This is a genomic window from Motilimonas sp. 1_MG-2023 (assembly GCF_030547455.1).
Classification (GTDB): Bacteria; Pseudomonadota; Gammaproteobacteria; order Enterobacterales; family CBDFNC01; genus Motilimonas.
The window spans coordinates 1-57,671 of sequence record NZ_JAUOPX010000018.1 but is presented as its reverse complement, the minus strand read 5'-3'; the positions used below and the strand labels follow the sequence as shown (position 1 = coordinate 57,671).

At 43.3% G+C, this 57,671-nt stretch carries 57 protein-coding genes (1 of these 57 running past the window's edge); 26 read left to right on the top strand and 31 right to left on the bottom strand.

All coding sequences use genetic code 11. The annotated features are described in order from the left end of the window. The 4 genes from Q4519_RS11505 to Q4519_RS11490 all read right to left on the bottom strand — a co-directional run. Positions 1 to 1,632: the 5' portion of a methyl-accepting chemotaxis protein gene (locus Q4519_RS11505; protein ID WP_303512344.1), read on the bottom strand. Its footprint begins 333 nt before the window's first position; the window shows 1,632 of its 1,965 coding nt (coding positions 1-1,632); it begins with the start codon at positions 1,630 to 1,632; its stop codon lies beyond the left edge, outside the window. A gap of 204 nt (positions 1,633 to 1,836) precedes the next feature. Next, positions 1,837 to 2,358, bottom strand: a complete 522-nt coding sequence (locus Q4519_RS11500) for a DUF2753 family protein (RefSeq protein WP_303512342.1) — start codon at positions 2,356 to 2,358, stop codon at positions 1,837 to 1,839. 7 nt (positions 2,359 to 2,365) lie between these two features. Then, positions 2,366 to 3,298: an ABC transporter ATP-binding protein gene (locus tag Q4519_RS11495; RefSeq protein WP_303512340.1), complete on the bottom strand. Its 933-nt coding sequence runs from the start codon at positions 3,296 to 3,298 to the stop codon at positions 2,366 to 2,368. Between the two features lie 11 nt (positions 3,299 to 3,309). Beyond that, the gene (locus Q4519_RS11490) at positions 3,310 to 4,167 is read right to left on the bottom strand and encodes an ABC transporter ATP-binding protein (protein ID WP_232801958.1); all 858 of its coding nucleotides are present in this window, start codon (positions 4,165 to 4,167) and stop codon (positions 3,310 to 3,312) included. A gap of 468 nt (positions 4,168 to 4,635) precedes the next feature. On the opposite strand from Q4519_RS11490, the gene Q4519_RS11485 reads away from it, so the two are divergent. Next, complete coding sequence (locus tag Q4519_RS11485; protein ID WP_303512336.1) at positions 4,636 to 5,484, top strand: co-chaperone YbbN; 849 nt, start codon at positions 4,636 to 4,638, stop codon at positions 5,482 to 5,484. Positions 5,485 to 5,659: 175 nt separating this feature from the next. Here Q4519_RS11485 and Q4519_RS11480 read toward each other — a convergent pair whose 3' ends face one another. Together Q4519_RS11480 and Q4519_RS11475 are read right to left on the bottom strand one after the other, a co-directional pair. Further along, positions 5,660 to 6,298, bottom strand: a complete 639-nt coding sequence (locus Q4519_RS11480) for an HAD-IA family hydrolase (protein ID WP_232801956.1) — start codon at positions 6,296 to 6,298, stop codon at positions 5,660 to 5,662. 7 nt (positions 6,299 to 6,305) lie between these two features. Further along, a complete protein-coding gene (locus Q4519_RS11475; protein WP_303512334.1) occupies positions 6,306 to 6,530 on the bottom strand; it encodes a hypothetical protein in 225 nt (74 codons plus the stop codon). A gap of 97 nt (positions 6,531 to 6,627) precedes the next feature. On the opposite strand from Q4519_RS11475, the gene Q4519_RS11470 reads away from it, so the two are divergent. Further along, complete coding sequence (locus Q4519_RS11470; protein WP_303512331.1) at positions 6,628 to 7,494, top strand: LysR family transcriptional regulator; 867 nt, start codon at positions 6,628 to 6,630, stop codon at positions 7,492 to 7,494. A 222-nt stretch (positions 7,495 to 7,716) separates the two neighbouring features. On the opposite strand, the gene sohB is transcribed toward Q4519_RS11470, so the two are convergent. Next, complete coding sequence (sohB, locus tag Q4519_RS11465) at positions 7,717 to 8,766, bottom strand: protease SohB (RefSeq protein ID WP_232801953.1); 1,050 nt, start codon at positions 8,764 to 8,766, stop codon at positions 7,717 to 7,719. A gap of 127 nt (positions 8,767 to 8,893) precedes the next feature. Here sohB and Q4519_RS11460 point away from each other — a divergent pair, with 127 nt between their 5' ends. The 5 genes from Q4519_RS11460 to Q4519_RS11440 are packed head-to-tail and all read left to right on the top strand — an operon-like array spanning position 8,894 to position 12,965. Then, positions 8,894 to 9,628: a YciK family oxidoreductase gene (locus tag Q4519_RS11460; RefSeq protein ID WP_303512330.1), complete on the top strand. Its 735-nt coding sequence runs from the start codon at positions 8,894 to 8,896 to the stop codon at positions 9,626 to 9,628. Between the two features lie 17 nt (positions 9,629 to 9,645). Next, a complete protein-coding gene (locus Q4519_RS11455; RefSeq protein ID WP_232801951.1) occupies positions 9,646 to 10,587 on the top strand; it encodes a LysR family transcriptional regulator in 942 nt (313 codons plus the stop codon). After that, positions 10,584 to 11,318 (top strand): 5-oxoprolinase subunit PxpA, encoded by a 735-nt coding sequence (locus Q4519_RS11450; RefSeq protein WP_232801950.1) that lies wholly within the window; start codon positions 10,584 to 10,586, stop codon positions 11,316 to 11,318. Before Q4519_RS11455 ends, Q4519_RS11450 begins: the two co-directional genes overlap by 4 nt. 2 nt (positions 11,319 to 11,320) lie before the next feature. Continuing rightward, positions 11,321 to 12,022, top strand: a complete 702-nt coding sequence (gene pxpB / locus Q4519_RS11445) for a 5-oxoprolinase subunit PxpB (protein WP_232801949.1) — start codon at positions 11,321 to 11,323, stop codon at positions 12,020 to 12,022. Beyond that, entirely contained in the window at positions 12,012 to 12,965 is a 954-nt protein-coding gene (locus tag Q4519_RS11440; protein ID WP_303512322.1) for a biotin-dependent carboxyltransferase family protein, read from the top strand. Before pxpB ends, Q4519_RS11440 begins: the two co-directional genes overlap by 11 nt. A 36-nt stretch (positions 12,966 to 13,001) precedes the next feature. On the opposite strand, the gene ylqF is transcribed toward Q4519_RS11440, so the two are convergent. Beyond that, on the bottom strand, positions 13,002 to 13,925 hold the full coding sequence (gene ylqF, locus Q4519_RS11435; protein ID WP_232801947.1) for a ribosome biogenesis GTPase YlqF: 924 nt from the start codon (positions 13,923 to 13,925) through the stop codon (positions 13,002 to 13,004). A 390-nt stretch (positions 13,926 to 14,315) separates the two neighbouring features. On the opposite strand from ylqF, the gene Q4519_RS11430 reads away from it, so the two are divergent. From Q4519_RS11430 to Q4519_RS11410, 4 genes are all read left to right on the top strand, one after another. Beyond that, complete coding sequence (locus Q4519_RS11430; RefSeq protein WP_303512318.1) at positions 14,316 to 15,293, top strand: TAXI family TRAP transporter solute-binding subunit; 978 nt, start codon at positions 14,316 to 14,318, stop codon at positions 15,291 to 15,293. A 353-nt stretch (positions 15,294 to 15,646) separates the two neighbouring features. Then, the gene (locus tag Q4519_RS11420) at positions 15,647 to 18,232 is read left to right on the top strand and encodes a TRAP transporter permease (protein ID WP_232801945.1); all 2,586 of its coding nucleotides are present in this window, start codon (positions 15,647 to 15,649) and stop codon (positions 18,230 to 18,232) included. 9 nt (positions 18,233 to 18,241) lie between these two features. Then, the gene (locus Q4519_RS11415) at positions 18,242 to 18,673 is read left to right on the top strand and encodes a universal stress protein (RefSeq protein ID WP_303512315.1); all 432 of its coding nucleotides are present in this window, start codon (positions 18,242 to 18,244) and stop codon (positions 18,671 to 18,673) included. 109 nt (positions 18,674 to 18,782) lie between these two features. Next, on the top strand, positions 18,783 to 18,977 hold the full coding sequence (locus Q4519_RS11410; protein ID WP_232801943.1) for a YaeP family protein: 195 nt from the start codon (positions 18,783 to 18,785) through the stop codon (positions 18,975 to 18,977). A gap of 16 nt (positions 18,978 to 18,993) precedes the next feature. Here Q4519_RS11410 and Q4519_RS11405 read toward each other — a convergent pair whose 3' ends face one another. Next, positions 18,994 to 19,743 (bottom strand): hypothetical protein, encoded by a 750-nt coding sequence (locus tag Q4519_RS11405; RefSeq protein WP_303512313.1) that lies wholly within the window; start codon positions 19,741 to 19,743, stop codon positions 18,994 to 18,996. Between the two features lie 318 nt (positions 19,744 to 20,061). On the opposite strand from Q4519_RS11405, the gene Q4519_RS11400 reads away from it, so the two are divergent. Continuing rightward, a complete protein-coding gene (locus Q4519_RS11400) occupies positions 20,062 to 21,147 on the top strand; it encodes a sensor histidine kinase (protein ID WP_303512311.1) in 1,086 nt (361 codons plus the stop codon). 331 nt (positions 21,148 to 21,478) lie between these two features. Here Q4519_RS11400 and Q4519_RS11395 read toward each other — a convergent pair whose 3' ends face one another. Then, complete coding sequence (locus Q4519_RS11395) at positions 21,479 to 22,393, bottom strand: LysR family transcriptional regulator (RefSeq protein WP_303512309.1); 915 nt, start codon at positions 22,391 to 22,393, stop codon at positions 21,479 to 21,481. A gap of 270 nt (positions 22,394 to 22,663) precedes the next feature. On the opposite strand from Q4519_RS11395, the gene Q4519_RS11390 reads away from it, so the two are divergent. From Q4519_RS11390 to Q4519_RS11380, 3 genes are all read left to right on the top strand, one after another. After that, the gene (locus Q4519_RS11390; protein WP_232801939.1) at positions 22,664 to 23,878 is read left to right on the top strand and encodes a pyridoxal phosphate-dependent aminotransferase; all 1,215 of its coding nucleotides are present in this window, start codon (positions 22,664 to 22,666) and stop codon (positions 23,876 to 23,878) included. Between the two features lie 72 nt (positions 23,879 to 23,950). Then, complete coding sequence (gene yfbR, locus Q4519_RS11385; RefSeq protein ID WP_232801938.1) at positions 23,951 to 24,544, top strand: 5'-deoxynucleotidase; 594 nt, start codon at positions 23,951 to 23,953, stop codon at positions 24,542 to 24,544. A gap of 37 nt (positions 24,545 to 24,581) precedes the next feature. After that, positions 24,582 to 25,931: an anti-phage deoxyguanosine triphosphatase gene (locus tag Q4519_RS11380; protein WP_303512305.1), complete on the top strand. Its 1,350-nt coding sequence runs from the start codon at positions 24,582 to 24,584 to the stop codon at positions 25,929 to 25,931. 44 nt (positions 25,932 to 25,975) lie between these two features. Here Q4519_RS11380 and Q4519_RS11375 read toward each other — a convergent pair whose 3' ends face one another. The 8 genes from Q4519_RS11375 to pspA form a co-directional block, all read right to left on the bottom strand. Further along, positions 25,976 to 26,659, bottom strand: a complete 684-nt coding sequence (locus Q4519_RS11375) for a vancomycin high temperature exclusion protein (RefSeq protein ID WP_232801936.1) — start codon at positions 26,657 to 26,659, stop codon at positions 25,976 to 25,978. Positions 26,660 to 26,768: 109 nt separating this feature from the next. Continuing rightward, positions 26,769 to 27,731: a fumarylacetoacetate hydrolase family protein gene (locus tag Q4519_RS11370; protein WP_303512303.1), complete on the bottom strand. Its 963-nt coding sequence runs from the start codon at positions 27,729 to 27,731 to the stop codon at positions 26,769 to 26,771. A gap of 354 nt (positions 27,732 to 28,085) precedes the next feature. Next, positions 28,086 to 28,433: a 4a-hydroxytetrahydrobiopterin dehydratase gene (locus tag Q4519_RS11365; protein WP_303512300.1), complete on the bottom strand. Its 348-nt coding sequence runs from the start codon at positions 28,431 to 28,433 to the stop codon at positions 28,086 to 28,088. Between the two features lie 9 nt (positions 28,434 to 28,442). Continuing rightward, positions 28,443 to 29,456: a YcjF family protein gene (locus Q4519_RS11360; RefSeq protein WP_303512298.1), complete on the bottom strand. Its 1,014-nt coding sequence runs from the start codon at positions 29,454 to 29,456 to the stop codon at positions 28,443 to 28,445. After that, complete coding sequence (locus Q4519_RS11355) at positions 29,453 to 30,877, bottom strand: YcjX family protein (RefSeq protein ID WP_303512296.1); 1,425 nt, start codon at positions 30,875 to 30,877, stop codon at positions 29,453 to 29,455. Before Q4519_RS11355 ends, Q4519_RS11360 begins: the two co-directional genes overlap by 4 nt. 67 nt (positions 30,878 to 30,944) lie before the next feature. Beyond that, positions 30,945 to 31,355: an envelope stress response membrane protein PspC gene (gene pspC / locus Q4519_RS11350; RefSeq protein ID WP_303512293.1), complete on the bottom strand. Its 411-nt coding sequence runs from the start codon at positions 31,353 to 31,355 to the stop codon at positions 30,945 to 30,947. Further along, entirely contained in the window at positions 31,355 to 31,579 is a 225-nt protein-coding gene (gene pspB / locus Q4519_RS11345; RefSeq protein ID WP_232801930.1) for an envelope stress response membrane protein PspB, read from the bottom strand. Before pspB ends, pspC begins: the two co-directional genes overlap by 1 nt. 21 nt (positions 31,580 to 31,600) lie before the next feature. Then, positions 31,601 to 32,263 (bottom strand): phage shock protein PspA, encoded by a 663-nt coding sequence (gene pspA, locus Q4519_RS11340; protein WP_232801929.1) that lies wholly within the window; start codon positions 32,261 to 32,263, stop codon positions 31,601 to 31,603. A 206-nt stretch (positions 32,264 to 32,469) separates the two neighbouring features. On the opposite strand from pspA, the gene pspF reads away from it, so the two are divergent. The 6 genes from pspF (at position 32,470) to Q4519_RS11310 (ending at position 38,881) form a co-directional block, all read left to right on the top strand. After that, positions 32,470 to 33,450 (top strand): phage shock protein operon transcriptional activator, encoded by a 981-nt coding sequence (gene pspF / locus Q4519_RS11335; RefSeq protein ID WP_232801928.1) that lies wholly within the window; start codon positions 32,470 to 32,472, stop codon positions 33,448 to 33,450. Positions 33,451 to 33,662: 212 nt separating this feature from the next. Further along, positions 33,663 to 35,258 (top strand): ABC transporter substrate-binding protein, encoded by a 1,596-nt coding sequence (locus Q4519_RS11330; RefSeq protein ID WP_303512291.1) that lies wholly within the window; start codon positions 33,663 to 33,665, stop codon positions 35,256 to 35,258. Between the two features lie 3 nt (positions 35,259 to 35,261). Further along, positions 35,262 to 36,227 carry an ABC transporter permease subunit gene (locus tag Q4519_RS11325; RefSeq protein WP_232801926.1) on the top strand — a complete coding sequence of 322 codons (966 nt, stop codon included), beginning with the start codon at positions 35,262 to 35,264 and terminating at the stop codon, positions 36,225 to 36,227. Next, positions 36,214 to 37,104 (top strand): ABC transporter permease subunit, encoded by an 891-nt coding sequence (locus Q4519_RS11320; RefSeq protein ID WP_232801925.1) that lies wholly within the window; start codon positions 36,214 to 36,216, stop codon positions 37,102 to 37,104. Before Q4519_RS11325 ends, Q4519_RS11320 begins: the two co-directional genes overlap by 14 nt. After that, complete coding sequence (locus tag Q4519_RS11315; RefSeq protein WP_232801924.1) at positions 37,104 to 38,105, top strand: oligopeptide/dipeptide ABC transporter ATP-binding protein; 1,002 nt, start codon at positions 37,104 to 37,106, stop codon at positions 38,103 to 38,105. The genes Q4519_RS11320 and Q4519_RS11315 overlap by 1 nt, the downstream gene beginning before the upstream one ends. Beyond that, a complete protein-coding gene (locus Q4519_RS11310; protein ID WP_232801923.1) occupies positions 38,102 to 38,881 on the top strand; it encodes an ATP-binding cassette domain-containing protein in 780 nt (259 codons plus the stop codon). Before Q4519_RS11315 ends, Q4519_RS11310 begins: the two co-directional genes overlap by 4 nt. An 18-nt stretch (positions 38,882 to 38,899) precedes the next feature. On the opposite strand, the gene Q4519_RS11305 is transcribed toward Q4519_RS11310, so the two are convergent. The 8 genes from Q4519_RS11305 to Q4519_RS11270 form a co-directional block, all read right to left on the bottom strand. Continuing rightward, positions 38,900 to 39,250 (bottom strand): DUF2850 domain-containing protein, encoded by a 351-nt coding sequence (locus Q4519_RS11305; RefSeq protein WP_232801922.1) that lies wholly within the window; start codon positions 39,248 to 39,250, stop codon positions 38,900 to 38,902. A gap of 77 nt (positions 39,251 to 39,327) precedes the next feature. Further along, the gene (gene ppiD, locus Q4519_RS11300) at positions 39,328 to 41,229 is read right to left on the bottom strand and encodes a peptidylprolyl isomerase (RefSeq protein WP_232801921.1); all 1,902 of its coding nucleotides are present in this window, start codon (positions 41,227 to 41,229) and stop codon (positions 39,328 to 39,330) included. Positions 41,230 to 41,369: 140 nt separating this feature from the next. Next, positions 41,370 to 41,669, bottom strand: a complete 300-nt coding sequence (locus tag Q4519_RS11295; protein ID WP_303512386.1) for an HU family DNA-binding protein — start codon at positions 41,667 to 41,669, stop codon at positions 41,370 to 41,372. A gap of 216 nt (positions 41,670 to 41,885) precedes the next feature. Then, positions 41,886 to 44,237: an endopeptidase La gene (gene lon, locus Q4519_RS11290; protein WP_232801919.1), complete on the bottom strand. Its 2,352-nt coding sequence runs from the start codon at positions 44,235 to 44,237 to the stop codon at positions 41,886 to 41,888. A gap of 142 nt (positions 44,238 to 44,379) precedes the next feature. Continuing rightward, on the bottom strand, positions 44,380 to 45,663 hold the full coding sequence (gene clpX / locus Q4519_RS11285) for an ATP-dependent protease ATP-binding subunit ClpX (RefSeq protein ID WP_232801918.1): 1,284 nt from the start codon (positions 45,661 to 45,663) through the stop codon (positions 44,380 to 44,382). A 109-nt stretch (positions 45,664 to 45,772) separates the two neighbouring features. Further along, positions 45,773 to 46,396: an ATP-dependent Clp endopeptidase proteolytic subunit ClpP gene (gene clpP / locus Q4519_RS11280; protein ID WP_282561134.1), complete on the bottom strand. Its 624-nt coding sequence runs from the start codon at positions 46,394 to 46,396 to the stop codon at positions 45,773 to 45,775. Positions 46,397 to 46,480: 84 nt separating this feature from the next. After that, complete coding sequence (tig, locus tag Q4519_RS11275) at positions 46,481 to 47,794, bottom strand: trigger factor (protein ID WP_232801917.1); 1,314 nt, start codon at positions 47,792 to 47,794, stop codon at positions 46,481 to 46,483. A gap of 270 nt (positions 47,795 to 48,064) precedes the next feature. Next, the gene (locus Q4519_RS11270; protein WP_232801916.1) at positions 48,065 to 49,012 is read right to left on the bottom strand and encodes a chemotaxis protein CheV; all 948 of its coding nucleotides are present in this window, start codon (positions 49,010 to 49,012) and stop codon (positions 48,065 to 48,067) included. Between the two features lie 128 nt (positions 49,013 to 49,140). Here Q4519_RS11270 and Q4519_RS11265 point away from each other — a divergent pair, with 128 nt between their 5' ends. Continuing rightward, a complete protein-coding gene (locus Q4519_RS11265) occupies positions 49,141 to 49,464 on the top strand; it encodes a hypothetical protein (protein WP_232801915.1) in 324 nt (107 codons plus the stop codon). Positions 49,465 to 49,510: 46 nt separating this feature from the next. On the opposite strand, the gene pyrC is transcribed toward Q4519_RS11265, so the two are convergent. Beyond that, entirely contained in the window at positions 49,511 to 50,545 is a 1,035-nt protein-coding gene (gene pyrC, locus Q4519_RS11260) for a dihydroorotase (protein ID WP_303512281.1), read from the bottom strand. Positions 50,546 to 50,701: 156 nt separating this feature from the next. After that, positions 50,702 to 51,178, bottom strand: coding sequence for a peptidylprolyl isomerase (locus Q4519_RS11255; protein ID WP_232801913.1), 477 nt, complete (start codon positions 51,176 to 51,178; stop codon positions 50,702 to 50,704). A gap of 133 nt (positions 51,179 to 51,311) precedes the next feature. Here Q4519_RS11255 and Q4519_RS11250 point away from each other — a divergent pair, with 133 nt between their 5' ends. Genes Q4519_RS11250 through Q4519_RS11240 form a run of 3 tightly spaced genes read left to right on the top strand, consistent with a single transcriptional unit; the run spans position 51,312 to position 53,138 of the window. Next, positions 51,312 to 51,452, top strand: coding sequence for a hypothetical protein (locus Q4519_RS11250; protein WP_232801912.1), 141 nt, complete (start codon positions 51,312 to 51,314; stop codon positions 51,450 to 51,452). Next, complete coding sequence (locus Q4519_RS11245; protein ID WP_303512278.1) at positions 51,445 to 51,918, top strand: TIGR02444 family protein; 474 nt, start codon at positions 51,445 to 51,447, stop codon at positions 51,916 to 51,918. Before Q4519_RS11250 ends, Q4519_RS11245 begins: the two co-directional genes overlap by 8 nt. Positions 51,919 to 51,950: 32 nt before the next feature. Then, positions 51,951 to 53,138: an ABC transporter substrate-binding protein gene (locus Q4519_RS11240; protein WP_303512275.1), complete on the top strand. Its 1,188-nt coding sequence runs from the start codon at positions 51,951 to 51,953 to the stop codon at positions 53,136 to 53,138. 356 nt (positions 53,139 to 53,494) lie between these two features. Here the strand turns inward: Q4519_RS11240 and Q4519_RS11230 are convergent, their stop codons facing one another. Next, on the bottom strand, positions 53,495 to 54,367 hold the full coding sequence (locus Q4519_RS11230) for an OmpA family protein (protein ID WP_232801908.1): 873 nt from the start codon (positions 54,365 to 54,367) through the stop codon (positions 53,495 to 53,497). A 182-nt stretch (positions 54,368 to 54,549) separates the two neighbouring features. Here Q4519_RS11230 and rnt point away from each other — a divergent pair, with 182 nt between their 5' ends. Beyond that, a complete protein-coding gene (rnt, locus tag Q4519_RS11225; protein WP_233052881.1) occupies positions 54,550 to 55,197 on the top strand; it encodes a ribonuclease T in 648 nt (215 codons plus the stop codon). 374 nt (positions 55,198 to 55,571) lie between these two features. On the opposite strand, the gene Q4519_RS11220 is transcribed toward rnt, so the two are convergent. Further along, positions 55,572 to 56,123 (bottom strand): GNAT family N-acetyltransferase, encoded by a 552-nt coding sequence (locus Q4519_RS11220; RefSeq protein ID WP_303512260.1) that lies wholly within the window; start codon positions 56,121 to 56,123, stop codon positions 55,572 to 55,574. Positions 56,124 to 56,549: 426 nt separating this feature from the next. Beyond that, on the bottom strand, positions 56,550 to 57,518 hold the full coding sequence (locus Q4519_RS11215) for an acyl-CoA desaturase (protein ID WP_303512257.1): 969 nt from the start codon (positions 57,516 to 57,518) through the stop codon (positions 56,550 to 56,552). Positions 57,519 to 57,671 lie beyond the last annotated feature (153 nt).

Sequence of the window (57,671 nt, the reverse complement as noted above, 5' to 3'; positions counted from 1 at the left end):
TTGGATAATGCTTTGTATTTCTTTGGTTGATTCCTGAGTTCGGGATGCTAACGAGCGCACTTCATCAGCTACGACAGCAAATCCGCGCCCCTGCTCACCTGCTCGCGCCGCTTCAATCGCAGCATTTAAAGCAAGCAAGTTGGTTTGTTCAGCAATACTGCGAATCACCTCCAATACGGTGCCTATTTGATCGCTATCTTTTTGCAATTCAGACACAATATTAGATGAATCTATAATCAGTTTTGATAGTCCAGACATGCTAGAGACCGAATTAACCACTACGTTACGACCTTCATTAGCGCTTTGCATCGCACTACCTGATAACTCTGCCGCCTTACTTGCACTTACGCTAACCTCGCTAGCGCTTGCAGACATTTCCGTCATGGCTGAAGCGGCCATATGAGCTTCTGATTGCTGCGCACGAATATCGTCTTGGGTACCTTTAGCCTTTATTGTTAATTCATCCGCAGCAGCCAGCAATTGTTCTGTCGACTCACTCACTTGGATCACCGCTTGCTGAATTTTTTCGGCAAACAAGTTAAAGCTAATCGCAAGTTGTGATAGTTCATCTTTACCTGTGACTGGAATACGCTTAGTTAAGTCTCCTTCACCTTGAGCAATATCCGCAAAAACAGCATTCATGGTATTTAAACTGCCCGTGACAGCTTTTGAGATAAGAAAAGCAAACAACAAACCAATCACAATCGCACTGCCTGCGACGGTCGAAAGCAACGAAACAGAGGCCGCCTGCGTTTCATCGGCTGCATTGGATGCTTCTCCCATAGCACCACTAATTGATTGGCGTAATTCACTCAACATAGCTGCGACTTTTGGTCCAGTAGAATCTAAAATATCGATGCCTTTATTACGCTCAAAAATATACTTGGACACCTCATCCGCAGTTTTTACATACAATGCGATATCCGCTTTGGCTTGCTGACTTAAAGTACGGCGGGTGGGGTTTTCAAGTTTGGCTAACAAAGCATCAATGCTCGCTTGTGCGCTGTTAAACTCTTGATTAAATCGGCTAACTTGCTCCGGCTTATTCTCAACTAAAAATTTTGAGACATATAGGCGCCCTAACAACAAATTTCTCACCGCTGCACCTGCCGCCACAGCAGCTTCTATATCACCGTCGGCTTGAGCAGAAAGCATTACCTTAGTTAGCGCTTGCTCAATGAGAGGCCCTTTTACATTAAGAATTTCCGCTACCGCTTTATTGCGTTTTTGTTGGTTAGCGACCACCTGATTATTAAATACACGTAAATACGTTTCTTTATTGGCTTTAATTTCATCCAATATCGCCACTCTGGCTGGGTTTTGAATATGCTCATAAACCCGTTCGATCGAGGATTGCCATTTGTTAGCCTCATCATTAAAGTCACTGATTTGAGCATCATTACCAGTCTCCACATAATTTTTTACCGTAATTCGCAGGCGAAATAAATTCTCTGTAATATCAGATGCCAGCTCAGTATCTGGTGCTAAATCAAAGGTGATTTTATGCATATCATCACGTAACGTATTCAATGCCGAGATCCCAGTAAATGTCACCAACACAAGTATCAACCCCAAGATAACCGGCGCTATAGCCAGTTTTTGTGACACTGAAAAGTGATTTAATACATTCATAAAGCTAACTCCATTTTTGATAATCATATTAGGTATAGCAAGTAAATGGCCAGCCATCGAAAATAAAAATAAAAAAAGCAGAATAAAATCCTACTGTAATTAAACACTTATAATTCAAGCGATAAATTCGATATAAGAGGAAGCATAAGGCATTATTGCGCCCTTTAAATTTGAAATAAAGAAGCGCGATAATAAAAGGAGGGATTAATGCACTGTTACATTATTGGGATGATGCTGGCAGCCTTCACATTGTTCACAACTTGGCGCTAAGTTTTTATCTTGATGCTTGGCCATATAAGCAACATGCTCATCAACCAAGGCATCCGACAACACTTGCCAATGCTGGCCTTGGTGTTGCTGGTGAAACTCAAGCAATCCAACTAACGTCACGTCTAACATTTTTAGGCTAGTCACCCGCGTCAACTCGGTTAACGCATCATTGTCAGCAAATTGCTGCAGCTGAGCATGAGCCAGTTGCAGATAGTAATGCTCAGCGTCAACATCACCTTGGCCTTTGCTGGTGTTAACTAAGTTATGGCAAGCCGTCATGTATAAACGGGCACTGTGCTCATACTCAGCGCTAAGAGACAAATCATCAATGAGCTTTTGCGCTTCTGATAGCGCTAGCTTGTAGAAGATTTCTGCTTGGCGCGTGTCACCTTGGCGTAAAAAATGCTGACCCTGTGCAGACAAGGTTTGCCATAAGTCTAATGAAAATGCTGCCATATCTACCTCACCCTGCCAATAACCTTACGTAGTGATTTTGATTCACTCGTTTTATTTGGTTTACCTTAGCGCTGCTAATATCGCGAATATGCTGCGCGTGCGAGGAGTAATCTTCATCGCCTTTCACTACATCAGCAAAACGCACATCGGGGTCTGGTACGGCGGAGATTAATAACCGCGTATAAGGATGCTGCGGATTATTGATCACTTCCGTGGTATCACCCCACTCTACAATTTGCCCTTTGTACATCACTGCGGTTTCTTCGGCGATGTAATGAGCCGTCGCCAAATCATGTGTGATGTATAAAAAGCCCAAATTAAACTCTTTTTTCATTCGCTGCATTAAGTCTAGTACGCCAATACGGATTGACACGTCTAACATCGACGTTGGCTCATCGGCCAATACCAAGTCAGCCCCAACCGCTAAAGTCTTAGCCATATTTACGCGCTGACGTTGGCCGCCACTGAGCTCATGAGGAAACTTCTCGGCTGTCAGTGCTGGCAGCTCTACCATCTCAAGTAACTCATGCACACGGTCGCGTAGTTTAGTCTTATCGTTTTCACACATACGGTGTAGTAGCAAGGGGCGCGCTAAATGATGATAAATAGTGTGAGTAGGATTGAGTGAGCCAAATGGGTCTTGGAAAATCATTTGCACGCTTTTACGGTAATTTAATACTTCTTGGCGGCCTTTAATGTCAGCGATGTCTTTACCACGAAATAAAATTTGTCCTTGAGTGGGCTCATATATTTTAGTGATCAAACGCGCGCAGGTACTTTTACCACAGCCTGACTCGCCCACCAGCGCTAACGCCTTGCCCTTGTGAATAGAAAATGACACGTCATTGAGGGCGCGAAATAGGTCTGATTTAGCAAAACCACCACCCGTGGTGAAATCTTTCACCACATTACGCAATTCTAAAATAGGGGTATTATCCATGATTATCTTCCTTATAATTGGATCAGTTCGGGCGTGAAGTCAGCAGCAGGCTGATAATGCTTGCGACCTTCATGAATAGAAGGAAAAGCAGACCATAGCTTTTGGGTATAAGGGTGCTGCGGATGATGGCGGATTTGTTGTGACTCGTTTACTTCCACCAACTCACCTTGATACATCACACCTATGCGATCACAAAACTGCGTCATCAAGCTCAAATCATGGGTAATAAATAATATAGAAAATCCGAATTCTTCTTTTAAATGATAAATTTGCTGCAAAATTTCGCGCTGTACCACCACATCTAACGCCGTAGTTGGCTCATCCATCACAATGAGCTTGGCATTTAGGGCCAAACAAATAGCAATCACTAAGCGCTGACGCATTCCACCACTAAATTGATGCGGGTAATCTCGCAAACGCTCACGCGGAATTTTCACAATATCAAGCAGCTGTTCAGCACGCTTGATGGCCTCAACACGTGTCATATTGCTATGGGTCATGATCACATCACAAAACTGCTCTTCAAGGCGCAATACAGGGTTTAATGAGTTCATGGCACTTTGAAACACCATGGCTATTTGCGTCCAGCGAAAGTCACGCAGTTGATGCTCAGTTAATTTGACCACATCGGTGCCGTCAAAAATAATCTCGCCGCCACTGATTAACGCTGGTGGCTTATGCAAACGAGTCACCGCAAAGGCAATGGTGCTTTTACCGCAACCCGACTCACCCGCTAAGCCAAACACTTCTCCTGCTGCAATATCAAAACTGACTTTTTTTACCGCCTGAAACGCCCCGTCTGAGGTCAAGTAATCGACTTCCAAGTCTCTTACTTGCAACAAAGGCCGCGTTGAAGATAACTCACTCATTCTCCACTCCTGTATACACTCGATAAATACAAAATAAGCCGTGCCAACTGACACCTAAAAAACCAATGCTATTGCGAATCAATATCATTAGCAATTTCTTTTTCGTTTTATCTGCGTCACAGAAGCACTTTTGTGATCTGTTACCTGCTTGTTTTTCTTTGTATTCGTACCCACTATGTATACCCAATCAACTTGAAGATGCATGTTTCAGAACGCCACCGTGTTTTCAATACTAGGCATGCTAATGCAGAAATGTAGGCACCTTTCAAATTAGCGTAACAACGTAGTGGAAACACGGCGGCGCTCCCAAAGGGCAAGTTTTACACGCGTTTATGCTGTGTTATTGATTTTGATAAGGGGAAGCCATTACCTGCAACCAATGCCTTGCCTAAACGCGTGTAAAATCTTGCTGAAATCAAGCCTCTCCAGGTTGATTGGGTATAAATAATTATCTTTGGGGAATTGCACATGCAATCAAATATTATCGATGTCTCACTCGACAATTTTCAGGCTGTTATTTTAGAGGGCTCGCAAAGCCAACCGGTAATGGTGACGTTTTGGGCGCCTAGCCATCAAGAATCGATGGATTTATTAGCCACCTTGGAAAAACTCGCTAATGAGTTTTCAGAGCAATTTGTGCTGGCCAAAATAAACTGCGAGCAAGACCAAGCCATCGCAATGCAATTTGGCGTGCAGGCACTGCCAACCACTGCGATGTTTGTTAATGGTCAACCCGCAGATGGCTTTGCCGGTAATCAAGACGAAGCCGCGATCAGAGATATTTTGAGTAAACATTTGCCAGACGAGGCCGATTTATTGCTGCAACAAGGCCAAGCATTAATTGAACAGCAGGATTTCAGCGGCGCGTTAACGGCGTTAAAACAAGTACTCACTCTCAAACCTGAGCTGGCTGTTGCGCAAATTACCTTAGCCAAAGCCCATATTGAATTAGGCCATATCACCGAGGCGCAAGCGCTAATTGAAAAAATCAAACTGGTTGATCAAGATGCGCTGTATCACGCTGTGGTGGCGCAGATAGAATTAGCCAAACAAGCTGCTGACACACCAGAAATTCGCGCGTTAGAAGCGCAAATAGCCGAGCAGCCTTCGCCTGAACTACATTACAACTTGGCGGTGCAATACAGCCAGGTAAACCGGATTGAAGAAGCGCTAGCGCTGCTGTTCCCGCTACTATCCGCTGACATGAATGCACAAGACGGCAAAGTAAAACAAACCTTTATGGATATTTTAGCCACGCATTCAAGCGACCCCGCAGTCAGTAGCTATCGCCGCAAGCTGTATAGTTTGTTGTATTAGTTTGGGATGCCAGAAATGGGCTAGCCGTTTTGCGGCTAACCCGTTTTAGAACTAAAAAGCGATTATGTTTTTTGGCTCAGTGATGCAATTAACCAGTGGTAAAATGAAAATCTTTCGGCAGAAGTGGGTTTTATTTCATCTCATTGGCCATACCGACTTAACTGCCAAAGCTAACTTACACTTTGTCGTTACCTTTTATATTCAATAAACCATTAAAAAATACACCGCTATAGTCTTTAATTTGGCTGACCGTGTGTTCATCTTTAATCAGCGGGGAGCCAACCCGAATAACTTGGCAACCGGCTTGCACTGCGCTGGTAATACCTGCAGCAGCATCTTCAAACACGATACATTGCGCCGCCCTTGTGTTTAACTTATCAATGGCGATCAAGTAAGGCTCTGGATCCGGTTTACCCTTGTGGCATTGTTCAGCAGTCACCAATAATTCAGGAATAGGCAGACCACAAACCTGAAGCTTTTTGAGAGCGAGCTGTTTACTTGAGGATGTCACTATGGCCCAGTTTTGCCTCGGTAATGCTAGCAATAATGCTTTAGCACCCGTAATTTCTGTGCAGAGGGTTGATAATTCAAGCTCTCTGGCATCTAACCAACTTAGCTCAGCCTCTAAATCAGCGTTTGGCAGAAACCTTGGGATAATGTCTTGTCCCCTCACCCCATGGCAGCAAGCGATCACCTCTGCAGGATTTAGGTTTACCCGATTGCACCATTCGCTCCATGCGGTTTCAACAACGTTGGTGGTATTGACTAACGTACCATCAAGATCAAACAGAAAAAATTCTTCTTTAAACATCATAATCGCATTATCCCTTTAGAAACTGTCTATTGGTCATCGCCTCGCCCAACTCTCGCCATTGAAAACGATTAATAAAAACTAGACGTGCATTTTCAGCATTGTTGGCTTCAATCAAAATGGGGGCTAATACAAACCCCTGTTTAAACAAAGCCAGTATAATTTCTGCCGTTTCAGTTTTAGCGATGTCTTCAACAACTAGCACATCACCTTTAGCTAAGATGCAAAACTCCATAACGATTATCACTCTGGTTGATTAAGTATACTTAGCATTTTAACTAACCCGGTGATAACGTATATTGAAATAAAATTAGCAGTGATAACTTATTGTTATGAAGGTTAGTCTTAAACATTTGCAAGCGATCGAAGCACTAGCTAAAGCGAAAAGCTTTAGAGCTGCTGCCCAACAGTTATGTATTTCACAACCAGCTCTGTCAAAACAGATTAAAAACTTCGAGGATCTGTACGGCGTTGAAATGTTTATTCGAACACCTAATGGCGCGATGCTGTCGTATCAAGGGGAGCTCATCATCAGTGAAATCACTAATCTGAATAAGCATATTGATAAGGTGGAACGCTATATCCAGCAAGTAGTTGTAAGTAACGTGGGGGCACTGCAAATCGGCTTTGGCAAATCCAGTAATGATTTTTTACCCAGCATTATTAGAGAATTCAAGGCACAGCACACTAGCATTCATTTATCTTTGCTCGATTTAGCCTCCCATATACAAGAAGAACAGCTGTTAATGGGCTTAATTGATCTCGCTTTTATGCGCGCGCCAAGAAACCTGAATCTAAAGCGTGTTAAAGTCTCCTCCGATGAGTTTGTATTGGTGGTTTCTAAACACCTTTACCAAGGCGAAGAAATCCAAGATTATCTTGATAAATACGATTTATTAATGCTTAAGCAAACAGATAAATCGGAAATGATTAATCAGACCAAGGCGATATTGGCAGGGCGTAATTTTCGTACTAACCATATCGCGAACGATATAGAGACAATCCTGACATTGATCATTTCAGATGTGGGTGTGTCTATCTTACCGAAAAAATCGATTCTACAGTATTCTCATGAAGTAGCGGTTATTCCCTTTGAACAAGACACCAGTTGGGGGATTTATTTGGTGTGGGATCCTGCTCGAGTCACTCAATCAATCGAGCAATTTGTTAACTATGCCAAACAGAAGTTAGTTTTGTAAGCTTATACCCAATCAACTTGAAAGTTATCAAGATGTTGAGTGAAGTCCCTTTCGATCATTCGGGCCAAAGCTAACTCAAATCAGAAAAGAGATTACGCCATTACTGGCGCGCCGACAAAGGCCGCAAGCACAACGCCTCGAAACTAAAAGGGCTGCACGTTTAAGTACAGCCCTTACATTCAATCAACTATCAATTGTCCACACTCAAGGTGCAATCGCTTTTTAGCTATTGATAAACGGCCCTTTGCCTTGCTGCCATAGTTTCATTAGACAGCGTTCAAATGCTAATGACGCAGCATGAGCAATTTTGTCCGCTAATTTTTTCTTCACTGCATAACGCACTGCGATGACTGTTTTTGTCTCATTTTGTTGTAGCAAATAATCATCACTGGTTTGCACTTTATCAATCAAGTTTAGCGAAAAGGCTTGGCTACCATACCAATGCTCGCCGGTGGCAACCTTGTTGATATCCAGTTGCGGGCGGTTTTCACTGACAAATTCTTTAAACAACACATGGGTTTCTTCTAACTCTTGTTGGAATTTTTCTTTACCCTTTTCGGTGTTTTCGCCAAACATGGTCACGGTACGCTTAAATTCACCCGCGGTCATTTGCTCAAAGTCGACATCGTGTTTTTTTAGCAGGCGGTTAAAGTTAGGAATTTGTGCGATAACACCAATGGAGCCAATAATCGCAAATGGCGCGGCAATAATTTTGGGGGCCACACAAGCCATCATATAACCGCCACTGGCTGCTACTTTGTCCACTGATACGGTTAAGTTAACCCCTTGCGCACGTAAACGTTGTAATTGCGATGATGCTAAACCATAACCGTGTACCATGCCGCCGCCACTTTCAAGTCGAACCAGCACTTCATCATTAGGCTGAACCACGCCCAAAATCGCCGTCACCTCTTCACGCAGCGACGACACCTCTTTGGCATCAATACTGCCTTTGAAGTCCACGACATATAATTTGTTCTTAACATCTGCTTCTGGTTCGGTCGGCGATTTTTTGGCCGCTTTTTTCGCAGCTTTGGCTGCTTTTTTCTCAGCCTTTTGTTTTGCCTTTAGCTCATCTTCTGATAACAGTTGCTCTTCAAAATGCTGTTGATTGTTGTTTAACTGCTCGGATAAATCGGTGATCAACAACTCACCTTTTTGCGCTTTTTGTTTCGCCGCCAACACCACAGCGGTGACGATAATGGCCAAAATGGCTGCCACAAAGGTCAGGGTTTTCGCGAAGAAAAGTCCGTATTCGTATAAAAATTCCAATCTATCACTCCTATTTACAAGCACAGGTTAAACGCAGCGCGCATTATGCGAACATATAACGCGCCAGCATAGCAAAAACCAAGGGAAGACGTTAGAATTTGCACAAAATTTTGCAGGAGAACGCACCTTGGAATATCAAGCCCCACAAGACTTATTAGCAAACAAAACCATACTTGTCACCGGAGCAGGCTCTGGCATTGGTAAAGAAATTGCGCTGACTTATGCCAAATATGGGGCACGGGTAATTTTGTTAGGCCGTACCGTAGCAAAATTAGAAGCCGTATATGACGAAATTGAAGCCCTTGGCGCACCTCAGCCAGCAATCATTCCAATGGATTTAAAAGGCGCCACCGAACAGCACTATCAAGACATGGCTGAAACCATTGCGGGACAATTTGGCCACCTCGACGGTTTAGTTCATAATGCAGGCGCACTTGGCGTACTTGGCCCATTTCATCAAATCGGCCAAGATATGTGGGATGAAGTAATGCAAGTAAATGTGAAGTCTCAGTTTTTAATGACTAAACATTTATTACCTGTGCTAAAAGAAGCAACAGCCGCTTCGATTATTTTCACTAGCTCAAGTGTGGGCAGACAGGGGCGAGCGTACTGGGGCGTGTACACTATTTCAAAATTTGCCACCGAAGGCATGATGCAAACCTTAGCCAGTGAGCTTGATGGCAGCCATGTACGTGCCAACTGCATTAACCCAGGCGCCACTCATACCCCAATGCGTTCAAAAGCCTACCCAGCAGAAGACGCAGATTTACTTAAGCGCCCGGCGGATATCATGCCAACTTACCTATACTTAATGGGGTCGGATAGTTCAGCGGTCAATGGCCAAAGCTTGAACGCACAGTAATTTATTCCGGAGTCTGAATGCAAGATCCAACCAATAAGCGCTTAAAAGCCACCCTCGAACAATGGCGTATTTTACAAGCCGTGGTGGATCATGGCGGCTATAGCAGGGCTGCAGAGGCATTAAATAAGAGCCAGTCTTCTCTCAACCATGCGGTGACCAAATTGCAGCATCAAATGGGCGTGGCGCTACTTGAAGTAAGGGGCCGCAAAGCCTACTTAACGAATGCTGGCGAAGTCATGCTGCGCCGCTCTCGGCTGTTAACCCAAAGTGCATTTGAATTAGAGCAACTGGCGGATAATTTGTGCCAAGGTTGGGAGCCTGAAATCACCTTATATGCTGAGATAATTTACCCCAGAGAACGTTTATATCGTGCGCTGCAGGCTTTTTTACCACAAAGCCGTGGCAGCCGTATTAAATTGCTCGATTCAGTTATCACTGGCACCCGCGATGCGATCATCAACAAACAGGCTGATATTGTGATTACAGGCCAGTTACCTAAGGGCTACCTTGGCCAGCCTCTTTTTAACGTTCACTTGGTTCCCTGCATCAGTCCAGATCATCCTTTAAGCCAACAATCCAGCGTTGATGTAAAAGAGCTGATGCAAGCATTACAAGTCGTGATCAAAGACACCTCGACCACTCCTGATGAGAGTTTAGGCTGGCTGAGATCAGAGCAGCGCTTAACCGTCAGTAATTTTCACGAAGCGGTCAGTTTGGTCAGTCAAGGCATCGGCTTTGCTTGGTTTCCAAAACACTTTGTTACCTCGCAGCTCAAACAAAAGCAATTACAAATGTTGCCACTAAAACAAGGCAGATCGAGGACCAGTATGACGCACTTAGTGGTGCCCGATGAAAACCGCATCGGCCCAGGCGCATCAACCCTTATTAATTGCCTGTTGGCAGAGCATAAAATCGAGTTTAACGTATTTCATAACGGTGATGAGGAGCCAATAAAGTGAAACTAAATTGTGATATGGGTGAAAACTACGGCAATTGGAACTTGGGCAGTGATGAAGCTGTCATGCCTTACGTTGACATGGCCAACATAGCTTGCGGCTTTCATGCCAGTGATCCTCTCACAATGGACCGCACTGTTAAATTGGCAAAACAATACCAAGTGACTATTGGTGCCCATCCTGGCTACCCCGACTTAGTTGGCTTTGGCCGACGCGCAATGGCAATCGAAAACAACGAACTGCGCAGTATTATCCAATATCAAGTGGGCGCGCTTGCCGCTATATGCCGTGCCAATCAAGTCGAATTATCCTACGTAAAACCCCATGGCGCACTCTATCACGCCATGATGCAACAACCTGACACCATGCTCATGATAATGGATGCGGTCAAGGCAGTGGGATTAAATCTAGCCCTGATGATCCAAGCCGATAATCAATCTCTAGTCCATCAAGCCCAAGCCGATAAACGCCAACTGCCACTGATATTTGAAGCCTTTGCCGATCGCCGTTACCAAGACAATGGCGCGTTACTTGGCCGAGATCAATCAGGTGCGCAACTCGACGAGGCGCAAATGCTTAATCAAGCTCAGCGCCTCATGGATCAACAGCAGGTGATCACCCATTCACAGCAGATCTTGAGTGTTAAGGCCGATACCTTATGTGTGCATGGCGATAATCCGGCGGCAATTAATGGCATTGCGAAACTGGCAGCGCTGTTAAGGCCACCGTTGTAATAATGAAGATCGAGCCGCTTAATGAGAGCAGTCTATTAGTCAGTTTCTCAGACGAGATCAGCGAGCCGGTATTAGACTTGATCCGTTTATTTTGTCAGCAACTAATGCGCAGCTCGGTACGAACGGCCATTATCGAGTTAGTTCCCTCCTATAACACCGTGATGCTGGTTTACCGCTTAACGCAAACGGACTATGACAGCTTGCATCGCGAACTCCAGCAGTGCTACCAACAAGCGCAAAGACAAAGCAAGCAACTCATCCGCCCACGTGTTGTCGAATTACCCGTGTTTTACAGTGAAACCACGGGCCCTGATTTGGCGCGTATTAGTCAGCAAACAGGCTTGTCTGTACAAGACATCATTAACCGGCATACTCAGACTCAATATCGAGTTTACGCCATCGGTTTTAGTCCGGGGTTTCCCTATTTAGCGAGTGTCGATTCACTCATCGCTCAGCCACGTTTAACTGCGCCGCGAAAAAATGTGCCCGCAGGCAGTGTCGGCATTGCCGATACGCAAACAGGCATTTACCCGAAAGCCTCACCCGGCGGCTGGAACATTATTGGTAATTGCCCTGAGCCTTTACTTGATAGCCAGCTCAGTTGTCGATTAAATGTGGGGGATACGGTGCAATTTGTAACCATTAATGAAAGAGAGTTTGTGGCCTTAGGGGGTAAGATTACGGTAGGTTTTAATGAGCTTTAAAGTAATTAATGGAGGCTTGCTAAGCACGCTTCAAGACTTAGGTCGCTTGGGCCATAGCCACACAGGGTTTAGCCAAGGTGGTAGCTTAGATTTAAAAGCCGCTTGCTGGGCGAATTATCTCCTTGGTAATTCGATGGACTGTGCAGTGATCGAAATCACCTTAGGTCAATTAAGCCTACAAGCGCAGCAGAGCACGGTTTTTGCTGTATGCGGCGCCAATATGCAAATGCGCATAAATGAACGCCCACTTCAGCCTTGGCGTAGCGCTGTTATCAAGGCCGGAGAAACCCTAAGTTTTGGCCACTGTCGGCAAGGCATGCGTTGCTACTTAAGTGTATCGGGAGGCTTTAAACTACCGTTACAACTGGGCAGTGTTGCTACTGTCAGCCGCGACCAGCTCGGCGGCCTTAACGCGGGAGCCAAGCTGCAAACTGGCGATGTGCTGCCCTTTTCTCCCGTTAACATCAATAAACAACATGAATTAAATCAACAGTGTGTGCCAGCGACATATTATCAACATGGTTATCAAAGCACGCATCATAGCTGGGTTAACTTAAATGTGTTTAAAGGCCCACAATGGCATTTATTTAGCGCCAAGGATCAACAAGCCTTTTTACAGCAACATTTTGTGTTAGATCAGCAAAGTAATCGCATGGCGGCTAAATTTAGCGGTGAACCATTGCGTAGTAATATTAAGGGAATTGTCTCGCAAGGGATCAACTTAGGCGCAATACAAGTACCACCCAATGGCTTACCCGTTGCACTGTTAAACGACCGGCAAACCTTAGGTGGCTATGCCAAAATAGCCAATCTGACCAGCCAAGCTTGTTGGCAGCTCGCCCAGCTGCCGCCAGGTTGTCATGTGCAATTTACTTTAGCTGATTTAGCCAATGAGCAAGCTAGCCTGCGCCAGTTCTATCGGTTTTTTGGTATCAACTTATAGTAAAAACATGCTGTAGTAAAAACATAGTGTTGCTCATTAATTCCGACGGCGCCTTTTCTTTTTCGGCTTATCTTTTTGTTTTTCTTCACGCTCTAAGGTCAGCTGTGCGACTACCACTTTTTCTTTTTCAACCATTTCTGGTGTTTCTAAGCTGACTCGACCAATGGCCGCAGAGCGAATTTCATGGAGTAGAATTTCTGATACTTTATGTAGATCAGCTCGACCACCGGCTCTTTTAGCGCCGCGTTTGGCCGCAATGGCTTCAAGTAGCTCTAAATCAGACAGCGGCAGTTCATCGAGTTGGTAGCGCGCTTTTAATAACTCTGGATAAGCTTTGAGCAAATAATCAGCAGCAAAAAACGCCACTTCTTCATATTCCATCGCAGTATCTTTAATGGCGCCAGTAGTGGCTAAACGATAACTGGAGTTTTCGTTCATTACTTTCGGCCACAAAATACCAGGGGTATCCGATAAAACGATGCCGTTTTTCAGGTTGATGCGTTGCTGGGCCTTGGTTACCGCTGGCTCATTACCTGTTTTAGCGATAATGCGGCCCGCTAATATATTGATAGTAGTGGATTTACCAACATTGGGGATCCCCATGATCATGGCACGAATATTTGCTAAGCCCTGATCTCTTTCAGGAAACATGGCGCGACATAAGTCTAAAATAGCGCGAACTTGCTCTGGCTCTTGGGTAGTGAGTGCCACCGCTTTCATATTCGTCTGCTGATTATAATAATCTAACCACAATTGAGTGATAGCAGGATCGGCTAAGTCTGATTTATTAAGAATCTTAATACACGGCTTATCACCTCTGACTTCGGTGATAACAGGGTTTTCACTGCTGTACGGAATACGCGCGTCCAATACTTCAATAATCAAATCGACATTCGGCATGGCTTCGCGAATTTCACGTTGCGCTTTATGCATATGACCTGGATACCAATGAACAGCCACTTTTTTTTCTCCTTCAGTCTAAACCCGCCGCAATACTAACGGCTAACGACAAGAAGTACAGGTTTTCTCACCAATAAGTCCTTTATAAAAATAGCCAGAGATAAAATAAGCCATATAACTAGTTTTAAGCTCAATTTTAGTACAAAACTCCATTTAAAATACCAACAACAAAATTCGAAACATAAAAACCGCATTTTTTCAATTTTATAACCTACATCACGAATTCGCCTGACTTAATTGCAATCAAGGCGTTAGAACTCTAGATTAAGCATATATCGTTGATTCCTATTAAATATTTAACGGTAATAATAAAAAACAGAAAACAAACTACACTAGAGTTTAAAGCTAGTTGGCTTTTACCCTGCATTCACAACAAAAAAGGATCTGTACATGTCGCTGAAAAAGAAACTAACCCTAGCCCTTGCTGCAACAAGCTTAAGCCTAGGTATGGCCATTCCTTCGGCCAGCGCACAAGAGTTTATTAGTATAGGTACAGGCGGTGTAACGGGCGTTTACTACCCTACTGGCGGTGCGATTTGTCGCTTAGTTAACAAAGGCAAAGCTGATCATAACATTCGCTGTTCGGTTGAAAGTACCGGCGGTTCAATTTATAACTTAAACACCATTCGTGCGGGTGAATTAGACATGGGTGTAGCTCAGTCAGACTCACAGCACTACGCTTACCATGGTGAAGGACCATTTAAAGAAACAGGCGCATTTAAAGAGTTACGCTCAGTATTTTCTGTCCACGCCGAACCTTTTACAATTGTGGCGCGCAAAGACGCTAACATCAAAAACTTTGCTGATTTAAAAGGTAAACGCGTTAACGTAGGTAACCCAGGATCTGGCCAGCGCAGCACCATGGAATTAGTGATGGGTGCATATGGCTGGACCAATGCAGATTTTACTTTGGCTTCAGAGCTTAAACCTGCCGAACAATCTCAAGCTTTATGTGACAACAAAGTTGATGCCATTGTTTACGTAGTCGGCCACCCAAATGGCTCTATCAAAGAAGCAACCACATCATGTGAAACCGTACTAGTTAACGTAGCGGGACCTGAAATTGACAAGCTGGTAGAAGGAAAACCTTACTACCGCCAAGTGGCAATCCCAGGTGGCATGTATCAGGGCAGCGAGCAAGACACGCAAACTTTTGGTGTGGGCGCAACGTTTGTAAGCTCAACCAAAACATCTGATAAAGTAGTTTATGAAGTAGTGAAAGCGGTTTTTGAAAACTTCAATCAATTCAAACGCTTACACCCTGCTTTCTCACACCTTGAAAAATCTCAAATGGTGAAAGATTCATTATCTGCACCCCTTCATGAAGGTGCCAAAAAGTACTACATGGAAGCGGGTCTTATTAAGTAAACCCAAACATATAACCAACCTAGGGTCTGTTGATCTTTGCTGGTTAATTTTTGTTCGAGATAAAAGCGTTTTGAGCAAGGCGAGCAGTGTGTAGCTTAGCATTCTAAGTAAATACTGCTCAACGATGGGCAAAACGCTTTTAGCCGAATCCGTAGGACAGCGTTTGTTGGGTATTTCTACTGCGTTATCGCCTTTTCGTGTAGCTAGCTACACCACAAAAGCGCTGCCTTGTATAAATACCCAACAATTCGCTGCAAAAACAATCACGGAAGATCAACAGACCCTAAGGGAGCGCAATGCTCCTCTCTTTGTTTTTATCACGCCATATTAATTTCATCGCCATAGGGGGCTCAATGGCCACGTCGTTAAAAACCGATACCGAGCTCGAGCTGCAGGAAATGCTAGCTCAATCTGACACAGGGGCACGTCAACCCATAGGTAACGCAGGTAAAATTTTGCTTGCTGTACCTTTTTTATGGGCGCTATTTCAACTTTGGTATGCGTCACCGCTGCCATTTATGCTTAATTTTTTGGTACTCAATGACACCCAAGCGCGCTCAATTCACTTAGCGTTTGCTGTGTTTCTTGCCTTCACCGCTTACCCAGCGTTAAAAAGCTCACCCCGTAATCATATTCCGTGGCAAGATTGGCTGTTTGCTCTTGTTGGCGCTTTTTGTGCATCTTACTTGTTACTATTTTATGAAGAAATAGCTAACCGCTCTGGTGCGCCGACAACCATTGACGTGGCTGCGGGTGTAATGGGTATGTTACTGTTGCTGGAAGCGACACGCAGAGCCCTTGGCCCACCATTAATGATAGTTGCAGCGGTATTTTTAACCTATGCTCTCGCCGGCCCTTATATGCCAGATATCATTGCCCATAAAGGCGCCAGCTTAAACAAACTCATTTCACATCAGTGGCTTACCACTGAAGGCGTATTTGGCGTAGCATTGGGTGTGTCCACCTCCTTTGTATTTATGTTTGTATTATTTGGTGCCCTACTGGATAAAGCGGGTGCGGGTAATTATTTTATTAAAGTCGCATTTTCATTATTAGGCCACATGCGCGGCGGCCCAGCCAAAGCGGCGGTGGTTGCTTCTGGCTTAAGCGGCCTAGTATCAGGCTCATCCATTGCCAACGTGGTCACCACGGGTACCTTTACCATTCCCTTAATGAAACGAGTCGGCTTTCCGGCAGAAAAGGCGGGAGCGGTAGAAGTAGCGGCATCGACCAACGGTCAGTTAACACCACCGATTATGGGCGCAGCTGCTTTCTTAATGGTGGAATATGTTGGCATTCCTTATGTTGACGTCATCAAGCATGCCATTTTGCCAGCATTAATTTCATATATCGCGCTTATATATATCGTACATCTCGAGGCCCTTAAAGCTAATATGAAAGGCTTAGAGGGGCCAAATAAGCTTACAACCGCGCAATTTCTGTTTGTATTACTAACTGGCTTGTTAATGGCTGCTGGCTTTGGCGCACTAGTGTTTTACTTTATTTCATGGAGTAAGGCATTACTCGGAGACTTCGCAGCATTAGTGATTGCGAGTGTCACCATCATTGCCTACGCTGGTTTAGTTTATGTCTCTGCCAAAAATGATGATCTGGCCATTGATGACCCCAATGAGAAAGAAGTGCTGATCCCGCCATTAGGCAGTACCATTGTTTCAGGCCTCTATTACCTGTTACCTATTGTGGCATTAATTTGGTGTTTAGTGGTTGAGCGCTTCTCGCCCGGCTTATCTGCATTTTGGGCCACGGTATTTATGATGTTTATTGTGGTTACACATCGCCCGCTGAAAGCTTTTTTTAGACAGCAATCTACTTTACCTAAAACGGTTAAGCTCGGCTTGGTGGATCTATTTGAAAGCTTAGTTAGTGGCTCTCGTAACATGATAGGTATTGGCGTTGCCACAGCTGCGGCCGGTATTGTTGTCGGTACAGTGACGCTCACAGGTATTGGCTTGGTGATGACAGAGTTCGTTGAATTCATCTCAGGCGGCAATCTATTTTTGATATTGTTGTTTACCGCCATTATCAGCTTAATTTTAGGCATGGGTTTACCAACCACAGCGAACTACATCGTAGTATCTACGCTCATGGCGCCGGTAATTGTGACATTAGGCGCTAACGCTGGCCTAATCGTTCCTTTAATTGCGGTACACCTATTCGTGTTCTATTTTGGTATTTTGGCAGATGATACTCCGCCAGTGGGTTTAGCAGCGTTTGCTGCAGCGGCCATTGCCAAATCCGATCCCATCAAGACAGGTATCCAAGGTTTCACCTACGATATTCGCACCGCGATTTTACCATTTATGTTTATTTTTAATACTCAGCTATTATTAATCGGCATAGATAGCTGGTGGCATTTGGCTGGCACTATTTTTAGTGCAACGGTGGCTATGCTCGCCTTTGCTGCTGCAACGCAGGGTTTTTGGCTGGTTAAAACTAAATGGTGGGAAGTGCTAGGCTTATTATTAGTCGCCTTTACCTTATTTCGTCCAGGCTTTTGGTGGGATGAAATTTATCCGCCGAGTGAACAAGTTACAGCAACACAACTCAATCAAGTGGTTGGCGAACTACCAACTAATCAGCCTCTACAACTTCGTGTTTCGGGAGAGTCTCTCGACGGCGATCAAATCAGTAAAATCGTGCGCTTACCGTTTGCCGAAACAGCTGAAACTCCAGAGCAGCGCATACTCAGTACGGGGTTAAACTTACGACAGGAAAATGGTCAGACCATTGTCGATTTTGTTGAGTTTGATAGCCCAGCACAACAAGAGGGGATTGATTTCGATTGGGTCATAGAGAGTATTGAAAAGCCCCTTGAACGTCCAGCAAAAGAATGGATGTATATTCCAGCCTTGTTGTTATTAGGGTTAATGGCGATGGGACAACTTAAGCGCCGCCGTGAAACGGCACAAACAGCATAAGGAATGATGATGTATAAAAATATACTGGTACCCGTCGACTTAAACGCCACAGGTTTTTCAGACAAGGCCTTAAAAACCGCAATCTGGCAGGCAAAACAAAGCCAAGCTAAATTGTTTTTACTAACGATATTGCCAGGAATGAATATGCCAATGGTGGCATCCTACTTTCCGGAGTCAGCGATTAAAGCCATGGCAAATGATACTAGAGCTCAATTAAAAGCATTTGCCGAGGAAAAAATTCCTGATCAGCTGGATGTTGTTGTTCACGTAGGTCAAGGCAAGCCCTACAGGCAAATATTAACTTACGCCCACGAGCAACAAATTGACTTGATCATTATGCCTAGCCATAAACGCTCTAAGCTCAATAAAGCGGTATTGGGCTCAGTGGCGGCTAAAGTTGTTGAGCGTGCACCAATAGATGTAATGGTCATTAAGCCATAATTTGCTTTATAACAATGTAAAAACCTAAAACTGGCAGCATAATGGTTGCCAGTTTAAATAGCACAACGCAGACACGCGATATCTCTGTTGTAAACAGATAGGAAATAGCATGGAATTATCGAACAAAACACGTGAAACCATTAGTCAAATTGCCAGTGGCGATATTGGCTACGTCAGTAAAGCAGTCAACTGCGCAATTAAAACATTAGATGAAATAGTAAGAGATGAATCATTACCCGAAGCGGTAAGAAATAAAGCTGCATTTGCCGCGGCAAATTTACATTTAAGTGATCATCAGGATTAAGGGTAAACTGGCGTACCTAACCGCGGCAACGTTTGCTAAAGTCCCCAATTGGGCATACAAACGTTTGCTGCTTAAGATATAACTCTGTTTGTCTCGCGGCACTTTCAAATTCGTGCAGCGACTGTCGATCGGTGAAAATGTCTTGTTTCAGTCGTTCAATAGAAATGGCTGTCACATCAAAGGGGGCTACACGCCACTCACGCGTGATTAAGTAAATCGCTTCTTTACCTCTGATGGCTTTAAAATAAGCAATAACACCTTGTTCAGTACCACGGCGACGTCCACAATAATACTTACCGTACGCGACACCAATATTATACTCAGTATCCGCATAGATGGGCTCATTAACAGATCCATCGCACACACTGTTGACTATATCTTTCAGTGACGTTGCAAAGCGTTCTGCCGGCATGCTTTTGGGTAAGGCCGTTAGCCATTGCTCATTAAGTAGATCACTGTAATTAAACTGACTTTGGCCCTCAGGGATATGTTCTATTTCGCGAAAGCTCCCCAAACGCTCATCTTTAATTTTTTGCCAACTTCCCCAACCGGGAAAAACCCCCACCGTTAAATACTCTCGGCTAGCATCTTTGCGCTTTTGAGTCTTCTTTCGCTCTTGCTCGTAAGAGGGCTCAGCCACGTCTAAATCACAAGGTTGGCTTGAAAAAACGACTTTATCACCAAAATCACACTGATAAAACGACGCCATAGCTGGCGTGGTTAACAGCAGTGATAATATGAAAAAATAAAGACGTAAGAATTTCATTATGTAATTGTCGCTTCCATATCGACGCGGGCTCAAGCTAATATTGCCAGACCTCGCCTGTTACCTATAATTTTTTTACTCACTTTGTGATTCAAAACACAAAGGCAAGCCACTGTTTGCACTATTTTTTTAGCTTAACCATCTGATATTGAGGAAAACAATACTTTCGTTCAGTTTTAGCTGTCACTCATTCAGGATAGTTGATAACATAAACATTATATTTAATAGATATCAGGGTGTGTGAATACTAACCATATTCGGACTTCTGTAACTAAGCTCATTTCGACTTCTCTCGTTTTTTTAACTGGTTTTTTAAATATGTCATTTAGACTCGACAATGAGACAGGTAAATTACGCGTTAAAGGTGTGATAACCGATTGTGTTATCTCTAGCTTAGTCGCATTTACTATTGCTCTGATCTTAAAACTCACGGAAATCAGCGCCAGTTTTACCCTAAGTGCGCTTATCGCACATAGCTTTAGTATGTCATGTATTTTCGTTGCTGTATTAGTTGATGCTTACTACCCTTTTGCAGCTCGCATGTTCAAAACAAGTATCATTGTCTGTGTCGGTATGGCGATCGGCGCCATCTTAACCTATATTCTATTGATTAATTTCTATGGCCATTCAACAAGCTTCCTCAGCGACCGTATTTTTAAGGCGGCTGTTATTTCCCTTTCTATTGGCGCTGTTGTTACTTTCTTTTTTCACAGCCGAGATAAAACAGTTTTAATTCAACATAAGTTGAGTGAAGCCCAATTACAAAAGGCGAATCAAGAAAAAGCACTAATTGAAAGCCAACTAAAGATGCTGCAAAGCCAAATTGAGCCGCATTTTTTATTCAATACCTTAGCCAATATACAAGCCATGATATTTCATCAACCAGAAGTAGCAAGCCAACTATTGACTAATTTGACTGATTTACTGAGACAAAGTTTAACCAAAACTCGTCAAGACAAAATACAAATAAATGATGAAGTCACCTTCATTAAGTCTTACTTATCGATCCAAAAAATACGTTTAGGTGAACGTCTAGACTTTCAAATAGAAATCAGTGAGCACTTACCTGAAGATACTCATATCCCACCACTATTGGTGCAACCTTTGGTTGAAAATGCCGTCAAACATGGTATCGGTCCAAGACCACAAGGTGGCGAAATAAAAGTCAGTTTTGCAAAAATTAATGAGCAACTCTGTATTGCTATAAAAGATAATGGTGTTGGGTTTTCCATCAGTCATACCAAGGGCAATGGCATAGCACTAAATAATATTCGCAACCGCATTAGTAGTTTATTCGGCGATAAAGGTAAACTTGTGATTCGTGAAAATATGTCTGGCGGTGTTACCTCTGAACTATATATGCCATTATTAACTGCGCCAACAGAGCATACTGAAACAACTTAAATTGACGAAGAAATTTAGGCTGAATGCGAAGAATTGAATACTATTTGTTAGGGAGATAAGCATCAGTGTACTTTTCACTTTAGTGCTTTAACCCAAGTTAGAGACCGAATCTTATTATCTGCTTAAATAACAACTTCCAACCGAACTGATCAGTATTTTTGTTTAATCGTTTAAGTACGGTCATCATGACAGTCGTCACCACACATCTTGGATCGTTACCCCAGCCCGATTCAGATTTAGCGTATTTTTGCACCAATAGCGTATATTTTACACCACTCGCATTTTCCAACATCAATCAATTAGTCCAGTCCACCCAGCTTAATGATTTATTCTAAACGCGCTTGATGCCTTTTAAGTTATCAAAGCTTGATGTTACCGCCGTTTTTAGGAAATCGCTCATAAAGGGCAAATCGGCTTGCTCTTCACGAATGGCAGCATACAAGGTATTCCATAATCCCTCTTTGCCTAATGGCTTAGCTAACACATAATCACGCTCGAGATATTCGGTCAACGCCCAATTAGGCAAGGCCGCCACGCCTCTACCACTCGCCACTAATTGCAGCATCATAATCGTCATATCAGCTTGCCTTATTCCCGTTGGCTCAACTCCTGCGGGATCAAGGAATAGACTAAATATATCTAAACGGTCTGTCTCAACGGGGTAAGTAATTAATATCTCACTGGCGATATCTTCTGGTTCAACAAACGCTTTACTCGCGAGCGTATGATGACGGCTAATCGCTAACATGGGCTGGTAACTGAACAAAGGTATATAGCGTAATCCAGTAATTTCTTTCGGGTCAGAGGTAACAACCAAATCTAAATCGCCTCGCGCTAACGCAGGCAATGGTGCAAAACTAAAGCCACTACTCAAATCTAACTCCACCTCAGGCCAGCTATCTCTGAATTTATCGATGGCAGGCATCAACCATTGAAAGCAAGAGTGGCACTCAATCGCCATATGAAGTCGGCCTGCTTCTCCGGCATTTAAGCGACTAATGTCTCGCTCCGCACTGGCCAAATTAGGTAAAATATCATCCGCTAAAGTGAGCAAACGCTGTCCCGCGACAGTAAACCGAATAGGCCGTGTTTTGCGTATAAACAACCTAGTATTAAGCTTATCCTCCAAATCCTTAATCTGATGAGATAAAGCGGATTGCGTTAAAAATAGCCGTTCGGCTGCCTCAACCAAAGAGCCACAACGGCGCAGGGCGACCAGAGTATTAAGGTGCTTGATTTCTATCACTTGAAGAAAACCTCAATTAAAGTAGAAAAGCATGAATTTGTTTCATTTTATTGTATTTACTAGTGAATAACTAGACAAAACAAATTGAACCGTCCGCGTGGAGATCGCTCCACAGAACATGTTACGACACTTTTAATCCACCTAGTCCAATAAAAACCCAATAAACAGATTTAACTAACCATTTTTCACACCCTAAACAGTTTATTCTGGCGCCATAATCAGGTAATTTGAATAAACATCGGATTCATCATTAAGTAGAGCTTCCATTAAATGTTTTCTATTAACAAATCACAGAAACTTGATAACGTTTGTTACGACATTCGCGGGCCTGTTTTAAAACATGCAAAAAGGCTAGAAGACGAAGGCCACAAAGTTTTAAAACTCAATATTGGTAACCCCGCCCCATTTGGCTTTGAAGCGCCTGATGAAATTGTTATGGACGTGCTGCAAAACTTGCCCCAAAGCCAAGGTTATTGTGATTCAAAAGGCCTATTTTCAGCCCGTAAAGCCGTGGTCCAATTTTATCAACAACAAGGCATGAAGAATGTTGATGTCGATGATATATATATGGGCAATGGCGTCAGTGAATTGATCGTGATGGCTATGCAAGCGCTGCTCAATAACGGTGATGAATTACTGGTGCCGTCGCCTGATTATCCACTGTGGACGGCGGCCGTTACCTTGGCCGGTGGGCACCCAGTGCATTACATTTGTGATGAAGAAGCAAATTGGTTTCCAGATTTAGATGACATTAAAAGTAAAATATCACCGCGCACGAAAGCGATTGTACTGATCAATCCCAACAATCCAACAGGCGCGGTTTATAGCCGAGCATTACTTGAACAAGTGTTGCAAATAGCACGTGAGCACAACTTAGTTGTCTTCGCTGATGAAATTTATTCCAAGATCATCTACGACGACGCTGAGCATATTCCACTTTGTACACTGGCTGATGATTTGCTGATTGTGACTTTTAACGGTTTATCCAAAGCGTACCGAGTGTGCGGTTTCCGCGTTGGTTGGATGATGATCAGTGGCGCCAAAGCCCAAGCAAAAGATTACATTAGCGGACTAGACATGCTCGCCTCGATGCGACTGTGCTCAAATGTACCAATGCAACATGCGGTGCAAACTGCATTAGGAGGCTATCAAAGTATTAATGAGCTTATCGTACCTGGTGGTCGCTTGTATGAGCAACGAGAAGTAGCATGGCGTTTAATTAACGATATTCCGGGCCTTTCTTGTACCAAGCCTGATGGTGCCATGTATTTGTTTCCAAAACTGGACCAGAAAAAATTTAACATCAAAGACGATCAGCAGTTTGTCCTGGATTTACTATTGAAAGAAAAGATATTGTTAGTACAAGGAACGGGATTTAACTGGCATAAACCGGATCATTTTCGATTAGTTTTCCTGCCTAATGTTGTTGACTTAGAGACCTCTATTTCACGTATGGCTCGCTTTTTGGATAGCTACAAACAATAGCCTAAATATCATTGCTAGATAATATGTTGTAGCAGAAATGTGATGCGCATTTCTGCCCTTTAAGGAGAGGTAATGAGTCATTTTTTTGCTCATATGGCGCGTATGAAGTTAATTCACCGCTGGCCACTGATGCGCAATATCGAATCAGAAAATGTAGCAGAGCACAGTCAGCAAGTAGCGATGGTGGTACATTTACTTGCTTTAATCAAAAACACCCTTTTTGGCGGCCAATTAGATCCGGCACAGGCTGCCGTTCTCGCCCTGTACCACGATGCAACAGAAGTGATCACCGGCGATTTACCCACCCCAGTTAAATATTTTAATCCCGACATAGCCAAAGAATATAAGAAAATTGAGTCATTTGCCGAGCAAAAGCTACTCAATATGTTACCAGAAGAACTAAAACCTGCTTTTGAGCCCTTACTCGATAGTCACGCTATTGATGCCGAATATAAAACCTTAGTTAAAGACGCGGATACCTTATGTGCATACATAAAGTGCCTTGAAGAGCTATCAGCAGGCAACCATGAATTTGAACTGGCGAAACGCCGCTTAGAAGCCATTATTGCACAACGTCAGACACCTGAAATGGCCTACTTTGTTGAGCGTTTTTTGCCTAGCTTTGAGCTGACATTAGATGAAATTAGCGAAGATACTCAACTCTAGCTGTTATTCATGACTCATTTAAATTGGGAAAACCAATATGACAAATTTTGAGATTTCACCACAATGGGATGAGCGCCTAGGCAATGAGGAGAATAAAAAAAGACGTTTGGATCATCGCAGTCCCTATCAACGAGACCGCGCGCGTATTCTACATAGCGCAGCTTTTAGGCGGCTGCAGTCCAAAACCCAAGTACTAGGCACCGGAACCAATGATTTTTATCGCACGCGCCTGACTCACTCCTTAGAAGTATCGCAAATTGGCACCGGCATTGTTGCCCAACTAAAGCAAAAGCAACCAGCGTTTTCCTCACTGTTACCCTCTACCAGCTTAATTGAAGCGATTTGCTTGAGTCACGATATAGGCCACCCACCCTATGGGCATGGCGGTGAAGTTGCGCTCAATTATATGATGCGTGAGCATGGTGGTTTTGAAGGTAACGGGCAAACGTTACGGATTGTCACTAAACTGGAGCCTTATACACCTGAAAATGGCATGAACTTGGCGCGCCGAAGTTTACTAGGACTATTAAAATACCCAGCCTTGATTAGCCAAATCCGCGGAAAAACACAACCTGAACAACCCACTAACTTTCGTCAACTAAAAGCCAGTGAATGGTCTCCGGCTAAAGGAATCTATGATGATGATAAGCAAATTCTCGACTGGGTTCTAGCACCTTTGAGCGACGCTGACCGTGTACTGTTTGCCACTACTAGAGAGCAAAAACCGGGCGAGCGACACTTGAAAACCCGATATAAGTCGATTGATTGCTCCATTATGGAACTGGCCGATGATTTTGCTTATGGCATCCATGACCTAGAAGACGCCATTGCAATGGGTATCGTGAACAAACGTTTATGGCAAGAACAAGTCGCCTGTAAACTAGCAGATATAGAAGGTTTTTGGTTAGCAAAAGATATCAATCTGTTAACTGAACAGTTATTTTCATCTCATCATTATCTACGTAAAGATGCCATTGGCGCATTAGTTAACGCCTTGATCACTTCGGTTGAAATAAAGCCTATCGCGCCACATTTCAATGAGCCCTTACTTGCTTACAATGCTTGGCTTAACCCCGATATGGAGCAAGTGCTAGAAATTTTAAAACAATTTGTGTTGCACTTTGTAATCCAAAAAACGGAGTTACAGATCATGGAATACAAGGGGCAACAGATTGTCATGGAGTTATTTGAAGCGTTTGCTGGTGACCCGGAGCGTTTACTGCCTAATGACACCAAAGCGCGTTGGCAATTAGCGCGCGCCCTTGGCCATTCAGGCTATCGCGTAATAGCAGATTACATATCAGGGATGACAGATGGACATGCCGTGCGTTTACACAGCAGCCTTTTTAGTGCGCATTCGTTAGGGATGCCTTATCAACCGGGTTAATCAATTTAATTGAGCCACAATTCGGGTTAACTAATAAGGTGTCACTAAGGGTTTTCATACTGACTACGCGGCGGTGACGCTCTTAAAATCACCGTCTCAAGTTCTCCTAAAAATTTTGGCTGCTTGTTTAAAATATTAATATCCAGCACCGCCTTTGCTCTCGCTAATACTTCTCGCAAACGGATCTTTATTGCTCCTAGTCCTTGGGCATCATCGGCACTTAAACATAAGGCATCGATGTCGATAGCGCGGGCAATATAGATTGCGCGCTCACAATGAAATCGCTGACTAACGATGGTTAAGGCCTCTTGGCCAAAGATAAGCTTGGCTCTTACCACTGAATCTAAGGTACGAAACCCAGCATAATCTTTCACTACGTAGCGCCTTGGTACGCCGGCTCTCACTAAATCATTAGCCATCGTCTGTGGCTCATTATAATATCGTGTCGCGTTATCGCCGCTAACGATCACAGCTTGAACTTTATTATGCTTAAAGAGTGACTGGGCGGCATCAAGGCGAGGAGGATAAAAGTGATTGATTCGCTTACCTATGTACTTACTGGTTCCCAATACCAAAGCGACGGGTCGGTGGGGTATTTCAGCAACATCGGTGTAAACTCTATTATTTGCAACGAAAGAGACATAAAGATCTAGGCTGGCCAAGACCACTATTGTCGTAACAGTGAGGGCCAACATGATAATAAAAAACTGGCGAATTCGTTTAGCCAATGGCACCGCCCTAGAGTCAAAAAACAAATCATAACCGTTTGTTTAGCCATTATAAACTGATTTTAACCTGAGACCGACAGTTGAGAAGATAATCCATCTAGGGCAGCAATTAATCAGAAAAACGAATATATTGTTTTATACCACCAAATAGATTTCGACCCACGCTGTCCTGCACATACATTTCTATTTTATCATCTCCTTTTAGGTATTCGGTTGTTTTATCCTCTCCCTTGCTGGTCATCGCGCGTGACCATAAATTTGCGGGTCCTGTTAATTGTGATTGATTCATAATGGGGCCTGCACTCATCATCGCCCCCGCAGACAAAGGCGAAAACTCAACGACCTTAGCTAACAACTCACCAAAATGGTTGATAGTGTCTTGCTTTGGGTTTAATGCGGCAAAAGGCTTGCCATTAAACTTGGTTATGATAGGCAAACTCATTATGCCCTCATGCCAAAACTCGCCTAATTCATCAGGCGTCACTAAAATAGGCGCAGATACGGTTCTCATCATACCTTGGCGGATCCCCCACCCTAGCGTTAATTCCTTAGCTAATAGTACAGGGTTGTAATATTGATTTTGTAAACTAATCAGGCGGATAAAATCAAGGCACCCTGCTGCAGATTCACCGCTAGCAATGGGTCCAGTGATAACACTAATTTGCGCTGAAAAATCTAAAGCGGCGGTGGTTGCAATGTTTAGGTCTTCATGGGCCCCGATTAAAATTTGGCTCGGCATCGAGATAATCGGCGGCAGGTCGGTCAATGTTGTTTCGCTTAAGTGCTCTAACAGTTTAAGGTAGGGCCGATAATTAAAAGCGTGAAAGTGTTCAAACGGCTGAGTCATTGGGGCAATGCATTGGGAAAGCATTAACTCGAATGAACCTGAAATAGGCCCCTGATTGAGTTCATGATATATCATGTGTAATAAAGGTGCGACAGTATCCCAGTCGTCCATGGCTGCTGGTAGATTTGGTGCTAGAATGCCGACAAATTTAGCCCGCCGTAAATCTTGACTCACCACGACTAAACGGCCATAGCGAGATCCATCATTCAAGCTAGCTAGTTTCATACCAAAGCCTCTAGCACCATCAATACATTGTTTAATACTAGACGGAAAATGTGACTTGCGATGCTAATTAATACACTAAGATAATTTCAACTTAATCAAGCTCAATCCACTTTAGCGCCAAACTTTAGCATGTTATGCACTGCATAGAATGTAATCTTGTTCCACAAGCATTACCTGCAATGAATGCCTTGCCTAAACGCCTGTCAACCCTTACTGAAATCAAGCATCGCCAAATTGATTGGAGTAATGATTCTCCGCTTAGAATAACTATGCCTCAAATCAGCGTCGTGCCTAACAACCAACTAATTCTCACTGTAGAGGTAACTTGGGTATAGATACTTGGGGCTTACTGGGCTAACCGCTATTCACATTTAGCTGGTCGGTTTTCGCCGCCATAATAAAATCGTTGTAGTGTAGGTTTGCAATACAATGGGTCCACCAATATACATCCACCCGCCCCCACTCAATTAATAACGCGGGATGGTGCCGCATTTGCTCTGCCAGCTCCGCAACCTGATTTGCAAAAGCCATTGCTTGGCTGTAGTTACTGAATCGATAACTTTTTTTTAATTGCCAAATATTATCCTGTAACAGACATTGCCAGCCAGGCAGCTGTGACATTAAAGAGGCTCGCTGATCATCCATAACAGGGGAAGAATCAGGCATACAAGCTTGGCAGATTTGCTGATGTAAAGGGGTCATAATTACCTCTTAAACTACCGATTTAAGTGACGATTTAAGTTTTTGAATTAGGCTCATTCTGACATCTTTCGCCTTTGGTCGCTCTTCTTTTAACCATGGTACAGGACGGCACAATTGAATGGCTTTAAAGCCTAATCGCGCGGTAATCAGTCCAGCGCCAACGCCTTGAGCAGCCCTGGCTGAAACTAAACCTGCTACTTCAGCACCTAAGATATCAGAGCCAAGGTCAGTAGCCACTTCCACTCCCGCTGCAAATACCATATTAGTCAGTACCATTTTAAATAATTTAAGGCGGCTTAAATAACCGAGCTCAATCCCATATATGTGCGCAACCGCTTCAATCATTTTGCTATTGCGCCATAAAATGATCAGCATATCCACCAACGCTAAAGGACTTATTGCCACCAATAATGCCGCTTCACCCGACCACTTGGTGACCGCTTGCTTGGCTTGAGCATCTTGTACCGATAACACATGATGGCGATATAAATCCAATACTTCCTGATTATTATGGCTGTCACTGAGTTGATTTTGCCAAGCGATATAGCCAGGCGAATCGAGTTGTTTGCTCAGTTTAGCCAACTGCTGGCAGTATACATAAGCACCGTCACTGGCTTGTAAATCAAGTGTATTGGCTTGGCCTTGTAGTTTTTGCGTTTGCCTTAGGCGATTTAATTTGCTGAGCTCACTGACGACAAGTTTCAATAGCGCAACGAATAAACAAACCACAATAGCGCTGTAAACCATGCCCGTTAAGGGCGAATGCGCTAAAGTGGATGTTAGCCAAGAAACACTTTCCCATGTCGCCGCAGCCATCGCACCAAACAAACCAAAACGTAGCCACCAATTGGCTTTTTTTGGTTGTAAGGCAGCATCTAATAGAGTATCCCCTTCAACCGCAGGCGCTTCGGGTACAAATTGTTCTTTATCAAATACTTGTTGGGGCAAAATATCAGCGGCAACGGGATCTGCTTCGGGTGATGAGAAAATAATTTTGCCATTCACTTTACTCTTGTTTGTCATAGGAATTTATCTCCTAATAAATGCTCTATTGCTAAGTCCATCCGAATATGCGGCATGGGTTTATTTGGCTCGATTTTTTGCGGAGCAAAGTTTACAAAATCAAAACCTTGGCCTTGCCAAAAAGATTGTTGCGGGAGATCGGCCGGCACTTCACCAGGATACAGAGTAATTAACTCATCCTGCCCTAATACATTGCCAGTCAAAGCAGGATGTGGGGCACCTTGATAATCAACACTGCCCGCTTGAGTGGCTTTAACCGACGCAATAGCAATACTGTGACTTTCGATACCAGAAAAAGCCACTTCGCGCTGGCCATTCACCACCAACTGAGACAATAAGCTTAATAAATTTTCATGCTGATCTGGCGTCACATGATCGGCTTTACTTGCAGCAAAAACCAACTTGTCAATTTTGGGCGAAAATAGCCGTCTTAATAATCCGGTTTGGCCATAGTTAAAGCTCTGTAAAATTTGCTCAATTGCTGTTTGCATATCTTGAAAGCTTTGTCGCCCCGCATTAAGAGGCGTCAAGCAATCCAATAACACAATTTGCCGATCAAAATGCACAAAGTGCTGATCATAAAATTGTTTCACCACGTGCTCTTGGTAATGCTCATAACGGGATTTCAGCATTTTATAAGCACAATTTTTCGGTCCTTGCTCTGGGTTAACTTCCAGCCCCTGACGCCAAACGAAAGGAAAGAAAGACAACAAAGGGGCCCCTTGCAGCTCGCCAGGAAGCACAAAACGCCCTGGCTGAATATGATGTAAGCCTAGCTCTGACTTACTGCGTAATAAAAAGTCCGTATAAGCCTGACTGATACGTGCAATTTGCTGCTCATCAGCTTCAGCAAGGGGGTCAAGCTGACCGCCAATGTTCAGCCAATCTTTCGCCAGTTCAGCTCTTGCTGGCTCTTCAAGCGTTTGCATCATATGCTCGCTCCACTGCTCAAATGTCATTTGTAGCAGCGGTAAATCAAGTAGCCACTCCCCTGGATAATCGACTATATCCAGCGTTAAATCGGCTGTTTGATTAATATTTCGCCACAACAATGACTCAGGGCGATACTTTATTTTAAGGCGAATTTCACTGACTCCTTCAGTAGGCGCTGGCCAATGCGGCACATCACTACGCAATGCTTTTATGCCTTGCTCATACTTAAAACTAGGAATATGAAAGTGCGCTTGTGGGACTTTTTGAGCACCTAAAAAACGTCCTTCTCGTGCCACTTGCCAAAGGGGTAACTGATGATGGACAGGCCCTTGCAATAGATGATCGACCAAGGCCGTGATAAAAGCTGTCTTACCGGCTCGACTTAAACCAGTGACTGCTAATTTAACATGGCGATCGAGGCTGCGATTAACTAAATCTTTCGCGCCACGTTTTAAACTCATCAGGGAAGCTTTGGATACCATGGACATGAAATGCTCTCTTACAAAATGAAAAAATCAGCCTAGACTAGACGCCTAGGCTGAAACAGCAGGAAGATTAAAGACGGTTAATTTCGCGATCGACCTTAAACGAATCTGAGGTCACCACTTTTTCCATTTGACCTATTTTACTTTCCAATTTATCAAACACTTGACTCATTTCAGCAAGGGCCTGTTTGGGTAACTCACCACTTTGCCAAACCTTAGACTTAACATGAATATGTGATTTTTGGTAACTCGACTCGTTGTGCTCTGGTTGTGCCATTGAGCCATCTGGTTTCTTGTCTAGCATCAACCAAGCCGCACCATAACCCAGTGCAGCAAGTGGAAAGTTAAACAAAAAAATACTGATAACAATAATACGTACGAGCCACACTTCCATATTAAAGTAGTCAGCCAGACCAATACAAACGCCGGCAACCTTCCCTGCTTTGGGATCACGATAAAGGTGTTTTGATGACTGGTTCATTATTGGTTTCTCCAGCTCGGTGCCTCAACATCTAATATGGACTCTAATGTATGCACCCGTTGTTGTAGCTTTTCAGCACGTTCAATTAATTGATTCAGTTGTGCCGTTTCTTGAACCGATAGGCCTTCACCGAGTTGCTTGCGACTACGATAGTGCAATATGAGCCATAAAGGTGCCACTATGACTAAAAAGACAATGATAGGAACCACCATAAAACCAGACATATTATTCCCCTTTACGAATCATTAAGCGTTATTAATTTTCTTTTTAAGTTCAGCAAGCTGTTTACTGATTTCATCATCAGCTTGTAGCTCAGCAAACTCATCTTTTAGTTCAGGCTTACCGCCAATGTCATAAGCATCAGCCTTACTATTTAACTCATCGATACGGCGTTCAAATTGGTCAAAACGCTCCATCGTACGTGCGACTTTTTGGCCATCTAGTTGCTTTTTGACATCTAGGCGACCATTGGCAGCACGATGACGTAGCTCAATGCTTTTTTGCTTCGCACGCGTTTCTTGTAACTTTTGCTCAAGCTGCGTAATTTCAGAAGATAGACGCGTTAGCGCTTCATCATTTGCGATTAACTCTTGGTCTAGCGCCTCTTTCAATTCGTTAAGCTTTTGTTTTTCTAGTAAGGCCGCTTTGGCTAAATCTTCACGGTCTTTACGCAAAGCAAGCTCAGCCTTATCTTGCCAATCTTGTTGCGTCGCCTCAAGGCGTGCTATTTTACGGGTTAGGTCTTTCTTTTCAGCCAGTACGCGTGCAGAAGTAGAGCGTACTTCAACTAAGGTATCTTCCATTTCTTGAATGATCAAACGGATCATTTTCGCTGGATCTTCCGCCTTATCTAAGATTGACGTAACGTTTGCATTGATAATGTCAGCTATTCTTGAAAATACACCCATAAATCCTCCAAATAAATTATTGAGTATGTAACATCGCAACATGCGACTAGTCTAACTGTTACATGCTCTTTAATTAGCAATTGGTGTGCCAACTTAAACAAAAAATCTAATTACCTGATTATTAAGAAATAAACACATTAAGGCTAGTAAGCAATAATAACAACATGATAAATTTAACCAACTATTAGCAATATTGACCACTAATTATGAAGTCAGATAATCTTATCGGTGAATCAGAAGCGTTTGTCAGTATCTTAGAACAAGTGTCTTATGTGGCGCCGCTAAATAAACCCGTATTAATTGTTGGCGAGCGCGGCACAGGTAAAGAACTGATAGCAGCCCGTATTCACTACCTATCGAAACGCTGGGACAAACCTTACCTTTCCCTAAATTGCGCGGCTTTAAATGAAAACTTATTGGATTCAGAGCTTTTTGGCCATGAGACAGGGGCCTTTACGGGGGCCGCAAAACGCCATCAAGGCCGCTTTGAACGCGCCGACAGTGGCACTTTATTTCTAGATGAGCTAGCCACGGCGCCAATGTTAGTGCAAGAAAAGTTACTACGAGTCATTGAATACGGTGCTTACGAACGTGTGGGTGGCACTCAGCCACTCAATGCGGATGTACGTTTAGTATGTGCCACTAACGAAGATCTTCCTACTTTGGCCCGCCAAGGTAAGTTTCGCTTTGATTTGCTCGATAGGTTAGCCTTTGACGTCATCACACTGCCACCACTACGTCATCGTCAAGAAGATATTATTTTGTTAGCTGAACATTTCGCGGTGAAAATTTGCCAAGAATTGAAACGTGATTTTTTTGCTGGGTTCACACCACAAGCTATTCGTTCAATGCAAGCTTATGCTTGGCCAGGTAATGTGCGCGAGCTTAAAAACGTGGTTGAACGCAGCATTTACCGACAAACAGCCTTAGATAAGCCAGTCAAACAGCTTATTTTTGATCCTTTTGCTTCCCCTTGGCAACCAAAAGCGCACCAAGAACATAACTCAGCTACAGAAAACTTAGTTTTTCCTATTGATTTTAAAGCATTAAGCGAAAAATTTGAGGTAGATCTAATTTCACAGGCAATGAAACACGCACAATACAACCAACGTCAAGCAGCAATTGTGCTTGGTATCAGCTACCATCAGCTAAGAGGCTTACTAAAAAAATACTCGATGACTCAGTAACTAAGCTTGCTAATAGTGAATACGTCAGGGGTGATAAGCCCGCAGAACTATTTTTAGCAAGTTATAAGGGGTTAATATGAAGCTAAGCCTTAATTATATTCAAACTACCTTATATGCTCTACAAAATTTACTATTCGCTTGTATCCGTTTGGTTGCCAACACCAGCCATGGTACATTAGCCATTGTTAAACCTTTTCTTTGACATGAAGTCTATGATTCGATTGATTGCCTTACTGTTAACGCTGCCAATAATAACCAGCTGTAAGCAGGAAACCCAAGTACAAAGCACTGGTTTGGTTTACTGCTCAAATGGTAGCCCTACGAGTTTTAACCCTCAGCTGGCACAAACAGGTGACAGTTTAGATATTTCTAGCCAACTCTATAATACCTTAGTGAGGTTAGACCCGAGCACCCAAACTATTGCCGCAGGATTAGCAAGTGAATGGCATGTTAGCCGCGATGGGCTAAGCTATCAGTTTGAGTTACGCCAAGATATTCAGTTTCATTCCACGCCTTATTTCACGCCAACGCGAACCATGAATGCAGATGATGTTGTCTTTAGTTTTCAGCGCGTGCTATTTCCAACTCACCTTTTTCACAGTGTGTCAGGTGGCTTATATCCTTTTTTTAATAACACGCAATTTTCTCGTTTAATCAAAAGTATTAAAAAGATAGGCCCTTATAAGGTTGAATTTGAGTTATATCGACCCGATACGTCTTTACTCGCTAATTTAGCAACAGAGTTTGCGGTGGTTTTGTCGGCGGAATACGCTCAGCAGTTGCAACATTCCGGCAAATTTAATCAAATTGACCATCTACCAGTCGGCACAGGTCCGTATAAATTTAAACAATTTCTACCGGATAACCTCATTCGGTTTGAGCGTCATTGGGGTTACTGGGAAGGCGGTGCACCCATGCAACAGCTGGTGTTTGATATTACGCCTAGCCCGACCAAACGATTAGCAAAATTAATCACCGGTGAGTGTGATGTCATGGCTTATCCAGCGGCCAGCCAAGCCAATGTGATTAGTAACCATCCCGATTTGTTGATGAATGTTCAGACTGGCTATAAAGTGTCGTTTTGGTCATTTAATAGCGACAGACCCCCTTTTGACAACCCAAAAGTGAGAAAAGCACTGGCTACAGCAATTGACCGAGATACTATTCTTAAGGCTGTCTACTTTAATACTGGCGTTGCAGCACACGGACTACTACCACCCACATCATGGGCGTACAACCCCTATTTAAGTGATTATGCTTACTCGCCTAAGCAAGCAAGGCAATTATTACAAGAAAGTGGGGTTAAATTACCGTTGTCTTTAACAATTTATACGCCATCAGGCTCAGAGCCCTATAACCCTAATTCGTTTAAGACAGCAGAATTTATCCAACGTGATTTACGTAAGATAGGCGTAAATGCAGAAATTGTTGTGCAAGAGCCTCATCTTTTACAACACAGTATTATTATGGGTAAATACGATACCTTAGTGAGTGGCTGGAGTGCCGTGACCAGTGATCCTGATAACTTCTTTCGTCCACAATTTAGCTGCAATGCCATCGAAAACCATACCAACACCAGCCGTTGGTGTTCAACAGAGCTTGACGGATTGATTAACCGCGCTGTCAAACTCAACCGCATGGTGCCTAGAATTCGTATTTATCGAGAGATTCAATCACATTTGCGTGACGAGTTGCCTTTATTGCCCATTGCTCATTCGTTGCAGCTACAAGCATATCGTCGCGATGTGCATAGCTTGAACTCATCTCCTTTTGGAGGAGTTAATTTTGCAGGCGCATACCGGAATTAAGTAATGTTTATTTATATTATTCGCCGTTTAAATGTTTTTGTCATTACCTTGTTTCTACTTAGCGTGGTTGCTTTTTTATTACAGCGACAAGTTATTACCGACTTTGTCAACACGGGTAACATCCTAAGTGACTACCAACGTTATATTTTAGCCATGCTCTCAGGTAATTTTGGCACTTCATTAGCGTCCGGTAATCCCGTGCTGACGGACATTCTGGCCATCTTCCCTGCTACTTTAGAGCTCTGTTTAATGGCGTTTGTTGTGTCTATTTTAATTGGCATCCCTTGTGGCATATTTGCGGGGCTCAGCCGTGGCGGCGCAGTCGACTATGGCATAATGACGATCACCCTGATGGGGGTGTCTGTTCCCGCTTTTTGGTTTGCCATGCTGTTAATGATGTTCTTTTCATTACATTTAGGTTGGTTTCCCGTGTCAGGGCGGATTGGCTTGCTTTACGATATTCCTGTTATCACTGGATTTAACTTAATCGACACGTTACTCTCAACTAAGCCTTATAAATACGAAGCTTTTTTCGATAGTCTGTTACATCTTGCTTTGCCAACCCTAGTCCTAGCAACCATTCCCACCACTGAAGTGATCCGTCAAGTTCGAGCGTCCATCGGCGAAGAGATGGATAAAAACTATATAAAAGCCGCTCAAGCGAAAGGGCTAAACACCTTTCAAATCATAAAACGCCATGGCTTGCGTAACGCCCTGCCACCGGTGATCCCCAGCTTAGGTTTGCAATTTGGTCGCGTATTAACAACGGCGATGATCACTGAAACCGTTTTTTCTTGGCCAGGCATTGGGCCTTGGATGGTCAATAGTATCTATTTAGAAGATCATAGCGCGATCCAAGGAGGAATGCTGTTCATTGCGGCATTTGTTTTGCTGGCCAATATGGCGACGGATTTGCTGCACCTACTGATTGATCCGCTAAAAAGGAATGAGCTTTATGGCAAATCATAATGTGTTTCGCGAGGATCATATTCGCTCTCCCCTCGCCCACAGTTGGTTTTTATATCAGCAAAATACCATAGGTATGGTGGCTCTATGGGCGCTGATCTTCATATTAATTTTAACTGTTATCGGCCCTTGGATTGCTCCTTATCCTATGGATCACAAGGATGTCAGTGCACTACTTAAAGCGCCTTCTTGGGTTGAACATGGTGAGGTACACTTTTTTTTAGGCACCGATGACTTAGGCCGAGATTTACTATCACAGATTATTTACGGTGCCCAGTTAACCTTTGGCGGCGCATTCTTAACCGTGTTTCTCGCTCTCGTGATCGGCTCGGTCATTGGTATTATTGGCGGCATGAGTAGTGGCATGCAAGCCAGTGTCTTGCACCATTTTCTTGATACCTTATTATCTATCCCCTCACTGTTGTTAGCGATCATAATTATTTCGGTATTAGGTCCTGGGTATTTTAATACCTTATTAGCGGTTTTTTTAGCTTTGTTACCCTTGTTTACTCGTGCAGTTTATCGTGCGGTACACGATGAGTTAAATAAGGAATATATCATTGCTTTACGATTAGACGGTGCAACACCATTGCGAATTTTACGTTATGGTATTTTGCCTAACATCGTCGAAACCTTTGTTAGTCAAACCACTCGCGCCCTAACCTCAGCTATTTTAGATATCACCGCGTTAGGCTTTTTAGGCTTAGGTGCACAACGGCCTTTACCAGAATGGGGCACCATGCTTTCAGATACCATGGAGTTAGTCTTCCTTGCGCCATGGACTGTAACCTTACCGGGATTAGCTATTTTAATTACTATACTGATTATCAATATCGTAGGTGAAGGCTTACGCCAAGCAATCCTAAAGGGAATGGACTAATGGCCATTTTAGATATTAGAAATTTAACCATTGAGCTCAATACGTCTCAAGGGCGAGTTAAAGCCGTAGAACGAGTCAACCTCACTTTAACCGAAGGCGAAATTCAAGGGTTAGTAGGCGAGTCTGGCTCAGGAAAAAGCCTAGTGGCGAAAGCCATTTTAGGCATCAAAAAAGATGGTTGGGTGGTCCGCGCCGATCGCATGCGCTTAGGGGATATTGACTTACTGACGCTGACCCCAAGTGAACGCCGACGCTTAATGGCGAACGATATTGCAATGATTTTTCAAGAGCCTAGCAGCCACTTAGATCCAACCCAAGAGATCGCAGAGCAAATTGAAGAAGCCATTCCTTCAAATACCTTTGAAGGGGGATTTTGGCAACGTTTTCAGTGGCGTAAAAAAAGAGCCGTCACCTTACTGCATAAAGTGGGCATCAAAGATCCTATCAGCGTGTTGCGCAGTTACCCTCATGAGTTATCTGAAGGCGTATGTCAAAAAATCATGATTGCGATGGCTATTGCAAAAAAACCGCGTCTATTGATTGCTGATGAGCCCACGACGGCGATGGAGTCAACAACCCAGATACAAATTCTAAAGTTGCTACATAAACTCAATAAAGTTAACAACACCAGTATTTTGTTTATCAGTCACGATATAGAAAGTGTTTCCAATCTATCAGACACCTTAACTGTAATGTACTGTGGCCAAACCGTTGAATCGGGTACTCGTGATCAGGTGATCAATCACCCTAGGCACCCTTACACCAATGCACTACTTAAAGCGGTGCCCGATTTTGAGAGCAACTTAGCCCATAAGAGTCATTTATACGCACTGCCAGGTAGTATCCCCCCCTTGCAGCATTTACCTATCGGCTGCCGACTGGGGCCTCGCTGCCCTAATGCGCAAAAGACCTGTGTGCAAAAACCCCACTCCACACGAGTGAAAGGACATATGTTTAACTGCCACTTTCCACTTTCTATCGAGGATGAAACTAGCTCATGATCCCCGTTCTTAGTGTTAATAAATTGAGTAAAAGCTACGTACAGCACCATGGCCTATTCTCGAAAAAGGCCATCACCGCTTTTGCGCCTGTTAGTTTTGAGCTTGAACAAGGCAAAACTCTCGCAATTGTCGGTGAAAGTGGCTCTGGTAAAAGCAGCCTAGCAAAAGCGCTGACAGGGGTTATAACCCCCAGCTCTGGCAGTATTTGCATTGATGGCGTTAACATGGCAGATAAAGATCATAAACAACGCTGCTGTCAGATCAGAATGATTTTCCAAGATCCAACCACTTCTCTCAATCCGCGCTCACAAATTGGCAGAATATTAAAATCACCATTGTTATTGAATACTGAATTATCTGAACAAGAAATGGATATTCGAGTCAGTGACGCCCTGCGTCAGGTTGGGCTGTTAACCGAGCACGCACAGTTCTATCCAAGAATGCTATCAAGTGGTCAAAAACAGCGGGTTGCACTAGCGAGAGCATTAATTCTTAAACCAAAAATTATCGTTGCTGATGAAGTACTGGCAACGCTAGACGTTTCAGTAAGATCGCAAATCATCAATTTGATTTTAGATGTACAACGTGAACAAAATATTAGTTTTATTATGGTGGCCCATAATTTAGGCATAGTGCGGCACATTAGCGACGAAATAATTGTGATGCACGAAGGTCATATCGTTGAATTTGGTCCAACAGCCGACGTATTAGATAACCCGCAACATACCATTACCCAACGCTTATTAATGAACCAACAAGTGCAATTTAGAAAATAACCGATTTTAAGCTGAAAACTACTCTACCCTAAGGTATCTAATTTGTTTCAACCTAGGTACCTCTCGCTCAATCATACTGGAATTGATGACCTTAAAAGTAAGTGTTTCACCACGTTTTGAGATAGTCACTATTTTACCGTCTTGACTATAAGTCGCAGGATAGAAGCGACTTTCAAAGGTGTAACCTTCAGGGGTAAATTCAAAGTATTCATACTCACCATAAGGCTTGTCTTCACTTTTCCATTTACCATAAATTGGAGTATCCACTTCCTTGGGTTGTCCTGAAAAATCATAATAAGCAACAAATCCGGCAGAGCCCAATAGAATAATCGCTAACGACAAGATGACTATCAATAGGGTTTTAATCACAATATACCTCAAATAAAAAGGGTAGCTAAGCTACCCTTAATTTTAACCACAGAGTCAGTTATTTCAATCTTATCGAATTATTCAACAACTGGATAAACAATATCAGCACGAGCTTGTAACAGCTTGATAAGCGCTTGATAAGAGGTATCTGCTTGGGTGTTCTGAACAAATTGACTTAACTGCTGCGTTTCAGCTGCTGAAGGCAACACATCCGTCGCAACTTCTGTCACACTCAATAGTTCGACTAAGGCAATATTACCGTTCAGTAAGTCTACTTTAGTTCGCTCAACAGAGGAGCCTGTAGGTTTAGCCATAGTAAATACTTCACGCGCAATTTCGGGACTAGCACCAGGGTCCATTCGGCTTACTGTTACAGGCTCACTAAAGCTAAAATCGTAAGTGGATAGCTGCTCACTAATATCTGCACCACTCTCAAGCGCGGTAATCAAACCATCAATATATTCATTAGCCGCCGCCGTTGCTTTTTCGCGTGTGAGGCGTACAACAATATCATCTTTAACTTCTGCCAATGCTTTAGCACTTTGTGGCCGGTAGTCATTAACGCGAATAACCATCACTTTTTCTGGGCTTAATTCAATCACCTCAGAGTTCATTTGGTCTTGACGTAGATCGACATTAAACGCCTGCACTAATACTTGAGCATTGCTGAAATCGCCAGTTGCGTTATTGCGACTAAACAAGCCCGTTTGTTGCACTGTTAGGCCCGATGCATCCGCTGCTTCATTTAAAGTATCTGGTACTTCAAATGCCATTTCACTTAGCTTTTGAAGTTTCTCGTAAAATACTTCCATTGCTTTATCACGCTTTAGCGTGTTGGCAATCTTGTCTTTTACTTCTTCATACGGAGCCGCAGCATCTTCTTGGACTTCGAGTAGTTTAATTATATGGTAACCAAACTCACTCTTAACCACTCCTGACGTGTCGCCCACTTGCTCTAATGCGAAAGCAGCCGCTTCAAATTCAGGATCCATGACACCTTTTTCAAACCAGTCTAATTCACCACCATTTTCACCAGAAAAAGTATCACTTGAAAAAGTCTTAGCGAGCGCTGCGAAGTCTTCACCTTGCTGTACTTTAGCTAATAAATCTTGCGCTTCTTGCTCAGCATTATCTTTATTAATATCTACTAAAATATGCGCAACACGACGCTTCTCAGGAGCCTTGTAGGATGACTGATGATCCTGGTAGTAGGCTTTAACAGCCTCTTCAGAAAGATCAACATCGCCAGCCAAATTGGCCGCATCAAGTAACACATAGTCTAGGTTAACTTGCTCTGGATGCTGGAAGCTACTCTGATTAGCTTGATAATAAGCATCGACTTCTTCATCTGTCACGCTAACTTTATCGTTAAACTGGCTTACATTTACTTCCAATTGGCGAAGTTCACGTTGCTGAGCTTGTAAACGGTATAGCTGTAATGCTTCTCCTGGTAAGCTAATTTCACTACTAAGGTAAGATTGCAGTAGCTGACGACGAGTCATGTCTTGACGTAAAATATCTCTAAACTGATCGGGTTGGTAACCTGATTGACGAAGAACCGCAAGGTAAGTGTCGTTATCGAATTGGCCATCACGCTGAAACTCAGGCATTGAACGAATTGATTCTTTGATTTGCTCGTCGCTGATACGTAAACCCAATTCAGTAACAGCTTGGTCGGTTAACCGCTCGCTTACTAAGCGCTCTAACACATTACTACGTAATTGCTGAGCAAAGCTAGGATCAGCCGCTATGGCAGCAAATGACTCGCCATATTGTTGTTCAACTTTATTACGCTCTTGTTGATAAGCGGATTCTAATTCTTGTCGTGTAATGTCTTCACCGTTCACCACGGCTGCTGGATCAGCGGTAGTTGAACCGAGATAACCACCTACACCAGCCAAAGCAAATGATAAAATGACCACGCCTAAAATGATTTTTGCTGCGGGGCCTTGCGCGCCTTCGCGAAATTTATCCAACATGCTGTACTTCTCTCTTAATTCCCTGGACAGAGCCTAAATAAAAAAAGCGCATCAGTGTGAGATGCGCTCGTATATCTGCTGCTTGAGCACTGATGCCCAAGTGTACCAAGTTTCCGTCTGCAGGTCTGCAAACACCTTGATTAGTTGTTACATGAATCTTTTAATGCTTTACCAGCTTTAAAGCCAGGAACATTAGCAGCAGCAATTTCAATCGCTGCGCCTGTTTGAGGGTTACGACCGGTACGCGCACTGCGCTCTTTTACTGAAAATGTACCGAAACCAACCAGTGCCACTGAGTCACCTTCTTTTAGGCTTTCTGTTACTGCGTCAACAAACGCATCTAATGCACGGCCAGCAGCTGCTTTAGAAAGATCTGCACCATCAGCTACTTTGTCGATTAGTTGAGCTTTATTCACTGTTTTGTCCCCTATAGTTCTTATAGTTAGTTTGGGTAGATGGTTAAACTGAAAAAACTAGCGCATCTTCACCCAAATAATACTGTTATTTGACACTTGGCCCATTATCGAATTCTGTAAAGCAAAATATCAATCCCGTTAAATCTACTGCCAGCCCACGGGACTGGCAAGCAAATTTGCCCTTGAGACCCCTTAAGTTTGCGGATCATCAAGTTTTTATTTAGATTCGGTATTTAAATTTCACTCTGTGAGTACTTGAAACTTCTCCGGAGACTCTTGCAGAGCAACCGCGAGCACTTCGTCGATCCAGCGTACGGGAATAATTTCCAGTTCACGAGTGACGTTTTCAGGTATTTCTTCTAAGTCACGCACATTTTCATGAGGGATTAAAACCGTCTTTATCCCACCGCGCAATGCGGCCAATAATTTTTCTTTTAAACCACCAATAGGCAATACTTCACCGCGTAACGTTATCTCACCTGTCATCGCCACATTGGCACGCACAGGGTTGCCCGTTAAACTAGACACTAAAGCGGTACACATTGCAATACCGGCACTTGGACCATCTTTTGGCGTCGCCCCTTCAGGCACGTGAACATGAATGTCGCGCTTCTCATAAAAATCACTATTAATGCGTAATTTTTCCGCTCGTGAGCGCACTACCGTCATCGCCGCTTGAATCGACTCTTGCATCACGTCGCCCAGAGAACCGGTATAAGTCAATTTGCCTTTACCTGGCACCGCAGACGTCTCTATGGTCAATAAATCACCACCTACTTCAGTCCAAGCTAAACCGGTAACTTGGCCTATCTGGTTATTCTCTTCCGCTTTACCAAAATCACAACGCTGCACACCTAAAAATTCTTTTAGGTTATCCATATTAATGGTGACGGTTTTGATTTCTTTGTTTAATAGAATTTTCTTTACTGCTTTGCGGCATAACTTAGAAATTTCTCGCTCTAAACTACGCACACCAGCTTCACGCGTGTAGTAACGGATAATGCCAACAATCGCAGAATCTTCAACCACTATTTCATGTGGTTTCAGGCCATTGCGTTTGATTTGCTTATCGAGCAAATGTTGCTTGGCAATGTTCAGTTTCTCGTCTTCGGTATAACCCGATAAGCGAATCACTTCCATCCGGTCAAGTAACGGCCCTGGAATATTCATCGAGTTAGACGTTGCCACAAACATCACGTCTGATAAATCGTAATCAACCTCAAGGTAATGATCGTTAAAGCTGTTATTTTGCTCTGGGTCCAATACCTCTAACAATGCTGATGCCGGGTCGCCACGCATATCGGATGCCATTTTGTCGATTTCATCCAGTAGGAATAAAGGATTCTTAACCCCTACTTTAGACATCTTCTGAATCAGTTTACCTGGCATCGAGCCAATGTAAGTACGGCGATGACCGCGAATTTCTGCTTCATCACGTACCCCACCTAACGCCATGCGCACATATTTACGTCCTGTCGCTTTAGCAATAGATTGACCCAACGAGGTTTTACCTACCCCCGGGGGCCCGACTAAACAAAGAATAGGCCCTTTGAGCTTATTAATTCGAGTCTGTACGGCAAGATACTCAAGGATCCGTTCTTTAACCTTCTCAAGGCCAAAGTGGTCAGCATCTAATATCTCTTGCGCCTTAGCTAAATCTTTTTTCACCTTAGAGCGCTTCGTCCAAGGCACACCTATCATCCATTCAATATAGCCACGAACCACGGTCGCTTCAGCAGACATAGGCGACATCATCTTCAGCTTCTGTAGCTCGGCTAAGGTTTTTTCTTTACCTTCAGCTGTCATGCCTGCAGCTTCAATTTTTTTCGCGAGAGCTTCAAACTCATCCGGCGCGTCATCCAGCTCTCCCAACTCTTTTTGGATCGCCTTCATTTGCTCATTGAGGTAATACTCGCGCTGACTCTTTTCCATCTGCTTTTTAACGCGACTACGGATCTTTTTCTCAACTTGTAATAAGTCTATTTCAGATTCCATCATCGCCATCAAGTACTCGAGACGCTCCGGCACTTGAGATATTTCTAATACCGCTTGTTTATCATCAAGCTTTAATGGCATGTGTGCAGCCATGGTATCAGCTAAGCGATCGGCATCATCAATTGCACTTACCGAGGTCATGACCTCAGGTGGGATTTTTTTGTTGAGCTTAACGTAACCTTCAAACTGGCTAATAGCACTGCGGATCAGCACTTCTTCTTCGCGCTCTTCAATCGTGTCTGTGCTTAGCTCTGTTATTTCACCAACAAAAAAGTCTTCTTTATCAAGAAAACATTCAAGCTTCGCGCGGCGACTGCCTTCAACAAGCACTTTTACGGTGCCGTCAGGTAATTTTAATAATTGTAAAATATTGGCAATCGTCCCCACTTCAAACATGTCCGAAGTGTCTGGATCATCTTTTGAGGCATCACGCTGCGCAACCAGCAATACTTGCTTGTCTTTATCCATTGCAGCTTCAAGGCAAGAGATGGACTTTTCACGGCCAACAAACAAGGGAATAACCATATGTGGGTAAACCACTACGTCCCTAAGGGGTAAGACAGGGATCTCTATGCGTGTATTACGCTCTAAACTCATTATGTCCTCTCTTTTTCGAATTCTGGGCCATCTTCTTCTGAGTATATTGGGGCAACCACAAGATATTCAATGGCATATAATGCAAAAATGGAAAAAAACAAAAAAGGGGCCAAAGGCCCCTTAATAATTGGTTATTTAACCATCAGTCTGCTGATGCAGCCTTATTATCATTACTCTGATAAATCAAAATAGGATCAGATTCTCCTTTGATTACCGTTTCATCAATCACCACTTTACTCACATCATCTACCGACGGTAAATCATACATAGTATTTAGAAGTACTTGCTCAACAATGGATCTTAAACCACGCGCACCAGTCTTACGCTCCATCGCTTTAGCAGCAATTGCACGCAGTGCATCATCACGAAACTCAAGCTCAACATCTTCAAGTTCAAATAACGCAGCGTATTGCTTAGTTAATGCGTTTTTAGGCTCTTTTAAAATCTGAATAAGCGCATCGGTGTCCAACTCAGTTAAGGTCGCAACTACAGGTAAACGGCCAATAAATTCAGGGATCAAGCCATATTTAACTAAATCTTCTGGCTCGGTCTTAGTAAATATTTCCGACAAACTTGCCTTGTTATCTTTCGATTTAACCTTCGCACCAAAACCAATACCGGTACCAGTATGAACGCGTTGCTCGATAACTTTATCTAAGCCAGCAAATGCACCACCACAGATGAACAGTATTTTACTGGTATCAACTTGCAAAAACTCTTGCTGTGGATGCTTACGACCACCTTGCGGGGGAACCGATGCAACCGTGCCTTCGATGAGTTTCAGTAACGCTTGCTGTACACCTTCACCCGACACGTCTCGCGTGATGGATGGGTTGTCAGACTTACGGGAAATCTTATCGATTTCATCAATATAAACGATACCGCGTTGCGCCTTCTCAACGTCGTAGTCACACTTTTGCAGCAGTTTCTGAATAATGTTTTCAACATCTTCACCGACATAACCCGCTTCCGTTAACGTGGTTGCGTCAGCCATGGTAAATGGCACATCAAGCAAACGTGCTAACGTTTCAGCTAACAGCGTTTTACCACTACCCGTTGGGCCTATTAGAAGAATGTTACTTTTACCTAATTCAACACCGTCAGCAATTTTATCGGCATTGCGTAGCCGTTTGTAATGGTTATAAACCGCAACCGCTAATACTTTTTTAGCATGCTCTTGGCCAATAACATAATCATCTAAATGAGCGCGGATCTCATGAGGAGTAGGTAAACTATCCCCCTCCTGTTTTGGCGCGATTTCTTTGATTTCTTCACGAATAATATCGTTACAAAGCTCTACACACTCATCACAGATATAAACGGAAGGGCCGGCAATGAGCTTTCTTACTTCGTGCTGGCTTTTGCCACAGAAAGAACAGTACAGCAGCTTACCGCTATCTCCCTCACCTTTACGCTTATCTGTCATTCGTTAACCTCATCTTTGGCGTTTGCCATATTTCTGTTCAAAGCCTGCTTTGAACGCTATTACTGTATTTGTTTCTAAACTTTAGTTTAATGCATTTACGTGTAAATGCTTAGTCTCTGCGCTTGAGAATTGAATCGACTAGGCCGTATTCAACTGCTTGCTCAGCTGTCATAAAGTTATCACGGTCGGTATCACGAGCAATAACGTCATATTCTTGCCCCGTATGCTCAGCTAATAATTCATTCATTTTTCGTTTAATACGAATGATTTCTTGGGCATGAATTTCAATATCAGAAGCCTGACCTTGGAAACCACCAAGTGGTTGATGAATCATTACTTTAGCATTAGGTAACACATGACGTTTACCCGGTGCACCACCTGCTAACAAGAATGCGCCCATACTGGCCGCCATGCCCATACAAACGGTGCTGACGTCAGGCTTGATAAACTGCATCGTATCGTAAATTGACATGCCTGCACTGATTGAGCCACCAGGAGAGTTAATATAAAGAAAAATATCTTTGTCTGGGTTTTCTGACTCTAAAAACAATAGCTGCGCGGCGACTAAATTAGCCATGTGATCTTCAACAGGACCTGTTAAAAAAATAACGCGCTCTTTTAATAAGCGAGAGTAAATATCATAAGAGCGCTCACCTTTGGCAGTTTGCTCTATTACCATCGGGACAAGTGCATTACTTGGCGCATCAAACGTATTATCGTAGTTTCTCGACATAGATGATTATCCTTAAACAAAAATGGCTCGGTGAATATCACTCGAGCCATTATAATCGTTAGATTCGACTAGATGTCAAACCTATTATGCATTAGCTGCCGCTTTATTCATTACTTCGTCGAAAGTTGTTTCTTTTTCCACCACTTTCGCTTTTTCTAGTATGAACTCAACAGCTTGCTCTTCTAATGCAACATTTTGAATGTTTTGTAGCGCTTCTTTGTTGCCTTTGTAGTAAGCCACAACTTCCGCAGGGTCTTCGTAAGCAGAAGCTGCATTTTCGATAATAGCGTCTACACGTGCTTCGTCAACTTTTAGCTCATTGCTACGAATCACTTCACCTAATAATAGGCCAACTTTCACGCGACGTACTGCTTGCTCTTCAAACAATTCAGCTGGAAGCTCAGGCATATTTTTCGGGTCCATTTGACCACCGAAGCGTTGCATAGCTTGCTGACGAAGAACATCAACTTCACTTGCAACAAGTGATTTAGGCACATCGATTTCATTGGCTTTAACAACAGCATCAAGCACTTGCTCTTTAACACTGTTTTTCAGTGTTTGCTCAAGTTCACGTGTCATGTTCTTTTTAACTTCAGCTTTAAGCGCTTCAATATCACCGCTTTCTACGCCGAACTTTTTAACAAATTCTTCGTTGATTTCTGGTAATTCAAGTGCTTCAACTTTAGACAGAGTAATAGCAAACTTAGCCGCTTTACCTTTTAGGTTTTCAGCGTGGTACTCTTCAGGGAAAGTAACGTCGATGTCAAAAGACTCGCCTGCTTTCTTGCCTTTAACGCCATCTTCAAAGCCAGGGATCATACGACCAGCGCCAATCGCTAGTTTAAAGCCTTCAGCTTTACCGCCGTCAAACTCTTCGCCATCGATAGTACCAACGAAATCAATTGTCGCTTGGTTTTCATCAGCAGCAGGAGCGTCAACTTCAACCCAAGTAGCGTGCTGCTTTTGCAGTGTAACTAGCATGTTGTCTAGGTCAGCATCGGTAACAGTTGCTGTTTTCTTCTCAACTTCTAGTGCAGCGAAATCACCTAATGCTACTTCAGGGTACACTTCGAAAGTTGCAACAAAAGTGAAATCTTCACCCGCTTTGCGCTCACTTGGCTCTAAAGCAGGCGCACCAGCTGGGTTAAGCTTTTCAGCCATGATAGCTTCAAAGAAGTTGCGTTGCATCAGTTCGCCAGCAACTTCGTTAGAAACAGCCGCACCAAAACGTTTTTGGATAACTTTCGCTGGCACTTTACCAGGACGGAAACCGTCAATGCGTTGCGTTTTAGCTAGTTGGCTTAAACGGCTGTTCAGTTCTTTATCGAAGTTCTCACCTGGTACAGTGATAGTCAGACGGCGTTCTAGTCCTTGAGTCGTCTCTACAGAAGCTTGCATTATATTACCTCAAATCTGTTCGGCATCGTTTGGCCGAAATATGTCTTTCAAAAGGTAGCAAACTACCTTTTATTGCTAAAAAGTCAAGACAGGCTATGCCTGTCCTTGAAAATGGTATGGTTTATAGGTGCGAACCTAGAATTTGACGCAGCATTATAGCGATGCTTTGCCATTGAGTCGAGAATACAAATGCAGCAATTAGTGAAGATGGTCGCAATAAATGGCTTATTTGGGGTAAAAAGCCATTTAAATGCAATATTAGGAAGACGTTTAATCTTTACCGAGAATTTGCTTTAATCTCGTTTGCGCCACATCGACTAATAGATCCGGCTGAAACTTAGAAATAAACGCATCACAACCCACTTTCTCTACCATGGCATTGTTAAAGCTACCACTGAGAGAGGTATTTAAAGCAATAAATAGGTCGCTCATCCTTGGGTCATTACGCACTTCATAGGTAAGTTTGTAACCGTCCATCACTGGCATTTCTGCATCCGTGATCAACAGTAAAATCTCGTCTGTTACCGTCTTTCCTTCGTCACACCATTGTTTTAGTTTCTTCAACGCTTCCATGCCATTTTCAACCCCGATAACTTCTAATCCAAGCTGCTCAAGGGTATCGGATACTTGCCTTCTGGCGGTTGCAGAGTCATCAGCATGCAATACTTTTCTGCCGACAAATTCATTGACAATGTCTGCGTCTAAAGTGCCATCTGAGATCTTAATATTATAAGTTACGATTTCAGCAAGTACTTTTTCAACATCAATAATTTCAACCAGACGCTGCTGCTCTTCGTGTTCAACCTTAGTGATAGCAGTAAGATAATGCGCCTTACCCACAGTGTTCGGCGGTGGCATAATATTCTGCCAAGTTAAGTTAACAATATTTTCAACTTTACCGACTAAAAAACCCTGCACCGTTCGATTGTATTCCGTAATAATTAAATTACAGGTTTCATCAACCGGCAGAGGTCGCATACCAATAGCCTCTCGAAGGTTAATCACCGGAATGCTTTGGCCGCGCAACGTGGCAACACCGCATACTTTGGGGTGTGAGTTTGGCAAAGCGTTTAAAGAGGGCAACTTCACCACTTCTTTTACTTTAAATACGTTAATCGCAAACAACTGCGAGCTTTGTAAACGAAACATTAGCAGCTCTAAGCGGTTTTCACCCACTAACTGAGTTCGCTGATCAACAGCATCTAGAATGGTCGCCATGCCTACCTCTGATGTTCATTATTAGTTATGATACGCTCGACAAGCTTATCTGCATTTTAGTATAGGCAAATAAGTTTACCTTAATCTCAGGCATTTTTTATCTGTCATTACTTGGTATTAAAAAAACTATGCGCGATTTAACATTTACGGGATTAAAAGCCCACCCGTTAGCAGTATTGATTATGTTCGTTCTATCCACTGCCGTTTTTAGTTATGGCTGTATCGACATTAGTTCGCAATTAAATCAAGTGTCTCAACTCAATGATAGCAATTTTCTAACACTCTTAAAGGATAGAACAAACGGTAAAGGATATTTACTCAGTGGGTTATTTACTTTGCTGCTAACCCTTTATGCTGTTGGTGGTTACCGTAGCCATGCTATTTATCGTTGGCTCAGTTGGTCTGGGATAGGATTAGCGGTCGCGTTTATTGGCTTTATGTTGATTATTTAATGAAACAAAGCCAATACTGAAGCTTCAGTATTGGCCATTGCTTCAATTATTTAACTTGCCAAGTCATCATTTCACCCGCCTTAATCGGCACCACTTTATCGCCGCCAAAAGACAGGCTTTCCGGCACAAGCCAATCAGATTTTTCTAATGTGATGGTATCACTATTACGCGGCAAACCATAAAAATCAGGACCATTGAAGCTAGCAAAGGCTTCTAGGTTCTCTAATGCATTCATCATTTCAAACGCTTCTGCATACAACTCAATAGCAGCATGGGCTGTGTAAGAGCCGGCACAACCACAAGCCGACTCTTTGGCACCTTTTGCATGTGGCGCTGAATCTGTGCCTAAAAAGAACTTCTTATTGCCACTGGTTGCAGCCTCTAACAAGGCTTGCTGATGCGTATTTCGTTTTAATATAGGTAAGCAATAAAAGTGCGGTTTGATACCACCAACAAGCATATGGTTACGGTTATACAGTAAATGATGGGCGGTGATGGTTGCACCAACATTACTCGGCGCTTGCGAAACAAACTCAACGGCATGTTTGGTGGTAATGTGCTCCATCACTATTTTCAGATTAGGAAATCTTGCCACTAATGGCTTCATCACTTGCTCAATAAACACCGCTTCACGGTCAAAAATATCAATGTCATGATGGGTCACCTCACCGTGTACTAACAGTAACATCCCCACTTCTTCCATTGCCGCAATCGCTGGCGCAATGTTGTCTACCGACGTCACACCCGAATCTGAATTAGTCGTCGCACCGGCTGGATAAAGTTTAGCGGCGTACACCACTCCACTGGCTTTAGCTTTACGAATTTCATCGGCGGTGGTGTTATCGGTTAAGTAAAGCACCATCAAAGGTTCAAAATGATCCGTTTTATTGTTCGCCATAATGCGCGCACGGTAATCTAGTGCGCCTTGGGTATCTGTCACCGGAGGCACTAGATTAGGCATAATAATGGCGCGCCCCATATAACGGCTAATATCGCGCGTGGTATCAGCTAACACATCGCCGTCACGTAAATGCACATGCCAATCGTCGGGGCGTGTAATGGTTAATGAGGTAGTCGACATTGATCTTCTCCAGCTGCTGAAATGGGTGCAGTTTAAAATAAAATAGATTTTGAGTCATTGACTTAACGTTTTTATCAAACGTTCGTGTTCAGTCCACTCACACCCTAAGTTTAAGATTAAAAAAAAGGAGCTTGCGCTCCTTAATAAAAATACTGATTAGTGCTGATGGCCGCCTTCACCATGAGCATGCTTATGAGCAATTTCTTCTTCAGTAGCAGGACGAACACCAACCACTTTCATATCAAAGGTAAGTGTTTTACCTGCAAACGGATGGTTAGTGTCAACAGTGATCATAAATTTACCCACTTTCACCACCGTCACTTGGCGAGCGCCGTTGTCGGTATTAATTTGTGCAATCATGCCAGGTAGCCATTTTTTAGCACCTTGTAAATGCTTAGCTGGCACGCGTTGTACAGCACCTTCTTGACGCTCACCGTACGACTCTTCAGGCGTTAATGTAACCTTAACTTGATCGCCCTCAGCCTTGCCTTCAAGAGCGGCTTCAACACCGGCTAACATGTTGTTTTGACCATGGAGGTAAGCAATTGCTTCACCTTTGCTTGTTTCCAGTAGCGTGCCATCTTGGTCGGTTAATTCATAAGAGAACTGCACAACGGTATTCTTTTCGATCATCTTAAATGCTCTTAGCTGACTAAATTTGACGCCGACTTTATCAATCGCGCCGCCTTGACTCAAATATATTTTACGCTCATGGCCAACGCTATATTAATATAAGCCATCACCACTATCACTAAATAGGATTAACATGAGCCAGAAAAAAGTCAGTGAAGAAGAACTCGCCCTGTGGATAGAGCAAGTACATAATAGTAGCTGTTGCAGCGATATAGCCAATCAAGAGTGTAAACAAGAACAACCAAAAACTGAGCAACAAGATAACCATGAATGACTTGTGGCACCAGTGTGAGGCTCTTTATAACGCCAACACTCAACCTACACTATTGCAGCTTCAAAATGAATTTGCACTCAATGTCAATTTGCTGTTATTGGCCTTATTCCTAGATAAAAAAGGGCTACAGCTCAGCGCAGAGCGCTGGCAACGGTTAAGCGAACAAGCAGAGCGTTATGAACGCTGTATTCTTCGCCCTTACCGCTGGGCTCGACAACAGCTAAAAACGCAGCGCTCGCCGCACAGCTATCAACAAATTTTAGCCATTGAACTGATATTAGAGCGCGCATTACAGCAGCAGTTATGGCAAAGGAACCTAGCCAAACACAAATTTTCACCGCCATTAATTCAATGCACCAATATCTCTAGTAACGGCCAGCGCTACCTTGCAACACCAACCATACCCCCGAAAAAAGCCGCTAACCTATTCAATAAATTAGCTAAACTCACAGCAACAACGACTTAAACCACGCCATCATTGCGATAAAAGGAACGGATATGCGCATACTCTATTTTTTTACCTTGCTATTATTTTCAACATTCAGCCTAGCGGCGCCAACATGGAACGAAATACAGCAACAAGCCCAAGGACAAACCATTTATTTTTATGCTTGGGGTGGCTCACAAACCATCAATGACTATATTCAGTGGGCCGGCGAACAGGCTAAGCAGCAATACGATATTAAGGTTATCCATGTAAAAGTATCTGATACTGGCACCGTGGTGAACCAAGTGTTAGCGGAAAAAACAGCGGCCAACCATAACAAAGGGAAAGTAGACTTAATTTGGATTAACGGTGAAAACTTCGCCGCCATGAAAGAGCAACAACTGCTATTTGGCCCTTTCACTGCCAACTTACCCAACATGAAATACACAGATGCCACTGAAAAGCCTTCTATCGCGGCAGACTTTACCGTGCCCGTTGATGGTTTAGAAGCGCCTTGGGGCATGGCACAATTGGTATTCATGGCTGACACCGCACGAATTAAAAACGTCCCTCGTTCCATGAATAAGCTGCATCAATTTTTGCAGCAACACCCCGGTCAGTTTAGCTACCCCAAACTGCCTGACTTTCATGGCATGACATTCGTTAAGCAAGCTTTAATCGAAACCACCAATAGCAACCCTGCTCTTTATGATGACGTCAATAAAGCTGATTTTTCTAAAGTGACTGCGCCACTGTGGCAATTCCTTGATCAATTGCATCCTCTAATGTGGCGCAAAGGTAATGCATTTGTTGCTAGTCAGGCCCAACTCAAAGCCAAGCTAAACGACGGCGAAATCAGTATTGCACTTAGTTTTAACCCCAATGATGCCGCGAATAGCATCAACAATAACGAACTACCTGAGAGCGTAAAATCTTACGTCCATCAAGGCGGTAGTTTAGGTAATACTCACTTTGTGGCCATTCCGTACAATTCGTCAAACACCGCTGCGGCTCAGGTTTTTGCTAACTGGTTAATGTCACCTCAAGCCCAAGCACGTAAAGCAGATCCAGCAGTATGGGGTGACCCAACGGTGCTAAGCATGCACACCCTCACACCGCAACAGCAAGCCATGTTTAATCAAATCAAACGCCACCCTGCCAGCTTAAGTGAAGCGGATCTGGGCCCGATTTTACTTGAACCTCACCCAAGCTGGGTTGCAGCTATTGAGCAAGCTTGGCTACGCCGTTACGGACAGTAATCGCTAGGGTCTGTTGATCTTTCGTGATTGTTTTTGCAGCGAATTGTTGGGTATTTATACAAAACATTCGTTGTGGCCAGCACCTTTGTGGCATAGTGAACTACGCGAAAAGGCGCTAACGCAGTAGAAATGACCAACAAACGCTGTCCTACGGATTCGGCTAAAAGCGTTTTGCCCATCGTTGAGCAGTATTTACTTAGAATTCTAAGCTACACACTGCTCGCCTTGCTCAAAACGCTTTTAGACAAGGTGTCCCCTCTCGAACAAAAATCAACCAGCAAAGATCAACAGACCCTAGACAAAAAAAGACCCGCTCAAAGCGGGTCAACACGGTTAAAAATTGATTCGTTAGCCGTTTATATTTCTTCCTCACGCCCGATGGATATCACCACTCGGCGGTTTTTAGGGCGCTGCACGTCTGAGCGGTTATCGGCAATGTGGCGTTTCTCTCCATGGCCCTCAACGGTGAACTTACTCGGATCCACGCCCAGCTCAGTTAAATAGCTTTTCACACTTTCGGCGCGCTTTTCTGATAATTGCTGATTACTCCAACGACCACCATAACTATCAGAATAACCATCAATAAGAATGATATTTACCGCTTCATCGTAGCGCAAATATTCACCAATCATTTTCAGCCGCTGTTTAGAATGACGTGTTAGATCACTGCCATTTTTCACATAATTCAAAATACTAAATGAAATATCTTCAAAGCTGTAAGGTAATAGTCCTGACACGCAATCATTAAAGTCTAAATACTTCTGTCTGAAGTTCACCGCAGATAGTGCAACCTGAGTGACTTCATCTTGATTGTACCAATCACTAAAAATAAAAGTGGGAAACTGTCCTTCTTCTAGCTCGCTCAACATTGCCCAAGCATTTTTGCCACTTAAGTAACCATCAAAGCCTTCGTGAAACTTAACCAGCGTAATATCATTAGCCGCAACACCCGGTCGCCAAGAGGGAGGAACCGAGCGCAAAGTCACTTGTCGGGTAGCCGGCGTTTCACGCTTACCATCAAGATCAAAATCAATATTCACAGATTTACTGGCGCGAACAGTGAATCGCGCATTACCAAAACGAGGAATATTATGATCTAAGGTACACTCAATGGGATTCGCTTTCGTTACCTGCCAGACTGAATTAGTTAGATCTGCGCTGTAAATTTTATTTGATGCTATTGCTGATGGTGATAACATCAACATAATCAACCACTTCCAATTCGCCATACCTAAATTCCATTGTCGCTATGATACTAATATCACCAAAGCTGAACCTGATGAAAATTTGAGAATAGATTTCCCATACTAGCTTTGTATCGGCGCTGAATAAATAACCTTTAATATATTTTCCAGTCTTATCACAAAAACTCTGGCATAATTGGCCGTTTTTAAACTAGCTAGCTTTAACTATGACTGATGAAATCAAAAACGGCGACTCCCCGTTAGCAAAAAGATTCCGTGGCTACTTTCCTGTCGTTATCGATGTGGAAACCGCTGGTTTTAATCCGCGTACTGATGCTTTATTAGAAATTGCCGCCGTACTAACCACCATGGACGAAGACGGCTGGTTGATCCCAAGTAAAACCCTGCATTTTCACGTAGAGCCTTTTGAAGGGGCTAATTTAGAGCAGGCAGCATTAGACTTTAACGGCATTGACCCGCACAACCCTCTGCGCGGCGCGGTCACCGAATACGATGCCCTGCATGAAATATTCAAAGTGATTAGAAAAGAACAAAAAGCCCACGGCTGCAATCGTTCCATCATGGTGGCGCACAATGCAGCATTTGATATGGGCTTTGTTAACGCGGCGATTGAACGCGCCAATTTAAAACGCACGCCATTCCACCCTTTTGCTAGCTTTGATACCGCCACCCTAGCGGGATTAACCTTAGGCCAAACCGTACTTGCCAAGGCCTGTAAAACCGCCAACATCCCCTTTGACAACAAAGAAGCGCACAGTGCCCTGTATGACACTGAGCGCACTGCAGAACTATTTTGTTACATGGTTAACCGCTGGAAAGCACTCGGAGGCTGGCCGTTAATGGAACAAGAGTAATTGAAAAGCGGGCCTACTCAGCTAGGCCCAAATTGATAAATCGAACAGAGCCACTCAAATACCGCAAGCTCATTACCCTAATCAACAATGCCACGACTATGTACTGCATCAGTAATCTGGAATCAACAAGGATAGGCAAGTTACCTGCTTTCACGTAATGACTGTCATTCCTTTGCGAATATCTTGCTTGTGGTAGCTTTAATCCTAGCTCTAAAACCCTTGCTTTAATAATCCATAACATCTCGAAGGTCGATAACTATTCATACTTGAAGCGATAACGCCTGTTACCGCTCTAACTACTCATACAAAACCTTTTTTTACTCGATAATCAAAGATTTCAGATAGAACTGTCATTATTTTTATCGCAACGCTATCTAGATAGGATCACTCACCAGTCTGCCATAGAGTGCAGAGTCAGAGACTACGCCATTAATTTGCCAACGCTGCCTTAACAACCCCTCTTGTTGTAATCCAAGTTTTACTAATGCTTTTGCTGAGGCGTGATTGTCGGGGTCTATTTCTGCTTCAATGCGACGAAGTCCCAATGACCTAAAGCCATATTGAATTAATGCTTCGCCCGCTTCATTTATATAGCCTTTTCCCCAGTAAGGGCGGCCCAAACCAAAACCAATTTCAGCACGCTTAGATTCTTTAGCGTAACTAAACAACATACACTTACCGACCAGCTTTCCCGTAGACTTAAGGTAAATCCCCAGCACAAGAGATTCTTGACGTAACATCAACTCTTTACTTTCATTAACAAAATCATAAGCCTCCTTCATAGCCACCCAGGGCGGCGTATTCCAGTACCTCATTACCTCTGGATCTGAGAATATCTCAAGTAAGCATGCAGAATCTTCTATAGCTAAAGGCTTCAATCGTAATCGAGTGGTTTCAATTACCGGGAAAAACAACTCTCCTAACATTCATACTCCCTATTTTAAGATAAGCAACATTCATAACGGTGAAAGTGTGACCAGAAAATCAAATTCAACCAACAACAGTGCGAGTAACTAGCGATGTAAACTAATACTCGACTGAACTTACCTTCAGCATCCTAGCGCAACGCTGAAAATTAGGTCGACTCAAAGCTCAACTGCAATTTTTTATTAACGTAATAAAAATTATAATTTAACAAGGGGCTAACCAAAACACCAATCAGAATAGCGATTTAACTCAATTAAGTATCATTTATATCAACGACAAAATTACTGCCGTTTCTTTAAGTTAGGGAAGTAGGCTATTGAACACTGACAAATCCAGTAGATAGCGCCATGTGCCCTAACCTACTGCAAAAAAGAACATCCTTAATATTGAACAGCAAACACAGTAACAGCTCCAAGCACGGCGTTTTATTCCCGCTCTCGCCTAATAAAACGGACTAAATTACACTCTTCAAGCTCCCGCTCGACCCTGCCCGCCAGCTCCTCATCCTCAACAACCAGCTCGGAGCGGCGAGGTAAATCTTTAGGAAGTTTAATATTTTTCACTAGGCCTATATTATGTAACGCATTGAGTACCCACCAACCAGGATCGGACTCGCCTTTGTATAGCCCCAGCATGGCTGAGCCTGGATATGCATGATGATTATTGTGCCAGGCCTCGCCCATTGACAAAAAACCTGCAATACGAATGTTGTGGCCCTGAACCGCAGCACCTTCAACAGTCCAAGTTCTTTGACCATGATTATGGGCAAAGTATCCAATTAACCAATGACCACCAACCGAGATAACAATTCTGACAGAAACGCCCCAGACCAACCACGGTATGCCACCCAGTAGATAAAGTGGGATTGCGATAACGAGTTGTTGAAGCAACCAATATTTTTCAATAAACAGGTAGAACTTATTTTTTGATACTTCATCTTCGATCGTAAATTCGGGAGGATGCTGCAACACAAGATCACAATTAAGTTGCCACCAGCCGTCTTTCAGTATTTTAGATCCGTGTAATAGAAAATCGTGACACCTTTTCTGCCTTTGCGCCCAATCTCTTAGATCGTGCTGCATCAGCATGCCAATTGGCCCCGCCATACCAACTAAAACACCTAGGTAAACAAATAAGTATTCCATCCACTGCGGGCACTCATAAGATCGGTGAATAAGTAGCCTATGCATGCCCAAAGAATGGCCAAAACAAAGAGTAATAATGGTGAGTAGTACAAAAATAATAAAAGATGAAAATGAAAACGCTAAAGGAGCAATAAATAATGCCGCAAATAGGTTTACCAGAAACCAGATAGATTTTACAGGGCTCCATAAAACGTGCCCATCAAAGGCGCTTTCAGGTGTGTTTGAGTGGACTCTTTCGGTATTTTTCATCTCTTCCTTGGGGCCGTTAACACAACCTTATTGACAAAGATAAAACGGCTGTGTAGTGGTCAACTAAAACTGGCCGCCTCGTTATAAGTTTTGAAGTATTCTGCTTCAGCCTTTTGTGGCGATAGCCCCTTGTTAAACTGGTGAGGCCTGTAG

Bases quoted from the DNA above. Each gene is read 5' to 3' on its own strand.
- Q4519_RS11420 (WP_232801945.1), top strand. From the start codon at position 15,647: ATGGCCACGTCGTTAAAAACCGATACCGAGCTCGAGCTGCAGGAAATG.
- yfbR (WP_232801938.1), top strand. From the start codon at position 23,951: ATGAGTCATTTTTTTGCTCATATGGCGCGTATGAAGTTAATTCACCGC.
- Q4519_RS11370 (WP_303512303.1), bottom strand. From the start codon at position 27,731: ATGAAACTAGCTAGCTTGAATGATGGATCTCGCTATGGCCGTTTAGTC.
- Q4519_RS11255 (WP_232801913.1), bottom strand. From the start codon at position 51,178: ATGATCGAAAAGAATACCGTTGTGCAGTTCTCTTATGAATTAACCGAC.
- Q4519_RS11475 (WP_303512334.1), bottom strand. From the start codon at position 6,530: ATGGAGTTTTGCATCTTAGCTAAAGGTGATGTGCTAGTTGTTGAAGAC.
- Q4519_RS11220 (WP_303512260.1), bottom strand. From the start codon at position 56,123: ATGTTAGGAGAGTTGTTTTTCCCGGTAATTGAAACCACTCGATTACGA.
- Q4519_RS11390 (WP_232801939.1), top strand. From the start codon at position 22,664: ATGTTTTCTATTAACAAATCACAGAAACTTGATAACGTTTGTTACGAC.
- Q4519_RS11325 (WP_232801926.1), top strand. From the start codon at position 35,262: ATGTTTATTTATATTATTCGCCGTTTAAATGTTTTTGTCATTACCTTG.
- Q4519_RS11405 (WP_303512313.1), bottom strand. From the start codon at position 19,743: ATGAAATTCTTACGTCTTTATTTTTTCATATTATCACTGCTGTTAACC.
- Q4519_RS11330 (WP_303512291.1), top strand. From the start codon at position 33,663: ATGATTCGATTGATTGCCTTACTGTTAACGCTGCCAATAATAACCAGC.
- Q4519_RS11315 (WP_232801924.1), top strand. From the start codon at position 37,104: ATGGCCATTTTAGATATTAGAAATTTAACCATTGAGCTCAATACGTCT.
- Q4519_RS11410 (WP_232801943.1), top strand. From the start codon at position 18,783: ATGGAATTATCGAACAAAACACGTGAAACCATTAGTCAAATTGCCAGT.
- Q4519_RS11215 (WP_303512257.1), bottom strand. From the start codon at position 57,518: ATGAAAAATACCGAAAGAGTCCACTCAAACACACCTGAAAGCGCCTTT.
- tig (WP_232801917.1), bottom strand. From the start codon at position 47,794: ATGCAAGCTTCTGTAGAGACGACTCAAGGACTAGAACGCCGTCTGACT.
- Q4519_RS11310 (WP_232801923.1), top strand. From the start codon at position 38,102: ATGATCCCCGTTCTTAGTGTTAATAAATTGAGTAAAAGCTACGTACAG.
- Q4519_RS11415 (WP_303512315.1), top strand. From the start codon at position 18,242: ATGTATAAAAATATACTGGTACCCGTCGACTTAAACGCCACAGGTTTT.
- Q4519_RS11320 (WP_232801925.1), top strand. From the start codon at position 36,214: ATGGCAAATCATAATGTGTTTCGCGAGGATCATATTCGCTCTCCCCTC.
- Q4519_RS11490 (WP_232801958.1), bottom strand. From the start codon at position 4,167: ATGAGTGAGTTATCTTCAACGCGGCCTTTGTTGCAAGTAAGAGACTTG.
- pspC (WP_303512293.1), bottom strand. From the start codon at position 31,355: ATGAACCAGTCATCAAAACACCTTTATCGTGATCCCAAAGCAGGGAAG.
- Q4519_RS11230 (WP_232801908.1), bottom strand. From the start codon at position 54,367: ATGGCGAATTGGAAGTGGTTGATTATGTTGATGTTATCACCATCAGCA.
- Q4519_RS11400 (WP_303512311.1), top strand. From the start codon at position 20,062: ATGTCATTTAGACTCGACAATGAGACAGGTAAATTACGCGTTAAAGGT.
- Q4519_RS11480 (WP_232801956.1), bottom strand. From the start codon at position 6,298: ATGATGTTTAAAGAAGAATTTTTTCTGTTTGATCTTGATGGTACGTTA.
- Q4519_RS11360 (WP_303512298.1), bottom strand. From the start codon at position 29,456: ATGACAAACAAGAGTAAAGTGAATGGCAAAATTATTTTCTCATCACCC.
- lon (WP_232801919.1), bottom strand. From the start codon at position 44,237: ATGAGTTTAGAGCGTAATACACGCATAGAGATCCCTGTCTTACCCCTT.
- Q4519_RS11240 (WP_303512275.1), top strand. From the start codon at position 51,951: ATGCGCATACTCTATTTTTTTACCTTGCTATTATTTTCAACATTCAGC.
- Q4519_RS11500 (WP_303512342.1), bottom strand. From the start codon at position 2,358: ATGGCAGCATTTTCATTAGACTTATGGCAAACCTTGTCTGCACAGGGT.
- pspB (WP_232801930.1), bottom strand. From the start codon at position 31,579: ATGTCTGGTTTTATGGTGGTTCCTATCATTGTCTTTTTAGTCATAGTG.
- Q4519_RS11365 (WP_303512300.1), bottom strand. From the start codon at position 28,433: ATGACCCCTTTACATCAGCAAATCTGCCAAGCTTGTATGCCTGATTCT.
- Q4519_RS11380 (WP_303512305.1), top strand. From the start codon at position 24,582: ATGACAAATTTTGAGATTTCACCACAATGGGATGAGCGCCTAGGCAAT.
- pxpB (WP_232801949.1), top strand. From the start codon at position 11,321: ATGAAGATCGAGCCGCTTAATGAGAGCAGTCTATTAGTCAGTTTCTCA.
- Q4519_RS11455 (WP_232801951.1), top strand. From the start codon at position 9,646: ATGCAAGATCCAACCAATAAGCGCTTAAAAGCCACCCTCGAACAATGG.
- pspA (WP_232801929.1), bottom strand. From the start codon at position 32,263: ATGGGTGTATTTTCAAGAATAGCTGACATTATCAATGCAAACGTTACG.
- rnt (WP_233052881.1), top strand. From the start codon at position 54,550: ATGACTGATGAAATCAAAAACGGCGACTCCCCGTTAGCAAAAAGATTC.
- clpP (WP_282561134.1), bottom strand. From the start codon at position 46,396: ATGTCGAGAAACTACGATAATACGTTTGATGCGCCAAGTAATGCACTT.
- Q4519_RS11355 (WP_303512296.1), bottom strand. From the start codon at position 30,877: ATGTCCATGGTATCCAAAGCTTCCCTGATGAGTTTAAAACGTGGCGCG.
- Q4519_RS11270 (WP_232801916.1), bottom strand. From the start codon at position 49,012: ATGGCGACCATTCTAGATGCTGTTGATCAGCGAACTCAGTTAGTGGGT.
- Q4519_RS11495 (WP_303512340.1), bottom strand. From the start codon at position 3,298: ATGGATAATACCCCTATTTTAGAATTGCGTAATGTGGTGAAAGATTTC.
- Q4519_RS11485 (WP_303512336.1), top strand. From the start codon at position 4,636: ATGCAATCAAATATTATCGATGTCTCACTCGACAATTTTCAGGCTGTT.
- clpX (WP_232801918.1), bottom strand. From the start codon at position 45,663: ATGACAGATAAGCGTAAAGGTGAGGGAGATAGCGGTAAGCTGCTGTAC.
- Q4519_RS11265 (WP_232801915.1), top strand. From the start codon at position 49,141: ATGCGCGATTTAACATTTACGGGATTAAAAGCCCACCCGTTAGCAGTA.
- pspF (WP_232801928.1), top strand. From the start codon at position 32,470: ATGAAGTCAGATAATCTTATCGGTGAATCAGAAGCGTTTGTCAGTATC.
- Q4519_RS11440 (WP_303512322.1), top strand. From the start codon at position 12,012: ATGAGCTTTAAAGTAATTAATGGAGGCTTGCTAAGCACGCTTCAAGAC.
- Q4519_RS11470 (WP_303512331.1), top strand. From the start codon at position 6,628: ATGAAGGTTAGTCTTAAACATTTGCAAGCGATCGAAGCACTAGCTAAA.
- Q4519_RS11430 (WP_303512318.1), top strand. From the start codon at position 14,316: ATGTCGCTGAAAAAGAAACTAACCCTAGCCCTTGCTGCAACAAGCTTA.
- pyrC (WP_303512281.1), bottom strand. From the start codon at position 50,545: ATGTCGACTACCTCATTAACCATTACACGCCCCGACGATTGGCATGTG.
- Q4519_RS11245 (WP_303512278.1), top strand. From the start codon at position 51,445: ATGAATGACTTGTGGCACCAGTGTGAGGCTCTTTATAACGCCAACACT.
- Q4519_RS11250 (WP_232801912.1), top strand. From the start codon at position 51,312: ATGAGCCAGAAAAAAGTCAGTGAAGAAGAACTCGCCCTGTGGATAGAG.
- ppiD (WP_232801921.1), bottom strand. From the start codon at position 41,229: ATGTTGGATAAATTTCGCGAAGGCGCGCAAGGCCCCGCAGCAAAAATC.